At 71.7% G+C, this 45492-nt stretch carries 40 protein-coding genes and 2 tRNA genes; 25 read left to right on the top strand and 17 right to left on the bottom strand.

The window, feature by feature from the left end; genetic code table 11:
- Window positions 1-74 precede the first annotated feature (74 nt).
- Complete coding sequence (locus tag NS184_RS03475) at window positions 75-1082, bottom strand: LysR family transcriptional regulator (protein WP_058724744.1); 1008 nt, start codon at window positions 1080-1082, stop codon at window positions 75-77.
- Window positions 1083-1152: 70 nt separating this feature from the next.
- On the opposite strand from NS184_RS03475, the gene NS184_RS03470 reads away from it, so the two are divergent.
- The 4 genes from NS184_RS03470 (at window position 1153) to NS184_RS03455 (ending at window position 4811) form a co-directional block, all read left to right on the top strand.
- Window positions 1153-2202 carry an aminotransferase class V-fold PLP-dependent enzyme gene (locus NS184_RS03470; RefSeq protein ID WP_058724743.1) on the top strand — a complete coding sequence of 350 codons (1050 nt, stop codon included), beginning with the start codon at window positions 1153-1155 and terminating at the stop codon, window positions 2200-2202.
- A gap of 114 nt (window positions 2203-2316) precedes the next feature.
- Window positions 2317-3702, top strand: coding sequence for a glycine--tRNA ligase (locus NS184_RS03465; protein WP_058724752.1), 1386 nt, complete (start codon window positions 2317-2319; stop codon window positions 3700-3702).
- Between the two features lie 156 nt (window positions 3703-3858).
- Complete coding sequence (locus NS184_RS03460; RefSeq protein WP_058724742.1) at window positions 3859-4593, top strand: DsbA family oxidoreductase; 735 nt, start codon at window positions 3859-3861, stop codon at window positions 4591-4593.
- Entirely contained in the window at window positions 4590-4811 is a 222-nt protein-coding gene (locus tag NS184_RS03455) for a hypothetical protein (protein WP_058724741.1), read from the top strand. The genes NS184_RS03460 and NS184_RS03455 overlap by 4 nt, the downstream gene beginning before the upstream one ends.
- Before the next feature lie 59 nt (window positions 4812-4870).
- Here the strand turns inward: NS184_RS03455 and NS184_RS03450 are convergent, their stop codons facing one another.
- On the bottom strand, window positions 4871-5356 hold the full coding sequence (locus tag NS184_RS03450; RefSeq protein ID WP_058724740.1) for an aminoacyl-tRNA deacylase: 486 nt from the start codon (window positions 5354-5356) through the stop codon (window positions 4871-4873).
- A gap of 47 nt (window positions 5357-5403) precedes the next feature.
- Between NS184_RS03450 and dusB the strand changes: the two genes are divergently transcribed.
- From dusB to NS184_RS03395, 11 genes are all read left to right on the top strand, one after another.
- Window positions 5404-6558, top strand: coding sequence for a tRNA dihydrouridine synthase DusB (dusB, locus tag NS184_RS03445; protein WP_058724739.1), 1155 nt, complete (start codon window positions 5404-5406; stop codon window positions 6556-6558).
- Window positions 6555-7844, top strand: coding sequence for a deoxyguanosinetriphosphate triphosphohydrolase (locus NS184_RS03440; protein WP_058724738.1), 1290 nt, complete (start codon window positions 6555-6557; stop codon window positions 7842-7844). Before dusB ends, NS184_RS03440 begins: the two co-directional genes overlap by 4 nt.
- Window positions 7845-8056: 212 nt before the next feature.
- Window positions 8057-9994: a DNA primase gene (gene dnaG, locus NS184_RS03435; RefSeq protein WP_058724737.1), complete on the top strand. Its 1938-nt coding sequence runs from the start codon at window positions 8057-8059 to the stop codon at window positions 9992-9994.
- Between the two features lie 562 nt (window positions 9995-10556).
- Entirely contained in the window at window positions 10557-12173 is a 1617-nt protein-coding gene (locus tag NS184_RS03430) for an ABC transporter substrate-binding protein (protein ID WP_058724736.1), read from the top strand.
- Window positions 12174-12244: 71 nt separating this feature from the next.
- Window positions 12245-13375: an ABC transporter permease gene (locus NS184_RS03425; RefSeq protein ID WP_430733533.1), complete on the top strand. Its 1131-nt coding sequence runs from the start codon at window positions 12245-12247 to the stop codon at window positions 13373-13375.
- Window positions 13376-13377: 2 nt separating this feature from the next.
- Complete coding sequence (locus NS184_RS03420) at window positions 13378-14373, top strand: ABC transporter permease (protein ID WP_058724735.1); 996 nt, start codon at window positions 13378-13380, stop codon at window positions 14371-14373.
- On the top strand, window positions 14370-16088 hold the full coding sequence (locus NS184_RS03415; RefSeq protein ID WP_242862957.1) for an ABC transporter ATP-binding protein: 1719 nt from the start codon (window positions 14370-14372) through the stop codon (window positions 16086-16088). Before NS184_RS03420 ends, NS184_RS03415 begins: the two co-directional genes overlap by 4 nt.
- Window positions 16089-16234: 146 nt before the next feature.
- Complete coding sequence (locus tag NS184_RS03410) at window positions 16235-17326, top strand: ATP-binding cassette domain-containing protein (protein WP_083513418.1); 1092 nt, start codon at window positions 16235-16237, stop codon at window positions 17324-17326.
- Window positions 17327-17403: 77 nt separating this feature from the next.
- Window positions 17404-18351: a D-isomer specific 2-hydroxyacid dehydrogenase family protein gene (locus tag NS184_RS03405; RefSeq protein WP_152998037.1), complete on the top strand. Its 948-nt coding sequence runs from the start codon at window positions 17404-17406 to the stop codon at window positions 18349-18351.
- 111 nt (window positions 18352-18462) lie between these two features.
- Window positions 18463-18535, top strand: a tRNA-Asn gene (locus NS184_RS03400).
- A gap of 176 nt (window positions 18536-18711) precedes the next feature.
- On the top strand, window positions 18712-19194 hold the full coding sequence (locus NS184_RS03395; RefSeq protein WP_058724733.1) for a hypothetical protein: 483 nt from the start codon (window positions 18712-18714) through the stop codon (window positions 19192-19194).
- A 61-nt stretch (window positions 19195-19255) separates the two neighbouring features.
- On the opposite strand, the gene def is transcribed toward NS184_RS03395, so the two are convergent.
- Entirely contained in the window at window positions 19256-19831 is a 576-nt protein-coding gene (gene def / locus NS184_RS03390) for a peptide deformylase (protein WP_058724732.1), read from the bottom strand.
- 39 nt (window positions 19832-19870) lie between these two features.
- On the opposite strand from def, the gene NS184_RS03385 reads away from it, so the two are divergent.
- The 6 genes from NS184_RS03385 (at window position 19871) to NS184_RS03360 (ending at window position 25034) form a co-directional block, all read left to right on the top strand.
- On the top strand, window positions 19871-20785 hold the full coding sequence (locus NS184_RS03385) for a DMT family transporter (protein WP_193750381.1): 915 nt from the start codon (window positions 19871-19873) through the stop codon (window positions 20783-20785).
- 135 nt (window positions 20786-20920) lie between these two features.
- Window positions 20921-22132 (top strand): glycosyltransferase, encoded by a 1212-nt coding sequence (locus NS184_RS03380; RefSeq protein WP_058724731.1) that lies wholly within the window; start codon window positions 20921-20923, stop codon window positions 22130-22132.
- Window positions 22133-22146: 14 nt separating this feature from the next.
- Window positions 22147-22221, top strand: a tRNA-Ile gene (locus NS184_RS03375).
- 232 nt (window positions 22222-22453) lie between these two features.
- The gene (locus NS184_RS03370) at window positions 22454-23584 is read left to right on the top strand and encodes an AI-2E family transporter (RefSeq protein ID WP_083513417.1); all 1131 of its coding nucleotides are present in this window, start codon (window positions 22454-22456) and stop codon (window positions 23582-23584) included.
- Entirely contained in the window at window positions 23581-24387 is an 807-nt protein-coding gene (locus NS184_RS03365) for a DUF1684 domain-containing protein (RefSeq protein WP_058724730.1), read from the top strand. The genes NS184_RS03370 and NS184_RS03365 overlap by 4 nt, the downstream gene beginning before the upstream one ends.
- Window positions 24388-24554: 167 nt before the next feature.
- On the top strand, window positions 24555-25034 hold the full coding sequence (locus tag NS184_RS03360; RefSeq protein WP_083513421.1) for a DUF3145 domain-containing protein: 480 nt from the start codon (window positions 24555-24557) through the stop codon (window positions 25032-25034).
- Between the two features lie 463 nt (window positions 25035-25497).
- On the opposite strand, the gene fabF is transcribed toward NS184_RS03360, so the two are convergent.
- From fabF to aceE, 6 genes are all read right to left on the bottom strand, one after another.
- On the bottom strand, window positions 25498-26742 hold the full coding sequence (gene fabF / locus NS184_RS03355) for a beta-ketoacyl-ACP synthase II (protein ID WP_058724728.1): 1245 nt from the start codon (window positions 26740-26742) through the stop codon (window positions 25498-25500).
- A gap of 200 nt (window positions 26743-26942) precedes the next feature.
- Window positions 26943-27191 carry an acyl carrier protein gene (locus NS184_RS03350; protein WP_022903951.1) on the bottom strand — a complete coding sequence of 83 codons (249 nt, stop codon included), beginning with the start codon at window positions 27189-27191 and terminating at the stop codon, window positions 26943-26945.
- Between the two features lie 85 nt (window positions 27192-27276).
- Window positions 27277-28266, bottom strand: a complete 990-nt coding sequence (locus NS184_RS03345) for a beta-ketoacyl-ACP synthase III (protein ID WP_058724747.1) — start codon at window positions 28264-28266, stop codon at window positions 27277-27279.
- 44 nt (window positions 28267-28310) lie between these two features.
- Complete coding sequence (locus NS184_RS03340; RefSeq protein WP_058724727.1) at window positions 28311-29252, bottom strand: ACP S-malonyltransferase; 942 nt, start codon at window positions 29250-29252, stop codon at window positions 28311-28313.
- Window positions 29253-29385: 133 nt separating this feature from the next.
- Window positions 29386-30588, bottom strand: a complete 1203-nt coding sequence (locus tag NS184_RS03335) for a PucR family transcriptional regulator (protein WP_193750380.1) — start codon at window positions 30586-30588, stop codon at window positions 29386-29388.
- A 28-nt stretch (window positions 30589-30616) separates the two neighbouring features.
- Window positions 30617-33361, bottom strand: a complete 2745-nt coding sequence (aceE, locus tag NS184_RS03330; protein ID WP_058724725.1) for a pyruvate dehydrogenase (acetyl-transferring), homodimeric type — start codon at window positions 33359-33361, stop codon at window positions 30617-30619.
- Between the two features lie 241 nt (window positions 33362-33602).
- Here aceE and NS184_RS03325 point away from each other — a divergent pair, with 241 nt between their 5' ends.
- Together NS184_RS03325 and NS184_RS03320 are read left to right on the top strand one after the other, a co-directional pair.
- Window positions 33603-34091 carry a peroxiredoxin gene (locus NS184_RS03325; RefSeq protein WP_058724724.1) on the top strand — a complete coding sequence of 163 codons (489 nt, stop codon included), beginning with the start codon at window positions 33603-33605 and terminating at the stop codon, window positions 34089-34091.
- 53 nt (window positions 34092-34144) lie between these two features.
- Window positions 34145-35074: an alpha/beta fold hydrolase gene (locus NS184_RS03320; protein WP_058724723.1), complete on the top strand. Its 930-nt coding sequence runs from the start codon at window positions 34145-34147 to the stop codon at window positions 35072-35074.
- A 376-nt stretch (window positions 35075-35450) separates the two neighbouring features.
- On the opposite strand, the gene NS184_RS03315 is transcribed toward NS184_RS03320, so the two are convergent.
- From NS184_RS03315 to NS184_RS03295, 5 genes are all read right to left on the bottom strand, one after another.
- Window positions 35451-37022 (bottom strand): alpha/beta hydrolase, encoded by a 1572-nt coding sequence (locus NS184_RS03315; RefSeq protein ID WP_152998035.1) that lies wholly within the window; start codon window positions 37020-37022, stop codon window positions 35451-35453.
- Entirely contained in the window at window positions 37019-38023 is a 1005-nt protein-coding gene (locus tag NS184_RS03310) for an amino acid--[acyl-carrier-protein] ligase (RefSeq protein WP_206556253.1), read from the bottom strand. Before NS184_RS03310 ends, NS184_RS03315 begins: the two co-directional genes overlap by 4 nt.
- A complete protein-coding gene (locus NS184_RS03305) occupies window positions 38020-39267 on the bottom strand; it encodes an acyl-CoA dehydrogenase family protein (protein WP_083513419.1) in 1248 nt (415 codons plus the stop codon). Before NS184_RS03305 ends, NS184_RS03310 begins: the two co-directional genes overlap by 4 nt.
- A gap of 86 nt (window positions 39268-39353) precedes the next feature.
- Window positions 39354-39641 carry an acyl carrier protein gene (locus NS184_RS03300; protein WP_058724721.1) on the bottom strand — a complete coding sequence of 96 codons (288 nt, stop codon included), beginning with the start codon at window positions 39639-39641 and terminating at the stop codon, window positions 39354-39356.
- Window positions 39642-39806: 165 nt separating this feature from the next.
- Complete coding sequence (locus tag NS184_RS03295; RefSeq protein WP_058724720.1) at window positions 39807-40184, bottom strand: holo-ACP synthase; 378 nt, start codon at window positions 40182-40184, stop codon at window positions 39807-39809.
- Between the two features lie 133 nt (window positions 40185-40317).
- On the opposite strand from NS184_RS03295, the gene NS184_RS03290 reads away from it, so the two are divergent.
- Entirely contained in the window at window positions 40318-41355 is a 1038-nt protein-coding gene (locus NS184_RS03290; protein WP_058724719.1) for a hypothetical protein, read from the top strand.
- Window positions 41352-42926: a phenylacetate--CoA ligase family protein gene (locus tag NS184_RS03285; protein ID WP_242862956.1), complete on the top strand. Its 1575-nt coding sequence runs from the start codon at window positions 41352-41354 to the stop codon at window positions 42924-42926. Before NS184_RS03290 ends, NS184_RS03285 begins: the two co-directional genes overlap by 4 nt.
- Before the next feature lie 120 nt (window positions 42927-43046).
- Here NS184_RS03285 and NS184_RS03280 read toward each other — a convergent pair whose 3' ends face one another.
- The 3 genes from NS184_RS03280 to NS184_RS03270 form a co-directional block, all read right to left on the bottom strand.
- Window positions 43047-43631, bottom strand: a complete 585-nt coding sequence (locus NS184_RS03280) for a hypothetical protein (protein WP_058724718.1) — start codon at window positions 43629-43631, stop codon at window positions 43047-43049.
- Window positions 43625-44605: an aldo/keto reductase gene (locus NS184_RS03275; protein WP_058724717.1), complete on the bottom strand. Its 981-nt coding sequence runs from the start codon at window positions 44603-44605 to the stop codon at window positions 43625-43627. Before NS184_RS03275 ends, NS184_RS03280 begins: the two co-directional genes overlap by 7 nt.
- A 68-nt stretch (window positions 44606-44673) precedes the next feature.
- Window positions 44674-45201: a hypothetical protein gene (locus NS184_RS03270; RefSeq protein ID WP_152998033.1), complete on the bottom strand. Its 528-nt coding sequence runs from the start codon at window positions 45199-45201 to the stop codon at window positions 44674-44676.
- Window positions 45202-45492: the final 291 nt, after the last annotated feature.

Here is a 45492-nt window from a genome sequence, read left to right as displayed (position 1 = left end):
CGGGAGGCCCGTGGCGGCGTCGACCCGCGCCTCCCGTCCGACGCGTGCCGCGCCGGTGCCGGAGGCGTGACCGGTCAGCCGAGCAGGTGCGCCGCCGCACCGACCGCCGCCAGCGCGGCGCCGATGCTCGGGACACGCTCGGCGCCCCGGGCGACGACCACCTCCACCCGGCGGGCGAGTTCGTCGCCCGCCGGCGTGACCGTCACGCCCGGCGGCACGATCGTCGTCGTGAGCGCGAGCCGCGGGAGGAGCGCGACGCCCACGCCCGCCGCGACCAGCCCGACCACGGCCGCAGCGTTGTCCGTCTCGAGCACGATCTCGGGGGTGAATCCCGATGCCGCGCACGACGCCAGCAGGTGTCCACGGCAGCGGGGGCAGCCCCCGATCCACCTCGCGTCCCGCTGCGCCGCGAGGTCTGCGACCACCTCGGCGCCGGGCGCGTCGGCGGACACCGCGGACGCCGCCCTCGTCGCGGTCACCGGACTCGTCGCGCTCGTCGCGGTCACCGGACTCGTCGCGCGCGTCGCGCTCACCGGACGTGTCGGGGTCACGAGTGCGAGCGGGTCCCGGCCGAGGACCTGCGCCGTGAGCGTGGGATCGGTGAGCACGTCGTCGTCCTGCGGTGCGTGCGAGAACGTGATCGCGACGTCGACCTCGCCCCGGCGCAGGAGGTCGACCGCCTCGGGCGGCTCGGCCTCGACGTACGACGTCACCACGCCCGGAGCGTCAGCGGCCATCGTCGCGAGCGCCGACGGCACGAGCGTCGACGACGCGCTCGGGAACCCGGCGATCCGCACCCGCCCACGGGCGAGCCCTCCGACGGCCTCGAGGTCCTCGCGAGCGGCGGCCAGCGCGGCCTCGACCGCGAGGGCGTGCTCGGCGAGGACCCGCCCCGACTCCGTCAGGGTGACGCCGCGTGCTCCGCGGAGCACGAGGTCGTGCCCGAGCCGCCGTTCGGCCCGTGCGAGGAGCTGGCTGACGGCCGGCTGGCTGTACCCGAGGGCACCGGCAGCGCGGCTGATCGACCCGGCGTCGCGGACGGCGCGGAGCACACGGAGGAGTTGGGGATCGAGACCGTCCACAACACCATGTTATGGGGGAGCGAAGCAAGCTGCCCTGGTGTGATGGACCGGCCGACACCACGGTAGAGGTATGGACTCCTTCGTCGACGGCTCCGGCTACCTCGCCGCCTGCACCGCCGGACTCCCGACGCTCGGCACGCTCGCGGCCATGCGCGCGGACCTCGACGAGTGGGGACGCGCGGCGTCGTCCCCGGTGGCGTACGGCGCCCTCGTCGAGGAGGGCCGCGCGCTCTTCGCCCGCATCGTCGGCCTCGACCCCGCACGGGTCGCCACGGGTTCCCAGACCTCCGCGATGGTCGCGGTCGCCGCGGCCGCGCTGCCCGACAGCGCCGAGGTCGTCGTCCCCGACGGCGACTTCAGCTCGGTCGTCTTCCCCTTCCACGCGCAGGCGCACCGCGGCGTCCGGGTGCGCAGCGTCCCGCTCGACCGGCTGGCCGACGAGGTCCGGCCCGGAACGGCACTGGTCGCGTGGTCCGCGGTGCAGTCCTCGAGCGGTGTGGTCACCGACCCGGCGCCGGTGCTCGACGCGGCCCAAGCGGTCGGTGCGATGACGCTGTGCGACCTGACGCAGGCGGCCGGGGTGCTCCCGGTGTCCGCCGCACCGTTCGACGTCACGGTCACCCACGCCTACAAGTGGCTCTGCGCGCCGCGTGGCGTTGCGTTCGCCACGTTCTCGGACGCCGCGCTCGAGCGGCTCCGTCCCGTGCAGGCCGGTTGGTACGCGGGCGCGGACGTGTGGTCGTCCTGCTACGGCCCGACGATGCGGCTCGCCGACGACGCGCGCCGGTTCGACGTGTCGCCGGCTTGGCAGGCCTGGCCCGGGGCGGTCGCCGCACTGCGGCACCTCGCGTCGGTCGACGCAGCCTCGGCCTGGAGGCACGCCACCGGACTGGCGGACCGGCTCGCGGACGCGCTCGGGTCGCCGCGGAGCGGTCAGGCGATCACGACGTTCCCGGATCCGGCGGGTGCAGCGCTCCGGGCGCTGACGGACGCGGGGGTGACCGCGAGCGGGCGGGCCGGCCGGCTCCGCCTGGCGCTCCACCTCTGGAACGACGACGAGGACGTGACGCGCGTCGTCGACGTGCTCGGGGGACTGCCCGGCTTCAGACCTGTGGGGTGAGACGACCCGTCCACAGGTGCCGCGCCTCCCGTCCGCCGACGGTCGAGAGGCCGGTACGCTTGCCCGGTACCTTCCCGCACCGGGCACCCAGTCCGGCGACCCATGGAGTCCCTCTTGGCACAGTCCTCCCGTCTCGACAGCGTCATCGCCCTGGCCAAGGGCCGTGGCTTCGTCTTCCAGTCGGGGGAGATCTACGGCGGTTCCCGTTCCGCGTGGGACTACGGGCCCCTCGGTGTCGAGCTGAAGGAGAACATCAAGCGCCAGTGGTGGCAGCGGTTCGTCCGCGGTCGCGGGGACATGGTCGGCCTCGACTCCGCCGTGATCCTGCCGCGCAAGGTGTGGGAGGCCTCGGGCCACGTCGCCACCTTCACCGACCCGCTCGTGGAGTGCCTGCACTGCCACCACCGCTTCCGTGAGGACCACCTGCTCGAGGCCTTCGAATCGAAGAAGGGCCGGAAGCCCGAGGGTGGCATGGCCGAGATCGCGTGCCCGAACTGCGGCACCCGCGGCGAGTGGACCGAGCCGCGTGAGTTCTCCGGCATGCTCAAGACCTACCTCGGCCCGGTCGAGTCGGAAGAGGGGCTGAACTTCCTCCGCCCGGAGACCGCGCAGGGCATCTTCGTCGACTTCGCGCAGGTCGTCACGACGAGCCGCCAGAAGCCGCCGTTCGGCATCGGGCAGGTCGGCAAGGCCTTCCGCAACGAGATCACGCCCGGCAACTTCATCTTCCGCACGCGTGAGTTCGAGCAGATGGAGATCGAGTACTTCGTGCCGCCGGCCGACGCCGAGACCCACTACGAGCAGTGGATCGCGGACTCCGTGGCCTTCTACACCGACCTCGGCATCGACCCGCAGAACCTCCGCCGCTTCGACGTGCCGGACGGCGAGCGTGCGCACTACTCCGACGCCACCGCCGACATCGAGTACCGCTTCGGGTTCCAGGGCTCCGAGTGGGGCGAGCTCATGGGCGTCGCGAACCGCACCGACTTCGACCTCAAGAACCACATCGAAGCCTCCGGCAAGGACCTCCGCTACTTCGACCAGGCCGCCAACGAGAAGTACGTGCCGTACGTCATCGAGCCGTCCTTCGGACTCACCCGTGCGCTCATGGCGTTCCTCATCGACGCCTACCACGAGGACGAGGCTCCGAACGCGAAGGGGGGCGTCGACAAGCGAACGGTCCTGCGGCTCGACCCGCGCCTCGCCCCGGTCAAGGCCGCGGTGCTGCCGTTGTCGCGCAACGAGCAGCTCTCGCCGGTCGCCCGTGGGCTCGCCGACGACCTCCGCAAGCACTGGAACGTCGACTTCGACGACGCCGGTGCGATCGGCCGCCGGTACCGCCGCCACGACGAGATCGGCACGCCGTTCTGCATCACGGTCGACTTCGACACGCTCGACGACCAGGCCGTCACGGTGCGCGAGCGCGACACGATGTCGCAGGAGCGCGTCTCGCTGGACCAGCTGCAGGGGTACCTCGCCGCGCGGCTCCTCGGCGCGTAGCGCGCGCGACGCGACGCGGCTGCGGCTGCGGGTGCGGCATGTCCGCATCGAACCACGGAACCGACGTCGAACCAGGCCCTGTGCTTGGTTCGACGTCGGTTCCCTGGTTCGATCTCGACCTCGGAATAGCCCCGTCCGGCCAGCGTTGCAGCCGCTGTGAACGATTCAGTGAAGGTCGATGTCTGGTCCGACATCGCGTGCCCCTGGTGCTACATCGGCAAGCGGAAGTTCGAGTCCGGCGTTGCCGCATTCACCGCCTCGGACGACGCCCGTCCGGTCGAGGTGGAGTACCACTCCTTCGAGCTCAGCCCCGACACCCCCGTCGACTTCGAGGGCACCGAGGCCGAGTTCCTCTCCGGCCACAAGGGCATGCCGGTGGAGCAGGCGCAGCAGATGCTCGACCACGTCACCGGTGTCGCGAAGTCGGTCGGGCTCGCGTACGACTTCGAGGCGATGCACCACACCAACACGGTGAAGGCGCACCAGGTCATCCACCTCGCCAAGGAGCACGGCAAGCAGCTCGACATGGTCGAACGCCTGTTCGCCGCCTACTTCGAGCGCGGCGAGCACGTCGGACAGGACGACTCGCTCGCCGACCTCGCCGCGGAGGTCGGGCTCGACCGCGACGAGGTGCTGGCGACCCTGCGTGACGACACCCAGCTCGCCGCCGTGCGCGCCGACCAGGCGCAGGCGCAGGCGTTCGGGATCAACGGTGTCCCGTTCTTCGTCATCGACGGCAAGTACGGCGTCTCCGGTGCGCAGGACCCCGCCGCCTTCGCACAGGTCCTGCAGCAGGTCGTGCAGCTGCGGCAGACCACGCCCGAGGAGCTCGCCGAGGCCGCGCAGCGTGCCGCGGACGACGCCCGCGCGGACGCCGAGGCGACCCGATGACGGCCGTACAGCCGACGGATGCGGCCCGTCCGGGCCTCCCGTCCGCCGTTCCGCCGGTGTCGGTGCCCGACGCGCTCACGGGCGCGTTGACGGTGATCGACCGGGAGGCGCGCCCCGGCCTGCTCACGCTCGTCACCCCGGGCGGTGCGCCGGTCTGCGAGGGCGACACCTGCTTCGTCCCGGGCGCCGAAGGCGTGTGGGCCGAGGTCCCGGACTGATCGTCAGCTGCAGTTCCTCAGTTGATGATCGTCAGCTGATGATCGCCAGCGCCGGGCGTTCAGGCGCGGGCGGGCTCCTCGTCGGTGATGTCGGCGACCGTCGCGTCGTACGCCGCGACGAGCTCGTCGGCGTCGACGAAGGCGCTCGCCCCGTGGCGTCCGGCACCGAGCGCGACCCGACGCCCGAGGATCCGCTCGTCGGCGTACACCGGCAGGTCGCCCATCGCACCGATCGGGGTGATGGTGCCGCGCTCGTAGCCGGAGGCCTCGAGCGCGGTCGCGGCGTCCGGCATGGAGAGCTTGTTCACGCCCACGACGGAGCGGAGCTTCTTCCACGCGATGCTGCGGCAACCCGGGACGAGTGCGAGCACGAAGCCGCCGTCGTGGCGTTTCACGACGAGGGTCTTGACGATGTCACCGGGCTCGATGCCGAGGAGTCCCGCGGCGTCCTCGAGGGAGTTCGCTGGCGGCCGCTCGACGAGGTCCACGCGGAGTCCGCGGGCGGCGGCGTCGGCGTCGAAGCGGGCGATCGCGGTGTCGGTCATGTGGAGAACGCTACCGGCGGGCGCCGACGTGGGAGAATGAGCAGCGTATGACGATCACACAAGCGCCTCCGAAGGGTTTGCGCATCGGCCCGATCGAGGTCGAGGCGCCGGTCGTGCTCGCGCCGATGGCGGGCATCACGAACATGGCCTACCGCCGGCTCTGCCGTGAGTACGGTGCGGGCCTGTACGTCTGCGAGATGATCACGTCGCGGGCGCTCGTCGAGCGCACCCCGGTGTCGATGCAGCTCATCCAGCACCACGAGTCCGAGACCCCGCGGTCGATCCAGCTGTACGGCGTCGAGCCGAACACCGTGGCAGAGGCCGCGACGATCCTGGTGGGCGAGGACCGCGCCGACCACATCGACCTCAACTTCGGCTGCCCGGTCCCGAAGGTCACCCGCAAGGGCGGTGGGGCCGCGCTGCCGTGGAAGCTCGACCTCTTCAAGGACCTCGTCGAGAAGACCGTGCGCGCCGCCGGTGACGTGCCGGTCACGGTGAAGATGCGCAAGGGCATCGACGCCGACCACCTCACGTACCTCGATGCCGCCCGCATCGCGCGCGACGCCGGTGTCGCCGCGATCTCGCTGCACGCCCGCACCGCGAACGAGCACTACTCGGGCCACGCCGACTGGTCCGCGATCGCCACGCTCAAGGAGACGATCACCGACATCCCGGTCCTCGGCAACGGTGACATCTGGTCCGCCGCCGACGCGCTGCGGATGGTCGACGAGACCGGGTGCGACGGTGTGGTCGTCGGCCGCGGGTGCCTCGGGCGTCCGTGGCTGTTCGGCGACCTCGCGGCGGCGTTCCGCGGCGAGGACGTCCGGGCGATGCCGACCCTGGGCGAGGTCGCGGTGGCGTTCCGCCGGCACGCCGAGCTCCTCGTCGAGTTCTTCGGCTCCGAGGACCACGGCTGCCGCGACGTCCGCAAGCACGTCGCGTGGTACTTCAAGGGGTACCCGATCGGCGGCGACGTGCGCTCCGGCCTCGCGATGGCGTCCTCCCTGCAGGAGATCGACGACCTGCTCGGCAAGCTCGACTGGACGGCTCCGTACCCCGGCGCCGACGTCGAGGGCCCGCGTGGTCGCGCGGGGCACCCGAAGCGGACAGCCCTGCCCGACCGCTGGCTCGAGTCGCGCGACGTCGACGCCGAGTTCCGCAAGGTCCTCGCCGCCGCCGAGCTGCACCACAGCGGCGGATGAGCGCCACCGCCTCCTACGGTCCGGCCGACGCCGAGCGCTGGCTCCCCGAGCAGCACTCGAACCGCCGGTCCGACTTCGCCCGCGACCGCGCCCGGCTGCTGCACTCCAGCGCGCTCCGACGCCTCGCCGCGAAGACGCAGGTGCTCAGTCCCACGACCGGGCTCGACTTCGCCCGCAACCGCCTGACACACTCGCTCGAGGTCGCGCAGGTCGGCCGGGAGCTCGCCGACTCCCTCGGCCTCGACCCGGACGTCGTCGACACCGCGTGCCTCGCGCACGACATCGGGCACCCGCCGTTCGGCCACAACGGCGAGACCGCTGTGAACGCGTGGGCCGCGAGCATCGGCGGGTTCGAGGGCAACGCGCAGACACTGCGGCTCCTCACCCGCCTCGAACCGAAGGTCTACGGCTCCGGTCCGGACCACGACCGTGCCTACGGTCTCAACCTGACGCGGGCATCGCTCGACGCCAGCTGCAAGTACCCGTGGCCGGCGTCGCACGGGGTCTCCGAGGCCTCGTCCGGCCGGACCAAGTTCGGCTTCTACGACGACGACCACGCGGCCTTCGAGTGGCTCCGCGCCGGTGCTCCCCGTCGGCAGCGGTGCATCGAGGCGCAGGTCATGGACCTCTCCGACGACATCGCGTACTCGGTGCACGACTTCGAAGACGCTGTCGTGGCGGGGTTCATCGACGTCGCGGCGCTCGGTGACCGCGTCGGCGAGAACGACATCGTCACCGCCATGCACGCCTGGGTCGGGGACGACCTCAGTCGTGAAGAACTGCTCGAGGCCTTCGACCGACTCCGGTCGCTGCCGCTGTGGATGACGTCGTACGACGGCTCCCGGCGTGACCTCGCCCGGCTGAAGAACCTCACCTCGCAGCTCATCGGACGCTTCGCCCGGACGGCGACGGCGGCGACGCGGGAGTCCTACGCGTCGGGGTCGCTCGTACGCTTCGCCGCCTCGGTGGTCACGCCGCCGGAGATCATCGGCGAGATCGCGGTGCTCAAGGGCATCGTGGCGGCGTTCGTGATGACACACGGTGACCGGCAGCCCGTGTACGAGGAGCAGCGGCGGATCCTCACCGAACTGCTCGACGCCCTCGCGGCCACCGGCAGCGCGGACCTCGAGCCGGGCTTCGCGGCCGACTGGCGGGCGGCGTCCGACGACGCCGGACGGCTGCGGGCCGTGGTCGACCAGGTCGCGAGTCTGACCGACCAGGGTGCGCTCGCGTGGCACCGGCGGCTCGTCGTGGGGGAGCGGGAGCGCACGCACATCCCCGTGTGAGCCGGGCGCTCGGCACGCTCGGCCTGCGATCGTGTGAACGACGTCGCACGGCCCGGCCCGGCCCGGCGCTCCGACGGCCGCGCGCGCTGCTCGCGCGACCACGGGCGGCGGTGCCGTGCGCGCCCGTCCTGCACCGTTCCTCCAGGCCGGAGCGCCGTCCACAGGACGGGTGGCGGCAGGCGGGGGTCGGCGGCACGAACTAGGATCGAGGGGTGGCTGGCAGGATCGCGCGGAACGACATCGACGAGGTCCGCTCGCGTGTCAACATCGCGGACGTCGTCGGCGACTACGTCACGCTGAAGCACGCGGGCGTCGGCTCGATGAAGGGCCTCTGCCCGTTCCACGACGAGCGGTCGCCGTCGTTCCACGTCCGACCGCAGGTCGGGCGCTACCACTGCTTCGGCTGCGGTGAGGACGGCGACGTCTTCAGCTTCATCATGGCGCAGGACCACACGACCTTCGCCGAGGCCGTCGAGCGCATGGCTGCGAAGATCGGCTACACGCTCCACTACGAAGAGGGCGACGGGCCGCGCACCGACTACAACACCCGGGCGCGGCTCATCGCCGCGAACGAGGCGGCCCTCGAGTTCTTCACGTCGCAGCTCACCATCGGGGCAGCCGAGCCCGCGCGGCGCTTCCTCGGAGAGCGCGGCTTCGACCCGGGCGCGGCGCAGCACTTCGGCGTCGGCTTCGCGCCGAAGTCGTACGACGCGCTGAAGGACCACCTGCGCGGCCGTGGCTTCACGCTCGAGGAACTCACGAGCGCCGGGCTCGTCAGCCAGGGCGACCGCTCGCCCTACGACCGCTTCCGTGGTCGGCTCATGTGGCCGATCCGCGACGTCACCGGGGCCACGATCGGGTTCGGTGCCCGACGCCTGCTCGACGACGACAAGGGCCCGAAGTACCTCAACACCCCCGAGACGCCGATTTACCACAAGAGCCAGGTGCTCTACGGGATCGACCTCGCCCGGCGGGACATCTCGAAGCAGAAGCAGGTCGTCATCGTCGAGGGGTACACCGACGTCATGGCGTGCCACCTCGCGGGCGTGACCACCGCGGTCGCCACGTGCGGGACCTCGTTCGGTGTCGACCACATCAAGGTGCTGCGCCCGATGCTCGGCGACGTGAGCGGCGCGGACCCGAACGCCAACGGCGAGGTCGTGTTCACCTTCGACCCGGACGACGCCGGGCAGCGCGCCGCCTCGCGGGCCTTCGCGGAGGAGCAGCGCTTCGCCGCGCAGACCTTCGTCGCGGTCGCGCCGGAGGGGCTCGACCCGTGCGACCTCCGGCTCGCGCGCGGCGACGACGCCATCCGGCGCCTCGTCACGAACAAGCGACCGATGTTCGAGTTCATGATCCGGCGCACCCTCGACGGGCACGACCTCGAGACCGTCGAGGGTCGCGTCGGCGCGCTGCGGGCTGCGGCTCCCGTGCTCGCGACGATCCGCGACCGGTCGCTGACGCAGGGCTACGTTCGGGAGCTCGCGGGCTGGCTCGGCCTCGACATCCCGGAGGTCCGTCGCGCGGTCGAGAACGCCCGGCAGCGAGCGCGCGGTGCGCAGGACGACCGGGCCGCGGGGACGGTGCCGGTCGCGCAGGCGGGTCCCGGCGGCGAGCTGGTCGCCCCAGCCGACGAGCCCGTGGCCGGGCTGCGATCCCTCCCGAACGACCCGATCACCCGCATGGAGCGCGACGCGGTGATGGCGATGGTGCAGCAGCCTGGGCACGTCGGTGCGCCGTTGCTCGGCCTCGCGGCCGCGGCCACGTTCTCGGCGCCGATGCTCGCCGTCGTCCGGGATGCCGTCGTGGCCAACGTCGACGCGATCGGGGCGGGCGACTGGCTCGACCGCTTGATCTCCGACGTGCCGGCACCGCTCCGGAGCCTCGTGCAGGAACTCGCGCTGTCCCCGATCCCGGCCCGCACCGACGAGGACCTCGCGCTGTACTGCCGGAGCATCGTCGTGGCCCTGGTCGAGCGAGACCTCCTCGCGCGCAAGGCGTCGCTGCTCGGCCAGCTGCAGCGGGCGGACCCGCACGAGCAGGCCGACCGTCGCGCGGAGATCCAGCGGCAGCTCGTCGACATAGACGCACAGCGGATGCGGCTGCGTGCGGACTCCGAGGCCGCGGCGGCCGCGGCCGGCCAGCGCTGACCGTTCTTCGGGCGGACGCGGCGGCCGCCGGCCAGCGCTGCCGCGACCAGCACGGCACGCGCGCGACCACGAGGGGAGCCGCGCAGCGCGTGGCGGAGGCGACCCGTGCCTCCCGGCAGGCCGCGGGTGGTCGCGTGGATCGCCGACCACGGCGGGCGCGCGCGGCACGTCGTGCGACCAGGACGGGCGCCACGCCGAGGTTCCGGGACTCGCCGCGCGCATGGTGCCGAGGTTCCACGCACCGGTCTTCGGGCGCCGCGAGATTCCGACATTCTGGAACCTCCGCGCATCGCCCGACCGAGACGGACGGCTCGAAGCACCCGACACGCCCGGCGACCGGCCACTGTTGCCCAACGCAACAATCGTGCGTGACACGCCGCTCGGGACCGGCGACATGATGCGCCAGACGACGCGGTCCTGCATTACAGCGGTGTAAACAAATCGCCCTCGGTTCGTTGGGTTCCGTGACAGGGTGGTACCAATGAGCGTTCCTGACCGGGCACACAGTCGTTCCACCCGCCGGTCAGGACTCCTGCAATCATCACCAGAGAGGTACACGGACATGGCATCCGTCACCAAGTGGGGCAAGCGCGGCATCGCGCTCGGCGCCGGGGCAGCAGCGACGGCGCTGGTGCTCACCGGCTGCGCGAGCGGCAGCGTGTCGTCCGCCGACCTGAACGGCATGACGATCGGCACGACCGACAAGATCACGTCGCTCGACCCGGCCGGCTCCTACGACAACGGCTCCTTCGCCGTGCAGAACCAGGTGTTCCCGTTCCTGATGAACACCCCCGTCGGCAGCCCGGACGTCAAGCCCGACATCGCGACCAAGGGCGAGTTCACGAACCCGACCACGTACGAGGTCACCCTCAAGAAGGGCCTGAAGTTCGCGAACGGCCACGACCTCACGTCGAGCGACGTGAAGTTCTCGTTCGACCGCGAGCTCAAGATCAACAACGAGAACGGCCCGCAGTCCCTGCTCGCCAACCTCAAGAGCATCGACACCCCGGACGACACGACGGTCGTGTTCAACCTCGACCACGCCGACCAGACCTGGCCGCAGGTGCTCTCGAGCCCCGCCGGTCCGATCGTCGACGAGCAGGTCTTCTCCGCGGACAAGCTCACCCCCGCGGCGGACATCGTCAAGGGCAAGGCGTTCGCCGGGCAGTACGAGATCACCTCGTACAAGGAGAACGACACGATCCAGTACAAGGCGAACAAGGAGTACGACGGCCTCCTCGGCAAGGCGAAGACCGACGAGGTCACCGCCAGCTACTACACCAAGGAGACCGACCTCAAGCTCGCCGTGCAGAAGGGCGACGTCGACGTGGCGTACCGCTCGCTCACGCCGACCGACATCGCCGACCTCCGCAAGGACGACAACGTCAAGGTCACCGACGGCCCCGGCGGCGAGATCCGCTACCTCGTCTTCAACTTCAAGACGCAGCCGTTCGGCACCGGCCAGTCCGGCGCTGACGAGAAGAAGGCCCTCGCGGTCCGCCAGGCGGTCGCGGACGTCGTCGACCGCGAGAAGCTCGCGAAGGACGTGTACAACAACACGTACTCGCCGCTGTACTCGATGGTCCCGGACGGCCTGACCGGTGCGGCGACGCCGTTCAAGACCCTCTACGGCGACGGCAACGGCGGCGCGGACGTCGACAAGGCGAAGCAGACGCTGTCCGACGCCGGTGTCTCCGGCAAGGTCCAGCTCGACATCCAGTACGCGCCGGACCACTACGGTTCGACCTCGGACGACGAGTACGCCGAGCTCAAGACGCAGCTCGAGAACTCGGGCCTGTTCACCGTGAACATCCAGTCGACGGTCTACACGACCTACGCCGTGGACCGCACGAAGGACGCCTACCCGGTGTACCAGCTCGGCTGGTTCCCGGACTTCTCGGACGCCGACAACTACCTGTCGCCGTTCTTCACGAAGGACAACTTCGTGCAGAACCACTACGACGACCCGACGATCCAGAAGCTCATCTCCGAGGAGCAGGCGGAGTCGGACGCGTCGAAGCGCGCCGACCTCATCGAGCAGGCGCAGCAGCGCGAGGCCGAGCAGATCTCGACCCTCCCGCTCCTGCAGGGCAAGTCGATCGCCGTGGCCGGCAAGGACGTCAAGGGCCTGACCCTCGACGCCTCCTTCAAGTTCCGCTACGCGACCCTCTCCAAGTAGCACCGATGTGACCCCAGGGGGCGCTCCGCCACGGAGCGCCCCCTGACCACGTCCCGAAAGGCACCCACCCCGTGACCCTCAGCACTCCCGAGGTCGGCCCCGGCGCCGGCCCCGGAGCGAGCTCGGACCTGGCCACCGACCCGACCAAGCCCCAGGCACAGCGACGTGCCTCGGGGCAGGGCGGCGGACTCGGCCGGTACGTCCTCGTCCGGTTCCTCCTGATCTTCCCGACCGTCTTCATCCTCGTGACGCTCGTGTTCTTCCTGATGCGCGTGATCGGCAACCCGATCACCGCGTCGGTCGGCGGTCGTCTCACCCCCGACCAGCTGCAGGAACGCCTGCACGCCGCGGGCTACGACCGACCGGTCCTCGTGCAGTACCTCGAGTACCTCGGCAACATCGTCCGGCTGGACTTCGGCGAGACGACGACGGACCACCGCCCGATCACCGAGATCATCCTGCAGTACGGCGGCGCGACCGCGGAGCTCGTCTTCTACGCGCTCATCGTCGCGCTCGTCCTCGGCATCCCGCTCGGCATGCTCGCCGCGTACGTCCGCGACAAGTGGCCGGACGTGCTGTTCCGCGCCCTCGCGATCCTGACGTACGCGACGCCGGTGTTCTTCGGCGGTCTGCTCCTCAAGCTCGTGTTCTCGGTCTGGCTCGGCTGGTTGCCGCTCGGTGACCGCGCCTCGACCCGGGTCAGCCTGGTCCTCGACAACATCCCCGGCGCGAGCGGCATCTACATCATCGACGCACTCCGCACCGGCAACGCCCAGATCATCGGGGACGTGCTGGCGCACGCCGTCCTGCCCGCGCTGACACTCGGCCTGCTCACCGCCGGCATCTTCCTCCGCCTGGTGCGCGCCAACATGATCGGCTCGCTCGGTTCCGAGTACGTCGACGCGGCGCGCTCTCGGGGCGTCCGGGAGGCGCGGCTCGTCCGGACCCACGCCTTCCGTCCGGCACTGGTCCCGATCATCACCGTGATGGGCCTGCAGATCGCCATGCTGCTGGGTGGTTCCGTCCTCACCGAGACCACCTTCGGGTGGCGCGGGCTCGGCTTCGAGCTCAACCAGTACCTGTCGGCCCGCGACTTCGTCGCGGTCCAGGGCATCGTCGCGATGCTCGCGGTGATCGTCGCGGTGACGAACTTCATCGTCGACGTCGTCGCGGCGCTCATCGACCCGAGAGTGAGGTTCTAGCGATGGCCGACACCGCCCTCGTCGACCGCCACGAGCCGCTGTGGAAGCGCCTGCCCGTGGTCGTCCAGCTCCGCAGGAGCACCGGCTGGCAGCGCGCCATGCTCATCACGGGCGTGGTCATCTGCGCCCTGTACCTCATCGTCGCGATCGCCGCACCGCTCATCGCCCCGTACGGCTTCGGCCAGCTGCAGGGCGCCGACGGCCAGGGCTTCCCGCGCACGGCTGCCCCGAGCCCGGAGCACATCTGGGGCACCACGGTCGGCGGGTTCGACGTGTTCAGCCGCGTCGTCTACGGCGCCCGCACGGCCGTGCTCGTCGTCATCGTGGCCGTCATCGTGTCGATCACGATCGGTGTGGTCCTCGGCATGGTCTCCGGATACCTCGGCGGGTGGCTCGACCGGGTCCTGGTGGTCGTCGCCGACGCGATCTACGCGTTCCCGTCGCTGCTCCTCGCGATCGTCGTCTCGATCGTGGTGTCGGGCGGCAACTCGAGCTACGCGGGCGGCATCATCGCCGCGGCGATCTCGATCACGGTGGTGTACGTGCCGCAGTACTTCCGGGTCGTCCGCGCCGAGGCCGTCCGCCTGAAGAACGAGGCGTTCGTCGAGTCGGCCCGGGTCATGGGGACCAACCCGTGGCGGATCATGACCCGGCACGTCCTGCGCAACAGCACGCGGAGCCTGCCGCTCATCCTCACGCTGAACGCGAGCGACGCGATCCTGACGCTCGCGGGCCTCGGCTTCCTCGGGTTCGGCATCGGCCCGACCGCGGGCGCGGAGTGGGGCTACGACCTCAGCCGCGCACTGTCCGACGTCGCGTCGGGCGTGTGGTGGACGGGTGTCTTCCCGGGTGTGGCGATCGTCGTGCTCGTGCTCGGCGTGACGTTCATCGGGGAGAGCCTCAACGACATCTCCGACCCCCGTCTGCGCGCCCGCCGCCGGCTGAAGCAGCTGGTGTCCCGCAAGCAGGCGGCCAGCACGGAAGGAGCGGCCGCATGACGGACGCAACGAACGCGCCGGGGGCGAGCAAGCGCCTCCAGGCCGGCGACACCACGACCGAGGCGGTCGCCGTCGTCGACGACCTGACCGTCACCTTCGCGACCGACAACGGTGCCGTCGACGCCGTCAAGGGCGTCAGCATCGACGTCCGGCCGGGCGAGGTGCTCGCGCTGGTCGGCGAGTCCGGTTCCGGCAAGTCCGTCACGGCCCGCAGCATGCTCCGGCTCATGCCCGAGACCGCAACGCTCGGCGGGGCCGTGTACCTCGACGGCACCGACGTGGTGAGCGTCGGCGCGCAGAAGCTCCGTGAGCTGCGCGGCACCGCGGGCGCCATGGTCTTCCAGGAACCGTCGACCGCGCTCAACCCGGTCTTCACGGTCGGGTGGCAGATCGCCGAGGGCCTGCGCGCCCACGGTGGCGTCTCGAAGAAGGAGGCCCGGGCGAAGGCGATCGACTACCTCCGCCGCGTGGGCATCCCCGACCCGGAGGAGCGCGTCGACCACTACCCGCACCAGTTCTCCGGCGGGCAGAAGCAGCGCGTCGTCATCGCGAGCGCACTGGCCCTCGAACCGAGCGTCATCATCGCCGACGAGCCGACCACCGCGCTCGACGTGACCGTGCAGGCTGAGATCCTCGACCTCCTCCGGCGCTGCCGCGACGAGTTCGGCGCGGCGATCGTCATCATCACGCACAACATGGGCGTCGTCGCCGACCTGGCCGACCGCGTCGCCGTGATGTACCAGGGCGAGATCGTCGAGGAGGCCCCGGTCCGCGACCTCTTCGCGAACCCGCAGGCCGACTACACGAAGCGGCTGCTCGCCGCGGTGCCCCGACTCGAGTCCTCGACGGGCACGGCCCGCCGCGCCGCGATCTCCGAGGACGTCGAGCCGCTCGTGTCGGCGACGGGGCTCGAGATCGAGTACCCCGGCCGGCTCGGGTCGCACGCGTTCAAGGCGGTCAAGGGCGTCGACCTCGCGATCCGCCCCGGCGAGGTCCTCGGTCTCGTGGGGGAGTCCGGCTCGGGCAAGACCACCATCGGGCGGGCGATCGCGGGCCTCACGCGGATCACGGGCGGCTCGCTCAACGTCCTCGGCACCGAGATGCTCGGCTACCGGGAGCGCGACTTCAAGCGGCACCGCAAGGACATCGGGTTCGTGTTCCAGGACCCGGCGACGTCCTTCAACCCGCTGCTCACGATCGCGGAGTGCGTCGCCGAGCCCCTCGTCGTGCACGGCGAGGTCCGCAGCCCGCGTGCTGCCCGGAAGCGGGTCGACGAGCTGCTCGAAGCGGTGCAGCTGCCGGCGGCGTACGGCGACCGCTACCCGCACGAGCTCTCCGGCGGGCAGCGCCAGCGCGCGTCGCTGGCGCGGTCGCTCGCGCTCCGGCCGAAGCTCCTCATCGCCGACGAGCCGACGAGTGCGCTCGACGTGTCGGTGCAGGCACGGGTCCTCGAGCTCTTCCTCGAGCTCCAGCAGGACCTCGGGTTCGCGTCGCTGTTCATCAGCCACGACCTCGCCGTGGTCGGCGCGCTCTCCGACCGGATCGCGGTGCTCTACCGCGGCGACCTCGTGGAGACCGGCACGACCGCGCAGGTCCTCGGCGCTCCGCAGCACCCCTACACCCAGCGCCTCCTGGCGTCGCTCCCGGTGCCGGACCCGGCCGAACAGGCCGAGCGACGGCGTACGCTGGAGGCACTGGAGAACGTCGGGTCCTGACCCGACCGGACCGGCCTGGAGGCGCGACCCGCGTCGACGACGCGAGTCGCGCCTCCAGGCGGTCGCCTCCACTGCTGTGCACACGCGGCGACGTCTCCCACGTCGCCGCGCGGACCGCCGCCAGGGGGCGGCGTGGAAGGGGACCCATGATCGCGGTGAACGGCCCGGCGGTCGTCGCGGACGACGTGTCGATCGAGTACCGGAGCGGGCGAGCGGGGGAGCCGATCCGCGCGGTCGACGGCGTCAGCATGTCGCTGCGGCAGGGGGAGATCCTCGCGGTCCTCGGCGAGTCCGGGTCGGGCAAGTCGACGCTCGCGGCGGCGATCGCCGGGCAGCTCGGCGCGCACGGCGAGGGCGAGGGCGCGTACCGGCGCCAGATCGTCGGCGGCGAACTGACCGTCCTCGGGCAGAAGACCCGCGGACTCCGGGCGTCGTCGCGGAAGCTCGACCGGCTGAGCGGGCGGATCGGGTACCTCCCGCAGGACGGCGCCGACCGGCTGAGCCCCGACCTCACCGTGGGCGAGGCCGTCGCCGAACCGATCTACGTGCGCGACCGCCGCTTCGACCGGAAGGAAGCGGGGCTCATGGTCGCCCGGCTGCTCGACGCCGTGCACCTGCCGCTCGGGTCCATGCGCCTCAACACGTGGGAGCTGTCGAGTGGTCAGCGGCAGCGGGTCGCCCTGGCGCGTGCCCTCATCCTCGAACCGCAGCTGCTCGTCGCCGACGAACCGGCGCGCGGCGTCGACGTGCTCGTCCGCCAGTCCGTCCTGGAGGCCCTCGCGAACCTGCAGCGGAACCGCCAGTTCTCGGCGATCGTGGTGTCGAGCGACCTCCGCGAGGCCCGAGCCCTCGCCGACCGCGTCGCCGTCATGGCGGACGGTCGGCTCGTCGGGCTCGGGACGTTCGACGAGGTGCTCGACAACCCGGTCGACCCGTACGTGAAGACCCTCGCCTCCACGGCATCCCGCCCGGTCAAGCGACGGCCCGCCGGAGCCGGTGCCGCCGCGGCACCGTCGTCGCCCCGTCGATCGTCGGCGCCGCGGCGGCCCGGCTCGAGCCCGTCGGGGGCTGCGGCACCGTCCGGCGCGGGCTCGTCGACCGGGTCCGGCTCCTCCGGGTCCGGCTCGTCGGCCGCGTCCGGCTCGTCGGCCGCGTCCGGATCCTCGGCCGTCAGGGGCTCGTCGCTCGGCGTCCCCGCTGCGACCGTCGCTCGGCTCGAACGGCAGGAGCAGGCGTGAGCGCCACGCCCGGTCGCGCCGCCGCGCCAGCGGGGGTCCGCGGGCACCGCGCGGTCGTCACCGACGCCGGAGCTCCGCTGCCCGTCGCCCCGCCGCAGGCCGGCCCCGTCGCCGTCCTGCCCGCCGAGGCCGACCTGCACGTCTCCGCCGTCGTCGAGGCCGGTGGGACCGTCGCCCCGCTCGGTCCCGACACCCGCGGGATCGTCTGGCTCGACCCACGCGACCCGGACGGACTCGCGTCAGCGCTCGACGATGCTCCCGACGTGTCCTGGGTGCAACTCCCGTTCGCCGGGGTCGACGCCTTCGCCGGGCTCATCGAGGCGCACGGGGACCGCGTCCTGTTCACCTCCGCCAAGGGCGCGTACGCCGAGCCGGTGGCCGAGCACGCCCTCGCGCTGACCCTCGGCACGCTCCGGGTACTGCAGAAGCGGGCACGGGCGACCTCCTGGGCGACCGAGCCCGAGGGTGTGTCGCTGTACGGGAGGAACGTCGTCGTGGTCGGCGCCGGCGGCATCGCGCTCGAGTACATCCGGCTGCTGCGGCCGTTCGACGTGCACGTGACCGTCGTGCGGCGGTCGTCGGCCCCGGTGGAGTCCGCCGACCGCACGGTGTCGACCGACCAGCTCGACGAGGTCCTGCCCGACGCCGACGTCGTGATGATCGCCGCCGCGATGACCTCCGGGACGTCGAAGCTGTTCGGAGCGCACCAGTTCGGGCTCATGAAGGACTCGGCGCGGCTCGTGAACATCGCACGAGGTGGACTCGTGGACACCGACGCACTGGTGGCCGCACTGCGGGACGGCTCGATCGCTGCCGCGGGACTCGACGTGACCGACCCGGAGCCGCTGCCGGACGGCCACCCGCTCTGGAGTGAGCCCGGGGCGATCATCACGCCGCACCAGGCAGACACACCGGAGATGGTGGCGCCGCTCCTGGCCGAGCGCGTGCGGGCGAACACGGTCGCGTTCCTCGGCGGGGAGGGCACGGGCTACGTCGGTGTCGTGGACCCGGCCGCGGGCTACTGAGTCGGTCGTCCGCCGTCACTGCAGCCCGCCACGCCCGGGGTGTGCTCCCGATGCGGTGAGCGGGGTCCGCGTGCTGCTATGCTGTTACCCGTTGTTCAGCAGAGCAACTGATCCTCGATAGCTCAATTGGCAGAGCAGCCGGCTGTTAACCGGCAGGTTGTTGGTTCGAGTCCAACTCGGGGAGCGACAGACCCCCACCGTTCGCGGTGGGGGTCTTTTGCGTGCGCGGCGCGCGTGGGTGTCGGCGGGGATGGGTGTGAGGGTGTGCGGGGCTGCACGAGACTCGGGTGGTCTGCGCTGGACTCGGGTGGTCTGCGCTGGACTCGGGTTGTGCGCGGGGGAGCCTGTTAGCGTTCTCAGGTGCGCTCGATCCGGCCCGTCCTCACCCTGGCGCTCGCCGTCGCGGCGAGCGTGCTGCTGAGCGCGTGCACGTCGGCCGAGGCCGACCCCGAGGAACCGTCGAACACCCGGGCCGCGGGCGCAGCGGTGACCGGCACCGCGCCGGTCATGTTCGCCTTCACGTGCCGCACGGGCAAGGGCGACGCGACCGAGACCTACACGACGTACTCCGCCGTGTGGGAGGACCGTCGGGCATCGTGCACGGCGACCCGCACCACCGGGAGCGCGATGTCCGACCAGCAGGCCGACGCGGTCCGCGCTGCTGACGGCACAGCGACGCTCGACGAGCTCGCGGCTTGGTGCGCGGTGCGGGGTGCCGGACCGTGGGCCGAACCGGTCCGCACGGCGCACGCTGCGCAGCGTGCCGCGGGTCTGCTCGCCTACTGTCCCGGTCACCCCGAGCACGACCGCCTGCGGGAGGCGCTGGCGACCTACCGGGGGTGAGCCGTGCCTCCAAGCCGGACTGCCAGCGTGCAGAGCGGCCGCGCGCCGCGGCGCGGGCTGATCAGCCCTCCGGGTGGTCGCGCCCGGGCAGCCACGACTTGCCCGGTCCGCCCCAGCTGTTCTTCCGGATGGCCTTCGTGACCTGCTTGCCGTAGGGGTGCCCGAGTCGGTCCGCGTAGAGGTAGCCGTCGAGGTGGTCGTACTCGTGCTGGAAGACGCGGGCGAGCCAGCCGTGGGCCTCGACCTCGAACGGATCGCCGTGCTCGTCGACGGCGCGGAGGAGCGCGCCCGCTGATCGCCGGAGGGGGAAGCGCTCACCGGGGATCGAGAGGCACCCCTCGGACTCGTCGTCCTCGTCGAGTTCCTCCACAGCCTCGGGGACCGGGGGAGTGATCCACAGGACGGGGTTGACCGCCGCGCCGCGGTGCAGGACCTCGTCATCATCGGTCCATGAGTAGACGAAGAGCCGCTTCCCGACCCCGACCTGCGGACCGGCGAGACCGACACCGGGCGCCAGGTCCATCGTCTCGAACATGTCCGCCACGAGCTCGCGGAGTGCGTCGTCGAACTCGGTCACCTCCGTGGCGCGCTCGTGGAGGACGGGTTCACCGGTGATGCGGATCGGGAGGACGGCCATTCACCCAGGTTATCCGGCGAGGACCGGTAGCCTCGACGCGTGACGACGGACCTCCCGCTCCCCGACGCGGTCAGCAACCTGACCCCGTTCCAGGCGCTCATGATCCCCGTCGCACTGCTCGGTGCGGTGTTCCTGTCGCTCGGCGCGCAGTTCCAGAGCCGTGGCGTCCAACGGGTCGAGGCCCGGCTCGGGCGGCAGTCGAAGGGCCTCAGCGTCCGGCACGTCCTCGCACTCGTGTCGAGCGGGTACTGGGTGCTCGGCACGCTCATGCTCGGGCTTGCCGTCGTGCTGCAGCTGTTCAGCATCGCCAACGCGCCGCTGATCGTCGTGCAGCCGCTCGGCGCCGTCGCGCTCGTCATCACGACGTGGTTCTCCTCGCGTGCCAGCGGTGTCCCACTCGGGCGTCGGGCGCGCCGTGCGGTGTGGACGTGCATCATCGGTGTCGGCATCTTCGTGGCCATCGCCGCGTTCGTCGGGCGCGAGAGCGCCATCACGCGCCAGCAGTTGATCACGGTGCTGGTGATCCTCGCGGTCGTGCTCGCGCTCGTGCTCGTCTCCTTCCGCTTCGTCGCGCAGCACCGCAACGCGCTGTACTACATCGTGGGCGCCGGCGTGCTCTACGGCTTCGTGGCGACCCTGGCGAAGGTCGTGCTGAACCGCCTGCTCAACGGCACGTTCGACTGGCTCACGGCCGTCGCCATCCTCGGCGTGGTGGTCGCCGCGTCGCTCGGCGGGTACTTCGTGCAGAACGCCTACTCGAGCGGCTCCGCCGACCTCGTCATCGCCGGGCTCACCGTCATCGACCCGATCGTCGCCGTCGGCATCGGCGTGATCGTCCTCGACGAGGCGACCGGCGCGCCCGTCGGTGCGGTGCTCGGGTTCGTCGTCGCGGCGGCGATCGCGATCACCGGGGTGTTCCTCCTCGCGAAGCACCACCCCCAGACCCGGTCCTGACGTGCACGGCCCTGACCTGTGCGGCACCCGCGTGCGCAGCTCGGGGTCCTCCGCGAGGCGGACGCCGGGCCGAGAGCGCGTACGGTAGCGTTCCACTCCGACCAGGACACCGCCCACGAGAGGACCTTGCCCGCCGTGTCAGCAGACGCCACCAACGCCACCGCCGAGTCGACGGGTGCGACGGCCGGACGCCGACCGCTGCGGGTGCTCATCGCGGCGGACACCTTCCCGCCCGACGTGAACGGCGCCGCGACGTTCGCCGAGCAGCTCGCCGTCGGGCTGGCCGAACGGGGGCACGAGGTCCACGTCGTGGCGCCCGCGTCCTCGAGCCACCACGGCACCTTCGAGGAGGAGCACCGTGGCGTCCAGCTCGTCGTGCACCGTCTCAAGTCGTACAAGTGGCCGACGCACGCCTGGCTCCGGTTCGTCTGGCCGTGGAGCGTCCGGAAGCTCACCGCTCCGATCCTCGATGCCGTCCGGCCCGACGTGGTGCACATCCAGTCGCACATCGTCGTCGGTCGCGGGGTCGCTCGTGAAGCCCACGACCGCGGCATCCGGGTGGTGGCGACGAACCACTTCATGCCGGAGAACCTGCTCGACTACGTCCCGCTGAGCAAGAGGATCATCCCGACGGCCATCCGGATCGCCTGGCGCGACGCAGCGAAGACGTACCGCATCGCCGACGCCATCACGACGCCGACGAACCTCGCCGCCGACTACCTGCGCAAGGCCATCGCCGGACAGCGGGTCCTCGCGATCTCCTGTGGACTGGACGTCACCCGGTACGTCGCACGCGAGGGCCGTCCGGCGAACAACGAGATCGTGTTCGTCGGCCGTGTCGCGCCCGAGAAGAACCTCGACGTCCTGGTCAGGGCGCTGCCGCTGCTCCCACCGGAGCTGCACGCGCACCTGACCATCGTCGGCGGCGGCGAGATGATCCCGAAGCTCACCGCACTCGTCCGCGAGCTCGGCCTCGAGGACCGCGTGCGTTTCGCGGGGTTCGTGTCCGACGAGGACAAGCGCACCGCGCTCACCAACGCGACCGTCTTCGCGATGCCGTCGACGGCGGAACTCCAGAGCATCTCGTCGCTCGAGGGCATGGCGTCGGGGCTCCCGGTCGTCGCCGCCGACTCGATGGCACTGCCGCACCTGATCGACGGCAACGGGTACCTGTTCCGTCCCGGTGACGAACGCGACCTCGCCGACAAGCTCACGACCGTGCTCACCGCGTCGGACGAGGACTACGTCGCGATGCGGCAGCGGAGCCTCGCGATGATCCAGCCACACGACATCAACCGCACGCTCGCGACGTTCGAGGCGCTGTATCGTGGGGAACCGGTGGCCTGACGGGTCGCCGGCGAGGGGCGGTAGCCAAGCTGGTCAAGGCAGTCGGCTCATAACCGAACGATCCGCGGGTTCGAGTCCCGCCCGCCCTACGATCCGAAAGTGGGTCCGAGCAGCACACGAGACACGGCCCGGCCCACGATCCGAAAGCGGGTCCGAGCAGCACACGAGACCCGGCCCGCCCTACGATCCGAAAGCGGGTCCGAGCAGCACACGAGACACGGCCCGCCCTACGATCCCGACGCGGGTCCGAGCAGCACACGAGACACGGCCCGCCCCACGATCCCGACGCGGGTCCGAGCAGCACACGAGACAAGGCCGCCCATGCAGCTCCCACGGCGCAAGCCGCACGACCACGACCCCCTCGGACCGACCCCGAACGTCACGTTCGAGGTGACCCGCGGCGGCACCGGCGTGCGCGTCAACGCGTTCCGCATCGGCTTCATGGGCGCGATCGGTGTGCTCGTCGCCCTCGCGGCCGGCGCGGTGGTCCGGGAGCTCAGCACCGTCCTCGTCTACATCGGGGTCGCACTGTTCCTCGCGCTCGGGATCGACCCCCTCGTGTCGTTCCTCGAGCGCTTCATCCCGCGCTGGACCGCCATCCTCGCGGTGGTCGTCGCTGTGCTGGCGGCGTTCGTCGGGGTGATCTTCGCGGTCGTACCGATCCTGGTGCAGCAGGCGACGAACCTCATCCAGAACTTCCCCGAGATCATCCAGGACATCTCCCGACAGGACTGGTTCCGAGACCTCTCGAAGCAGTTGAGCGGGGCGTTCGACGTCGAGCACGCACTGCAGTCCGTGCAGTCCTTCGCCGAGGACCCGGGCAACCTGCTCAACCTCGGGGGCGGCATCCTCGCGGTCGGGGGCGGCATCCTGTCCGGGCTGACGGGCGCCCTCATCGTGCTCATCCTGATGCTCTACTTCCTCGCGTCCATGCGCGGCCTGAAGTCGATGACCTACCGGTTCGTCCCAGCGTCCCGCCGCGGGAACTTCGTGGACGTCAGCGAGCAGATCACCCAGGCGGTCGGCCGCTACGTCGTGGGCCAGATCTCGCAGGCGCTCATCAACGGCGTCCTCAGTCTGGTCTTCCTGCTCATCATCGGCGCCCCGCTGCCCGTGCTGCTGGCGTCCTTCGCGTTCCTCGGGTCGCTCATCCCGCTCGTCGGGACGCTCAGCGCCGCGGTCGTGATCTCGCTGCTGTGCCTGTTCGCCTCACCGGCGACGGCGCTGACAGCGGCGGTGTACTACCTCGTGTACATGCAGGTCGAGGCGTACGTCATCTCTCCGCGCATCATGTCCCGCGCAGTGCAGGTGCCGGGGGCCCTCGTGGTCATCGCCGCCGTCGCCGGCGGCACCATCGGCGGTGTGCTCGGCGCACTCGTGGCGGTGCCGATCGCAGCGTCGGTGATCATCATCGTCCAGAAGGTCATCTACCCGCGGCAACAGCAACTGTGACCGGCCTCGCCGAGCACATCGCCGACCGGGACCGCTGGGCACGCGGGCCCCGTGGGCCGCTCGCGCTCGTGAACGCGCAGCAGGTCGAGGTCGAGCAGCCCGTGTGGCCGGTGCCCGGGCGCTGGGCACCGGCACCGGGCGGCCTGACCGTCACCGCGGAGCTCGGGGACGGGGTGGTCGTCGACAGCGTCCCGGTCGACGGCACGGTCCTCGTCGCGGGCGACCACGCCGTCGTGCCGTCGGTGGTGTCCTTCTCGGACGGTCTCGCCGGCACGGTGACGGACCGCACGCTGCGCGTGTGGGACCCCTCCTCGGAGGCGATCGCCCGCTTCGCCGGGATCGCCCGCTTCGACCACGATGCGACGTGGGTCACCTCCGGGAGGTACGAACCGGTGCGCGACGGCCTGGAGGCTCGGGGCAGCGTCCTCGACGCCGCCGGCGTCCCGCTCCCGGTCGCCGGGCACGTCACCACCACCGTCGGCGACGTCGCCGTGCGCCTCGTGGCGGTCCGGTCCGCGGCGTTCCGCGGCTCCGCACGGCTGCAGCTCATCGTCCAGGACGCTACGAGCGCCCTTCCCGAGGACGATCCGTCGAGCACGTACTCGATGGGCCGCTTCCTGTACCTCGACGACCCGGGCGGACCCGCCGAGGTCGTCCTCGACTGGAACCGCGCCGTCCTGCCGCCGTGCGCATTCTCGTACCTCTTCGCCTGCCCGGTCCCGCCCGCCGAGAACCGCATCCCGGCGGCGATCGCGGCGGGGGAGCGGCACCCCGTCGACGCCTCCGGCGCGGTTCTGCACTGACGACGGTCCCGGCCTGGCGTTCCCAGCGCTGACGCTGCATAATGGGCGTGTCCGGCAGGACATCACAATCGCATACCGATGGTTCCGAGAACGGTTCCGAGTGCTCAGGTCGATGGGGAAGTCGCACCTGACGAATCGGAGGAACCGTGAACGGAACGACGACCGGGGTGCTCTACGTGCACTCCGCACCACGCGCGCTCTGCCCGCACGTCGAATGGGCGGCAGGTCGCGCGATGAACCGTGCCGTGAACTTCTCGTGGCTCGACCAGCCGGCGCAGGACGGCGCCCGACGCACCGAGTTCACGTGGACCGGCACGGTCGGCACCGGAGCCGCGATCGCCTCTGCGCTGCGCGGCTGGGAGCACCTGCGGTACGAGGTCACGGAGGAGCCGACCAGCGCTTCCGACGGCGGCCGGTGGATGCACACGCCCGACCTCGGGGTGTTCTACGCGCAGACCGACGTGACCGGCAACATGGTCGTCCCCGAGGACCGCGTCCGTTACGCCATGGAGGTCGCCGGCAGCAACGCGCTCGAACTCCACCGCGAGCTGCGTCTGGCGCTCGGCCAGGCCTGGGACGACGAACTCGAGCCGTTCCGCCACGCCGCCGAGGGCAATCCCGTCGTCTGGCTCCACCGCGTGGGCTGACCCACCCCCGCGCTTCCTCCGCTTCCCCGAACGCCGCCCGGCCTCGTGCCCGGCGGCGTTCGTCGTCCCCGGGCCGCCACGAGTCGCGCCGGGCGTCGTCCGAGACTCGGCTCAGCGGACAGTTCCGCGGCGTGGGACCCGCGAAAGTGTCCGGCTGGGCGAGACTCGGCTCAGCGGACAGTTCCGCGGCGTGGGACCCGCGAAAGTGTCCGGCTGGGCGAGACTCGGCTCAGCGGACAGTTCCGCGGTGTGGGACCCGCGAGAGTGTCCGGCTGGGCGAGACTCGCGGCGGCGGCGGCGGCGGCAGCAGCGGCGGCGGCACGGCACCAGACCGGCCACGCAACCAGCGGAGGCCCGCCCCGACGACGCGGGGCGGGCCTCCGGGCCGGAACGGACGCGACCGGCGCGACCGGCGCGACCAGGGCGACCGGCGCAACGAGGGCGACCGGCGCGACCGGCGCGACTACGCGTTGCGGAACGCGACCACGGCGTTGTGCCCGCCGAACCCGAACGAGTTGCTCACCGCGAGCAGGTCACCGTCGGGCAGCTGGCGCGGCTCGCGCGCCACGTCCATGACGATCTCCGGGTCCTGGTCGGTGAGGTTGATCGTCGGCGGCGCGACCCGGTTGTGCAGCGCGAGCACCGTGAACACGGCCTCGATCGCGCCGGCGCCGCCGAGCAGGTGCCCCGTCGACGCCTTCGTGGCCGAGACCACGACGTCGTCGAGGTGGTCGCCGAAGACACGGCGCATCGCGTGGTACTCGGCGACGTCGCCCACGGGCGTGGAGGTGGCGTGCGCGTTGACGTGGACGACGTCCTCGCGCGCGGCACCGGCGTGCTCGAGCGCCTGGAGGACGGCACGGGCGGCGGCGCTGCCCTCGGGGTCCGGCGCGGTGATGTGGAACGCGTCCGAGGTGATGCCGGCACCGGCGACCTCGGCGTAGATCGTCGCGCCGCGGGCCTCGGCGTGCTCCTTGGTCTCGAGGATGAGCGCCGCCGCGCCGTCGCCGAGCACGAACCCGTCACGCGTGACGTCGTACGGACGCGAGGCGGTCTCGGGCGAGTCGTTGCGACGCGACAGCGCCTGCATGGCCGCGAACGCGGCGAGCGGCAGCGGGTGCAGGGCGGCCTCGGCACCACCGGCGATGACGATGTCGGCCTCGCCGGTCGCGACGTGGCGGTACGCCTCGGCGAGGGACTCGGTGCTCGACGCGCACGCCGACAGGTAGGTGCGGGCACCGCCTCGGGCGCCGAACTCCATCTCGATGGCAGCCGCCGGGCCGTTCGCCATGAGCATCGGCACCGTCATCGGCATCACGCGGCGCGGGCCCTTCTCGCGGAGGGTGTCCCAGGCGTCGAGGAGCGTGTTGACACCGCCGATACCGGTCGCCCAGTCGACGACGAGACGCTCGGGCACGACGGACTCGGCGTCGATGCCGGCGTCGGCCCAGGCCTCGCGAGCGGCGATGAGCGAGAGCTGCGACGACGGGTCGAAGCGCTTGGTCTCCGGACGGGTGAGCTGGTCGGTGACGAAGCGGCGCGCCTGGCCGGCGAACTCGACGGGGAGCTCGAGCTCGGCGTAGCGCGGGTCTTCGATGCGGGTGATGCCGGACTTGCCGGCGAGCAGCGCCTCCCACGTCTCCGGGGCGGTCGCGGCGAGGGGCGTGATCGCACCGATCCCGGTGACGACGACGGTCTTGTTGGTCATGGAACGACGTGTTCTTTCGTGAGGACGTCCGGCCGCTCGTGGCGGTGCCGGACGGAGCCGGGTCGGACCGACGAACGCCGGGCCGGTTCGGACCGACGACGGTCGGGCCGGCGGACCGGTGCAGCCGGTCCGCGGTGGACGAGTCGAGCGCCACGGCCCGCGGCTGTTCCGCCGGGGCCGCGGCGCTCAGGAAGCTCGCGTCAGGCCTGCGCCTTGACGATGTAGTCGACGGCGTCGCCCACGGTCTTGAGGTTCTTGACCTCTTCGTCCGGGATCTTCACGTCGAACTTCTCCTCGGCGTTCACGACGATGGTCATCATCGAGATGGAGTCGATGTCGAGGTCGTCGGTGAACGACTTGTCGGCGGCGACGGTGTCGGTCGCGATGCCGGTCTCGTCGTTGATCAGCTCGGCCAGGCCGGCGAGGACTTCTTCGTTGGACAGGGCCATGGGGATTCTCCTTGAGGGGGTGTCGTTTGACCGTGGACCAGCCTAGGGCACGGGCCGTGCTCGTGCGCGGAGGCTCGGGGGGGGGCTAGGGGAGGACGACGACCTGGGCGCCGAAGACGAGACCGGCGCCGAAGCCGATCTGCAGGGCCAGGCCGCCGGACAGCTCGGGGTGTTCCTCGAGCAGTCGGTGCGTCGCGAGCGGGATGCTCGCGGCGGAGGTGTTGCCGGTGGTCGTGATGTCGCGGGCGATGGCCACCGTGTCGGGCAGACCGAGCTGCTTCGCGAACTCGTCGATGATGCGGATGTTGGCCTGGTGTGGCACGAACGCCGCGAGGTCCTCCGGGCGGACACCCGCCGCCTCGATCGCCTCGCGGGCGACCTTCACCATCTCCCAGACGGCCCAGCGGAACACCGTCTGACCGGCCTGCCGCATCGTCGGACGCGGCGCGCCGGCGGCCCACTCGTTGTAGGTCGCGGTCATGCCGATCGCGTCCCACTTCGATCCGTCGGATCCCCAGATCGTGGGAGCGATCCCGGGGAACTCGCTCGGACCGACGACGGCCGCACCGGCGCCGTCGCCGAGGAGGAACGAGATCGAGCGGTCGGTCGGGTCGACGACGTCGCTGAGCTTCTCGGCACCGATGACCAGCACGTGGTCGGCGAGGCCGGACTTGATGAACGAGTCGGCCTGCGCGATGCCGTACGCGTAGCCGGCGCACGCGGCGCTGACGTCGTACGCGGCCGCCGGGGTCGCCCCGATCCGCTCGGCGAGGAGCGACGCCATCGACGGGGTCGCGACCGTGTGCGTGACGGTGCTGACCAGGACGACACCGATCTGTGACGGCTCGATGCCGGCCTTCGCGATGGCTTCCCGTGCGGCGATCTCGGCGAGGTCGACCGCCTCGGTGTCGGCACCGGCACGCTTGCGCGTGACGATGCCGGTGCGCTGCCGGATCCACTCGTCGGACGAGTCGATCGGGCCGACCAGGTCGTCGTTCGGCACGACGTTCTCGCCGCGGGCCGCGCCGTAGGCGAGGATGCGGGTGAACTCGTGGCCGCGACGCTGCTGGAGCATCGGCCGGGAGGCACGGGTCGGTTCGGTGCTGTCGGTCGCGTCCGTCACGCGGTCGCCTCTGCTTCCGTCTTCGCGGCCTGCAGCAGCTCGATGGCTGCGGGCAGGTCGTCGGGGGTCTTGATCGCCACGGTCGGGGTACCGCGGAGACCGCGCTTGGCGAGGCCGACGAGGGCACCGGCCGGGGCCAGCTCGATGATGCCGGTGACGCCGGCGGCGGAGAACGACTCCATCACGGCGTCCCAGTGCACGGGGTTCGCGATCTGCTGCACCATCAGGTCGACGAAGCGTCGGCCGTCGTCGACGCGGGAGCCGTCGGCGTTCGTCCAGATCGGGAGCGTCGGGTCCTGCACCGCGGCGGCTGCGGCCACCGGGGCGACGCGCTCGACCGCCGGGCCCATGTAGCGCGTGTGGAACGCGCCGGCGACGGCGAGCGGCACGACCCGGGCCTTCGCCGGCGGGTTCGCGGCGAGGTCGGCGATAGCGTCGGCAGCGCCGGCGACCACGGTCTGGCCGCCGCCGTTGTGGTTCGCGGGCACGAGACCGCGGGCGTCGAGCGCGGCGGCGACCTCGTCGGCGTCGCCACCGAGGACCGCGGCCATCGAGGTCGGCTCGATGGCAGCGGCGTCGGCCATCGCGCGCCCCCGTTCGGCGACGAGCGTCAGGGCGTCGGTGGGCTCGAGGACGCCGGCGACGGCTGCGGCGGTGAACTCGCCGACCGAGTGTCCGGCCACGCCGCCGACCAGGTCACGGCGACCGTCTGCGAGCAGTGCACCGGCCGTGATCAGCCCGGCCGCCACGATCAGCGGCTGCGCGAGCGCGGTGTCCTTGATCGTCTCGGCGTCCGAGACGGTGCCGTGGGCGACCAGGTCGACGCCGAGGGCGTCCGACCAGGCTCCGACACGGTCACGGACTGCGGGGTCCTCGAGCCAGGGGGCGAGGAAGCCTGGGGTCTGGGAGCCCTGTCCGGGCGCGACGACGACGATCACCGGACAATCCTGCCGGGGACGGCACGCGGGGTCCGTGTGGACTTCCCACACGAATCCCCGCGCGACATTGTGCGAAGTCCTACAAGCCGCGGTGCGGAGCGGGTCCGCGTGCCGGCGCCGACCGGCTCGCGGCTCACCGGCGCTGGGGCAGGCGCCGTCGGCCGGACGCCGACTCGGACATCGCACCGAGGATGAGCGCCGACTGGACGATCAGGGCGTCCCGGGCGTGGGTGGCGTCCCAGCCGATGATGTCCGCGACCCGGCGCAGGCGGTAGCGCACGGTGTTCGGGTGCACGAAGAGCTCACGGGCGGTGGCCTCGAGCGAGCGCCCGGTGTCGAGGTAGCACCAGAGCGTCTGGAGGAGCTCGGTGGACTGGTCCTTCAGAGGGACGTAGATGCGCTGCACGAGCGCGGACCGGGCCAGCGGGTCGCCGGCCAGGGCCCGTTCGGGCAGCAGGTCGTCGGCGAGTGCCGGACGCGGTGCACCGCGCCACGCGCGTGCAACGGCGAACCCCGCAAGGGCGGCCTTGGCGCTCGTCGAGGCGTCGACCACGCCGGGGACCTCGTTGCCGAGCACGAGGTGGCCCTCGCCGAACGACGGCTCGAGGGCCTGGGCGATCGCGGTGAACGACACCGGGTCCTCGCCCTCGGGGACGTCGTCGCGCGGCGTCGCCCTGCCGATGACGACCACGAGCCGGGATCCCTGCACGCCGATGAGGACGTCGGCGTCCATGTGGCGGGCCGTCCGGCGGATCTGGTCGACCTCCAGCTGTTTCGGTGCGGTGCCGACGAGCACCGCGACCTCGCCGTGGCCGTGCCAGCCGAGCGCCGCGATCCGGGAGGGCAGCTCGTCGTCGTACTCGCCGGAGAGGATCGAGTCGACGACCAGCGCCTCGAGTCGGGCGTCCCAGAGCCCGCGGGCCTCGGCCGCACGGGCGTAGACGTCGGCAGCCGCGAAGGCGATGTCCCGCGAGTACTTGAGGATCGCCTCCTGCAGCATCTCGTCGTCCTTGGCGCGCTCCTCGACCACGGTGACGACCACCCGGATGAGCTGCAGCGTCTGCTGCAGGCTCACGGACCGGAGGAGCTCACGCGGCGCGGAGCCGAAGACGTCGGCCGCGGCGATCCACGGGGTGGACGCGGTGCCCTCGAGCCAGCTGATGAACGAGGTGATGCCGGCCTGGGCGACGAGCCCGACGGCCGAGCGACGCCCCGGTGGCATCTCGCTGTACCAGGGCAGCGTGTCCTCGAGCCGCTTGATCGTCGCGGTGGAGAGTTCGCCCGACACCTGCCGGAGCCAGGAGAGCGCGCGTTCGCGGTCGCTCTGCTGGCTCACGGCAGGGTCGGTGCGGGGTGTCGACAACTCAGCTCTCGCCGCCCGCGCTGCCGGTGGTTCCGGCGGTGACGTCGTGCAGGCGGTACTTGTCGATCGCCTGCTGCACGAGGGCGTGGTCGACCTTGCCCTGCTTCGCCAGCTGCTGCAGCGTCCGCACGACGACCGAGGGGCCGTCGATGTGGAAGAAGCGGCGGGCTGCCGGGCGGGTGTCCGAGAAGCCGAAGCCGTCGGCGCCGAGCGTGGCGTAGTCGGTCGGGACGAACGGGCGGATCTGCTCCTGCACCTGGTGCATGAAGTCGCTCACCGCCACGACCGGGCCCTCGGTGCCGAGCAGGCGCTCGGTGACGTACGGCGTCCGCGGGGCCTCGTTCGGGTTGAGGAACGCGTGCTGCTCCGCGTCGAGACCGTCGCGGTACAGCTCACCCCAGCTCGTGACGCTCCAGACGTCCGCCGACACGCCCCAGTCCTCGGCGAGGAGCTGCTGCGCCTCGAGGATCCACGGCACGGCGACACCGGACGCGAGCAGCTGCGCCTTCGGGCCGTCCTGCTCGCTCGGCTTGAGGAGGTACATCCCCTTGACGATGCCCTCGGCGTCGACACCCTCCGGCTCGGCCGGCTGGACCAGCGGCTCGTTGTAGACCGTGAGGTAGTACATGACGTTCGGGTCGGCGTGCTTCGGCGAGCCGTCCTCGTTCGTGCCGTACATGCGCTCGAGGCCGGCCTTGACGATGTGGCCGATCTCGTACCCGTACGCGGGGTCGTAGGACACCACGGCCGGGTTCGTCGCCGCGAGGAGCAGCGAGTGGCCGTCGGCGTGCTGTAGGCCCTCACCCGTCAGGGTCGTCCGGCCGGCGGTGGCGCCGATCATGAACCCGCGGGTCATCTGGTCGCCGGCGGCCCAGATGGCGTCACCGGTGCGCTGGAACCCGAACTGCGAGTAGAAGACGTAGACCGGGATGAGCGGCTCGCCCTGCGTCGAGTACGAGGTGCCGACCGCGGTGAACGCCGCGAGGGCACCCGCCTCGTTGATGCCGACGTGGATGATCTGGCCCTGCGGGCTCTCCTTGTACGCCAGGAGGAGCTCGCGGTCGACCGACGTGTAGTGCTGGCCGTTCGGGTTGTAGATCTTCGCGGTCGGGAAGTACGCGTCCATGCCGAACGTGCGTGCCTCGTCCGGGATGATCGGGACCACGCGGTCGCCGAAGTCGGGCGAGCGCAGCAGGTCCTTCAGCAGGCGGGCGAACGCCATCGTCGTGGCGACCTCCTGCTTGCCGGAGCCCTTCTTGACGACCTGGTACTTCGAGTCGTCGGGCAGGGTGACCTGCGTGTACTTCGTCCGACGCTCCGGCACGTAGCCGCCGAGCTCGCGGCGACGCTCGTGCATGTACTGGATCGCCTCGTCGTCGTTCCCCGGGTGGTAGTACGGCGGCGTGTAGGGGTTCTCCTCGAGCTGCGCGTCGGAGATCGGGATGCGCATCTCGTCGCGGAACTGCTTGAGGTTGTCGAGCGTGAGCTTCTTCATCTGGTGGGTCGCGTTGCGCCCCTCGAAGCTCGGGCCGAGGCCGTAGCCCTTGACCGTCTTCGCGAGGATGACGGTCGGCTGGCCCTTGTGCTCGGTCGCGGCCTTGAACGCGGCGTAGACCTTGCGGTAGTCGTGGCCACCGCGCTTCAGGTTCCAGATCTGGTCGTCGGAGTAGCCCTCGACCAGCTGGAGTGCCCGCGGGTCGCGCCCGAAGAAGTTCTCGCGGACGTACGCGCCGTTCTCGGCCTTGTACGTCTGGTAGTCACCGTCGGGCGTGGCGTTCATGAGGTTGAGCAGGGCGCCCTCGGTGTCGCGGGCGAGGAGGTCATCCCACTCGCGACCCCAGATCACCTTGATGACGTTCCAGCCCGCGCCGCGGAAGAAGGCCTCGAGCTCCTGGATGATCTTGCCGTTGCCGCGGACCGGACCGTCGAGACGCTGCAGGTTGCAGTTGATCACGAAGTTCAGGTTGTCGAGGCCGTCGTTCGCGGCGACCTGGAGCTGTCCGCGCGACTCGACCTCGTCCATCTCGCCGTCGCCGAGGAACGCCCACACCTGCTGGTCGGACGCGTCCTTGATGCCGCGGTTCGAGAGGTACTTCGCCTGCTGCGCCTGGTAGATCGCGTTGATCGGGCCGATGCCCATCGACACGGTCGGGAACTGCCAGAAGTGCGGCATGAGACGCGGGTGCGGGTAGGACGACAGCCCACCGCCTGCGTGGGACTTCTCCTGCCGGAAGCCGTCGAGCTGGTCCTCGCTGAGGCGGCCTTCCATGTATGCGCGGGCGTACATGCCGGGGGAGGCGTGGCCCTGGAAGAAGACCTGGTCGCCGCCGGAGGGGTGGTCCTGCGCGCGGAAGAAGTGGTTGTAACCGACCTCGTACATCGCGGCGCTCGACGCGTAGGTCGAGATGTGTCCGCCCACGGCGATGCCCGGCCGCTGGGCGCGGTGCACCGTGATCGCGGCGTTCCAGCGGATCCACCGGCGGTAGCGGCGCTCGAGCTCCTCGTCACCGGGGAACTCGGGCTCGTTCTCCGGAGCGATGGTGTTGACGTAGTCCGTCGTGGGGACCATCGGCACACCGAGGTGCAGTTCCTTGGACCGCTTGAGCAGGCTCAGCATGATCTCGCGGCCGCGCTGGTGGCCGTGGGTCTGCACCAGGCCGTCGAGGGACTCACGCCACTCGGCGGTCTCCTCCGGGTCCTGGTCGTTGCTGCCTGCGCTGTACGGGTCCTGGTCGTTCACCGTCACCCTTGACCTCGTTCGTTCTCGTGGTGGTGGACATGGCGGGTTCCGACGGTCGGGTCGGACCGGAGGGAAACCCCCACCACTCTAGGCCCCACCACCGACCGTGACCCTGATGGTGACGTGCACGTGGACACGCGCTTGCATTCGGGTGACGTCGGCGTACGATTGCCGATCGTGCACGCGTGACCCGCGCCTGCACGGGACACGGGCACACACCACGCCCGAGGAAGAAGCACACGCACCGATGGCACTGGAGATCGGCTCCCTCGCGCCGGACTTCGAGCTCCCGAACCAGTTCGGCGAGCACGTCCGCCTCAGCGACTTCCGCGGCATCCGCCCCGTCGCCCTCGTCTTCTTCCCCCTCGCGTTCTCGTCGGGCTGCACGAACGAGCTCTGCGTCCTGCAGGACAACATCGCGATGTTCCAGGACCAGCGTGTCGAGCTCATCGGCATCTCCGTCGACTCCAAGGCGACGCTCCGGTCGTTCGCCGAGGCCAACGGCTACGACTTCGAGCTCCTCGCGGACTTCTGGCCGCACGGTGCGGTGTCGAAGGAGTACGGCGTGTTCCTCGACAAGAAGGGCTTCGCCACCCGGGCGACCTTCGTCATCGACGTGCAGGGGCGCATCAAGGCCTCGATCATCACCGAACCGGGTCTGCAGCGCGACGTCGCGGAGTACCGCGCCGCCCTCGACCGCCTCGCCGCCTGCGCGGCACCCGTCCCGGTCGGCTAGCGTTCCGAACCCCTCCGGAGGACGCTGACGCGTCCGGACGGGAGGGAGGCACGGTGCGGCTCATCGACGGACACACGGTGGACGACGTGGTCGCCTGCCGCGACGGCGCCTACGCGCCGTTCCCGTTGCGTGACGAACCCGCACGCTGGTCGCTCGTCCGCACGACCGTCGTCACGTCGGTCGGCCCCGTGGTGGTGCACCACCGACCGGGGCCGGACCCCGTCCTGCTCCTGCACGGCGTCGCCGGGTCGTGGACGACGTGGACCCCGCTGCTCGCTGCCGCGGACGGTCTCCGTGGCCGCGGTGTGGTGCTGCTCGACCTGCCCGGTTGGGGCTCCTCCCCGGCCCCGTCGGCGCCGTTGACGATCGACGACGGGTCCGACGTCGTGTCCGCGGTCCTCGACGCCCTCGGCACGGGGCCCGTCCGGGTGATCGGGCACTCGATGGGTGCGTTCATCGGGCTGCACCTCGCGGTCGCGCTGCCGGAGCGGGTGCGCTCGCTCGTCCTCGTGTCGCCGACGACCGCTGCGACGGTCCGTGCCGCCCGGCACCCGTGGCGCGCGCTCCGGACGCTGCCGGCGTACACGCTGCTCCGCGCCGGGCTCCTCGTGACCGGTCGGGCCGCGGTGCCGCTGCTCCGCGGACTCGCCGCGGTCGGCCTGCTGCGGCTGCTCGCTGCTCCGGTGTTCACGCACGTGCGCCGACTCGACCGCAGCGTGCTCGACGCCTTCGTGCGCGAGCTCCGACCGGGCGGGTTCACGGCAGCGGCCCGGTCGGCTGCAGGGTACGACACCGAGCGTTGGCGGAGCATCGCGTGCCCGGTCGTCGCCGTCCTCGGGCGCGGCGACGTCTTCGCGCGCCCCGCGGACCTCGACGAGTTGCGCGAGCTCGTGCCCGGTGTCCGGACGGAGCTCCTGGACGACTGCGGTCACTTCGCCCACGTCGAGCACCCCGCCGTGGTCGCCGCGCTCCTCACCCCCTGACGTGGGTGCTCGCCTGCGTGGACGAGTGACACCGTCGTCGTACCCCCTCGTGCCGATGCTTGCGCGTGCAACGGACGACGGCGCCGTTGTCGTGCGACGGCGGTCGTGTCGTCTCCGCGCGCGTGCAACCGTTGCGCGTGCAAGGGACGACGGCGCCGTTGTCGTGCGACGGCGGTCGTGTCGTCTCGGCGCGCGTGCAACCGTTGCGCGTGCAAGGGACGACGGCGCCGTTGTCGTGCGACGGCGGTCGTGTCGTCTCGGCGCGCGTGCAACCGTTGCGCGTGCAACCGTTGCGCGTGCAACGGACGACGGCGCCGTCGTCGTGCGACGGCGGCACCGTCGTTCGACAGCGGCCTGAGCGGACCTCGCCGGGCCCTCAGACGTGGGCGGGGAACGTCGCGGCGACGCGGGCGCGGACCTCGGCCCGGACGGCGGCGCGCATCGCGGGGGAGAACAGTGCGTGGTCGCCCTCCGGCACCCGGACGACGTCCACCTGGCCCGACCACCGCTTGACCGCGCGACGACCGCCGAGCCGGTCGAACAGCTCGGCGTCCTCCGGCGCCACGACGAGCACGACCTCGGTGCCGTGCTGCACGAGTGGACGGACGTGGCCGACGACGCCGCCCACCCGGTCCCGACGAGCGATGCGTGCACGGAGTCGTTCCGGCACGTACCGGTTGTACCGCTCCCGGACCCATGCCCGACGCGGCGACGGGGCGTCGACCGCACGGACGTGGTCCGCGTAGCTGCCCGGTGCCGCCGGCGTCCGCCGGTAGTCGTTCGGACTGATCTCGACCACGAGTCGCGGTGCTTCCTCGACGGCACGACCGGCGAGCCAGGCGCCGGCGCACATCCCGACGAGGGCGAGCCGCTCCGGCGGGACGTCGAGCGCGTCGACGACCGCCGACTGGTCGTCGATCCACTCCTGCGCGAACATGAAGTCCCGCTCGTCCGCCCGCACCACCGAGCTCTCGCCCGTGCCACGTCGGTCGATGCGGAGGACCCGAGCGCCGTCTCGAGCGAGGTCCCGCGCGAGTGCGACCTGGTAGTCCGTGGCGCCGACGCGGTGCTCCGCCGAGCCGTTGTGCAGCAGGACGGTCGGAGCGTCGTGGTGCTGCGCGGACGAGACCGTCTCGATGCCGAACAGGGCCTCCGGACCGATCCGGACCGTGCGCTCGGACACCCGCCCGTCGACGTCGAGCACCTCCTGCAGGACGGGCTGCCGAACGGGCACCGGGGCCACCGGGGCCCAGGTGTCGAGCCAGGAGACCACGGCGTCCACCGCGGCGTCGGGGATCCGGGCGTGCATGCTCGTGCGGTCGAGGAGCTCGGCGCTGCCGGTGACCTCGATCCGCTCGACCGGGCCGAGCGCGCGGGGCGCCGGAGCACCCTCGCGGACGAACGACACGGTCGGCGCAGACCGCGGGGTGTAGGCGATCGCGCCGAGGACGTCGGCCTCGGCAGCGTCCACGTCGATGCCGACGAGCGTCTCGTACCCGTCGACCACGCGGTCGGGACCGATCGTCATGGTCGCGAGCGCCCGCTGGCCACGGAGCCACGCACGACCGGACGCCGGCGGGTCCCACACGACGAGCGCGTCGCCGTCCCCGGCAGCCCCGGCGGCGATCAACGCCGCCGACGCCAGCCCGACGAAGGCGATCCGCTCGACACCCGTGCTGCGGAGCAGCGCGGCCGCGTGTCCCGCGGACCGGACCTGCGCGTGCGGGTCGGTGTCGGGGGCGGAGTCCCCACGTCCGGACGGGTCGTAGCGCACCGAGGCCACGCCACGGGCCTCCAGGCGGTCCGCCAGCAGGCGAAGGGTGCGGTACGCGATCACGCCCTCCTGTCCGAGCGGTGGGACGACGACGACCCCGGCCCGCGCAGCGGGCGGCAGCTGCACGGCCACGCGGACGGCGGGGGAGCCGGACCAGCCGTGCAGGGTGCTCACAGTGCCAGCGCCGAGCGGACGGCCGCCGGCCACTCGTCGGGGTCGGTGCCGTGCGCGGCGAAGAGCGCGATGGTGATGCGCTCCAGGCCGAACGCGATGCAGGCACTGTGGGCGACGCCGCCGTCCGCGCTCCGGATGCCGAACGCCGTGCCGAAGTGGTCCTCGTGCAGGTTCGCGGAGCTGATCGCGGTCGCGTCGTGTCCCGGGCCGTAGACCGGGGTCACGAACTCGAACTTCAGCGCCTGCTCGACCTGGTTGCGGGCGAGCATCTGCCCGACCCGGCCGAAGAACGGGTCGTTCGCGGGCACGACGTCGATCTCGAGGCCGAACGACTCGAGCAGTGCGTGCATCACCGGGATGCGGTCGTCACGGTGCGCCTTCGCGGAAGCCGGCGTGCCGATGTGCACGAACTCGTGCATGTGGAACGCCTGGAGCCGCATCGGGTCGAGCGACGGCTCACGGCGGAACGAGTCGCCGAGGATGTCGAACGAGCGGCCACCCTCGGGCACCGTGTCGCCGACCAGGCCGTACACGGGGTGGCAGACGGCCGGCGTGAGCATGAGGTCCGCGGGTTCGAGGAAGCCCTCCCAGCGCTCCCCGCGCTCGCGGGCGGCGAGGAGCGCCCGGTGCGTCCGGTCGTCCCCGGTGAACCCGGAGATGGAGGCCGCGAGGTCCGGGAACGACGCGATGTAGTCGGTCCGCTCGAACGACGCCAGCGGTTCGACCGGCGGGAAGCGCAGGACCTCGGCGTCGAGGTCGGCCTGGCTGCGGACCGCGGCGGCGTCGACGGCGGAGTAGACGCGCTCGAACACCCCCGTGCGGCCGTAGAGGCCGGGGGAGCCGAGGTCGAGGAGCACGCCGTCGGCGAGCAGGCGATCGCGCAGCTCAGCGCGGGCTGCTCCGAGGGCGTCAGCGCTGTCCTCGACGGGTGCGGCGGTGGTGCCGACGGCGGTCTCGGAGGCGGCGGGGGCGGCGGTGTCGTGGTCGAGGTGGATGGTCACAGGAGTGCTCCCGTCATGAGCGCCATGCCGGCGTCGTTGTGGAGGAGACGGTCGTTGCTCACCATGACGGCGGCACCGTGGGCGTCTCGGAGGTGTCGGGCGATGCTGGTGGGACCGCTCGCGGCGTACCCGGCGATCCCGACGATGCGCAGGGACCGGGTGACGAGGTCGGTGACGCGCTCGGACGCCCCGATCTTGAGGGCGTTCGCGGCGAGGGCGTACGCCGTGGAGTCGAGGACGTCGGTGTCCTCGGCGACGACGTCGTACCGTTCCGCGGCGTGCCGGACGGTGTCGGCCAGCGACTGCAGCTCGACGAGCAGCTCGGCGAGCCGGAGCGCGCCGGGCGGGGCCGACCCGACGGTGGCGCGGGCCTGCTTCCGGACGGCCGTGCGCGCGCGGTCGGCGGCGTCGGCCGCGATGCCGAGCCACACCGACGCCCAGAGCACGTGCGAGACCGGGAGCACCGTGCGGGCGCTCACCGCCGCGTAGTCGTCCCGGAGCACGTGGTCGGCCGTGGTCTCCGCGTCGAGCACCCACCCGTTGCTGCAGGTGCCGCGGAGTCCGAGGGTGTCCCACGTCGAGGTCTGCGTGAGCGTGGTGTGCTCGGGCAGGCAGACCACGACCCGCTGGTCGGAGGCCGCGGCGTCGAGGTCCCGGCGGGCGGTGACGAGGATCGCGTCCGCCTCGGTGGCGTACGAGATGACCGGGGCGTCCTTCCGGAGCCGGATGCGCCCGTCGGCGTCGGGTTCGAGCGCGCAGGTGCTCCGACGGGTGTCGCCGCCGATGCCGCGCTCGGTGGTCGAGGACGCGAGCAGCGCACCCTCGCGCACCCGCGCCACGAGGTCGGTCACGCCGGCCCCGTCGCCGCCGTGCCGCCACAACGCCATCGCCTGGCCCTGGTGCATCGCGAACACCATCGCGGTCGCGGCGCAGGCCCGTCCGAGCTCGGTCGCGATGACCGACAGCTCGGCGACGGTGGCTCCTTCGCCACCGAGCTCCGTCGGGACGGCCGCGGCGAGGAGGCCGTGCTCCTTCATCGCGGCGATCGCCTCGCGCGGGGGTCGGGCGTCCCGGTCCACCTCGTCGGCGAACAGCCGCGCGATGTCGGCGACGAGTGCGGTGCGGGCGGCGAACCGCCCGCACGGGTCGCTGCCGGCGACGGTGGACGCCGTGGCGTGAGCGGCCGGGGTGACGGAACCGGCCGGAGCGACGGGAGCGGCGGACTCCCCGCTCGGGGTCGCCACGCGCCGGGCGCGACGGCCGGAGCTGCTGCGACCGGACGCGGGGACCACCGGGACCGGCGCAGTCGGCGGAGCCGCTGCCGTCACGGTCACGAGGCGAGCCCGGCGGCGTGCACGATCGATTCGACCGTCGCGAACGTCGACCGGTTGAGCACGGCGTCCGGGAACTCCACGTCGAGCTCGTTCTCGACCGCGAGCATCACGTTGACGGTGGCGTGCGACGTCAGCCCGAGTGCGTAGAGGTCCGCGATCGAGGCCACGTCCCACGCGTCGACGGTGAGGCGTCCGTGGTCGGCGAGGGCGCGGCGGACGGCGTCTTCGGTGCTGGGGTCGGCGAGCGCGACGGCGGTCGCGCGGGTCTGCTGGTCCTGGTCCATGCGGCAACCGTAATGAGGATGGCTCCCCGGAAAGCCGCTGTCCGGGTGCGCGAAACCGCACGACGCCCCGAGGTACCTGAGTGGATGTACAGCCGCGGCGCGGGCGGACGCAGCAGCGAGCCCGCGGAGCGCCCGGAGAGCGGATGCAGCGCCCGGTGAGCTTCGTCAGCGCTCGGACAGGGCCACGGCCGTGGCGACGGCGAGGCCTCGCTCGTGCGACAGCGAGATCGCGATCGGTCCGCAGCCGATCGCCTCGGCGAGGGCCGCCGCGGCACCGGCGAGTGCCACGCTCGGTGCGCCGTGCTCGTCGAGGACGACGGCGACGTCCGCGAGGGGCACGGGGTCGGTCCGGGTCGGGCGGAGCAGCTTGACGACCGCCTCCTTCGCGGCGAACCGGGCGGCCAGACGCTCGGGGTCGTCGCCGGTGTCGACGCGCTCCTGCACGGTGAACACGCGTGCGAGGTAGCGCTCGCCGTGGCTCGTGATGCCGCGGATGACGTCCTCGACGTCGGCCAGGTCGGTCCCCGTCCGGATCACGGTCATGGCGTCAGGCTACCCGCGGGCCCCACCGCGCGTGTCCGCACGCGACGTGGGCGCGGCCCCGTGCATGTCGCCGCGGGCATGGGCGTCGGAGGGGTGTGGGTAGCATCAGCGCCACGACCACCGAGGGGGAACGATGGCATCACCGTGGACCGGCATCGTCGAGGACGCCCGGCACTACCCGTCACCGCACAACTCGCAGCCGATCGTGCTCCGCGTCGAGGACGACCGGACGGCGATCGTGTTCTACGACCTGCGTCGAGGGCTGCCGGCCGAGTCGTTCGGGATCCCCTTCGGGCACGTCTGCGCCGGGGTCTTCCTCGCCGGGCTCGACGTCGTCGCCCGCGCGCACGGCTTCACCGTGTCCGAGGACCTCGACCACGCCGAGATGGACTTCACCCGGCTCGACCGCGATCCCTCGGACCACCTGCACCGGCTCGGTCGGGTCACGCTGCGTCCACACAGGGTCACCGCGGACGACCGGGAGGCCCTGGCACGCTTCACCGCGCGGCGCACGTCACGCAGGCCCTACGACGCGACGCTCGTGGACGACTCCGCCGTGTCGGCTGCGGTCGGCATCGCGGCGGCGTCCGGGCACCGGTTCCGGACGACCGCCGACCGTGCGACGGTCGACGAGATCGTGCGTGTCAACCAGGAGACGCTGTTCGACGACCTCCGGAACGACGCCGTCCACGAGGAGATCCTGCACTGGCTGCGGTTCTCGAAGCGCCAGGCCGCGGAGTCAGGTGACGGCCTGTCCGCCGAGACGATGCTCATGCCCGGGCCGGTGCTGCGGTTCGCGATGGAACACCGCGGGCTGTGGGAGGCACCGGGCATCGGCGGACTCTTCAAGCGGGTGTACCTGTCGACCATGCGGGGCGTCCGGCAGCTCGGTTGGTTGGAGGGCCCGTTCTCCTCGCCGACCGAGTACGTCGAGGCCGGCCGGGTCTTCATGCGCATCTGGCTCGACTTCACGGCGCGGGGCATCGCGCTGCACCCGTTCGGCACGGTGATCACGAACCCGCGGTCGCACGCCGCGTTCGTGAACCGTGCTGGTGTCGACGAGTCCGGAGGCGACATGGCCTGGATGCTCTTCCGCTTCGGGCACAGTGCACCACCACCACTGGCGCACCGGCGCCCGGCGTCGGCCATGACGATCGGGGCGGACTCGTGAAGCGCGCAGCGGTGTTCTCCGTGGTGTGGGTCGTCGAGACGTTCGTCGCCCTCTTCATGCCGCGCGTGCAGACCCACAAGCTCCTGCTCGCCCCGGGCATCGAGCCGCTGCGGTGGACCCTCGGACGGTGGCGCGCGTGGCGGACCGCGGAACGCGCGGCGGAGCGGGTGCCCGCGTACCGGGCGTTCCTGGCGGAGCAGGGGCGTGCCTCCCGGCTGGACACCCGCGGTGGCATCGCCGCCTCGCTCGCGGGCCTGCCCGAGATGGACAAGGACTCCTACGTCAAGCGGTGGAGCATCCCGGAGCGCTGCCTCGACGGGCGGCTCCCGCGGCGCGGCGTGGTCGTCGACGAGTCGAGCGGGTCGAGCGGCACACCGACGAGTTGGGTGCGCGGCCCGGACGAGCGGCAGGCGACCCGGCAGCTCCTGCAGCTCGGGTTCTCGCGGACCGCGAAGGACCTGCCGAAGCAGCCGTTCGTGCTGAACGCCTTCTCGCTCGGCGCGTGGGCGACCGGCATGAACGTGACGGCGTCGCTCACCGAGTCGTCGATGATCAAGTCGATCGGCCCCGATCGCGACAAGATCGTGCAGACGATGCGGGAGTTCGGCCCCGACTTCACGTACATCATCTGCAGCTACCCGCCGTTCCTGAAGGCGCTGTTCGAGGACGACCGGCTCGACTGGAGCCGGTACACGATCGTCGCGGCGTTCGGCGGCGAGGGCATCAGCGAGAACATGCGCGCCCACATCGAGCAGTACGCGCAGGCGGTGCTCGGGTCGTACGGGGCGAGCGACCTCGAGATCAACCTCGGCATCGAGACGCCGTTCTCGGTCGCGCTGCGGCGGGCGATCGCCGCGTCGCCGGAGCTCTCGGCAGCGCTCACGAAGCAGGAAGAGTACGGCGTCCTCCCGATGGTGTTCCAGTTCAACCCGTTCGGGTACCTCATCGAGACGAACGACCGCGGAGAGCTCGTCGTCACGATCACCCGATCGGAGAACATCAGCCCGCGCATCCGCTACAACATCCACGACCGCGGGCACGTCGTGCGGATGCGCCCGCTGCAGCAGACGCTCCGCGCACACGGGTTCGACGAGCTCGCGGACTCCGCCGAGCTCGACCTGCCGCTGCTGTTCCACTACGGGCGGTCGGACCTCTCCGTCGACTACAACGGCGCGGTCGTCGCGCCCGACGTGGTGCGCGACGTCGTGTACGGCGACCCGGGGCTGCTCGAGGCCGTGGAGAACCACCGGCTCATCAGCTACGAGGACGACCGCGGGGACCGCCAGCTCCACATCGCGTTCCAGCTCGCCTCCGGCGCGTCGGGGTTCGACGCCGACGGCGCTCGCCCCGCGGTGGTCTCGGAGCTGCGCCGGTTGAACAAGGACTTCTCGAACGCGATCCGGACGGCGCCGCCCGGCACGCTGCCGACGGTCGCGTTCTACCCGTACCGGACGGGGCCGTTCCGCGACGACGGGCGGAAGCTCAAGAACGAGTACGTGTGGCAGCTCGGCGCCGGAGCCGTGGCGGAGTGGGACCTCGACCTGTCCTGGACCGCGCCGAAGGAGGCCTGAGCCGCCGGCGGTCACGGCGGGAACTCGTTCCGGTGCCGTTCGCACAACCAACATCACTCCGAACTGCCGGATCGCCTGGTTCGGAGTGACGTTGGTTGTGCGGGCGGGCGCGCGGTGCGGTCAGTGGTACTGCGGTGGCCAGTCGAACGGGGCCGGGCGGCGCGGCGCTTCGCCGATGGTGGTGACTTCGAGGACCACCTGTCGCAGGTTCGTCAGTTCGATCGAGCGCGGGTTGCCGAAGAACCGCCGCCCGTCGACCCAGACGGTCAGGTCACCGCGCAGCCCGCCGACGTGCGCGGGGCCGATCGACACACCCCACTCGTCGAAGAACTGTCCGAGTGTGAACGTGTCCTTCGTGGGCGACTCGACGTGGATGATGCCGGAGGTGTCGTGCGTGTGGATCTGTGCCGCGAACTTCCTCCGGTCGGAGTGCCCGATGTTCCCCGGCACCGTGACGGGTTCGCCGCCGTCGAGGATCGTCAGGTGCGTGTGCACGTGCTCGGCGAGCCGCTCGCCCCACACGTTCGACAGCCCGGCAGCGTCCGCCCGTGCGCTGAGGTTCGTCGGCGCGGGCCACGGCGGCGCGTCGGTCGAGCTGCCCGCGGTCGTGCCGATGACCGCGCCGGACGAGCACCCCGCGAGCAGCAACACAGCGGCGACCCCGCTGACGAGGGCGCGACCGGTCCGCGCGCCGCGGGTCACCACCGGTCGTGGACGGTGGCGCGGAACCACTCGTCGTAAAGGTCGTGCACGGTGCGGTCGAGGCCGTCGATCTCCGGGAGGGACCCGGCCTCGGCGTTCGAGCGTGCCTGATCCGGATTGCGTGCGCCGGGGATCGCCGCCGTGACGCCGTCCTGCGCGATCACCCACGCGATGGCGGCCTGCGGGACGGAGACGCCCTCGGGCAGCGACGCGGCGAAGGCCTGCGCGGCCCGGACGCCGTCCTCGAAGTCGACCCCGCTGAAGGTCTCGCCCTGGTCGAACGCCTCGCCGTGCCGGTTGTAGTTGCGGTGGTCCTGCTCGGGGAACTCGGTGTCCGGCGTGTACTTGCCGGAGAGCAGCCCCGATGCCAGCGGGACGCGCGCGAGGATGCCGACCCCTGCCTCCCGTGCGGCCGGGAGGACACGGTCCAGCGGCTTGAGACGGAACGCGTTGAGGATGATCTGCACGCTCGCGACGCCGGGCCGGGCGATCGCGGTGAGCGCTTGGTCGGCGGTCTCGACCGAGACGCCGTAGGCGGCGATCGAGCCGTCGGTGACGAGCGCGTCGAGGGCGTCGTACACGGCATCGTCCTCGAACACCGGCGTGGGCGGGCAGTGCAGCTGCACGAGGTCGAGGGTGTCCTGGCGGAGGTTGCTCCGCGAGCGGTCGACCCACTCGCGGAAGTTCGCGGCGACGTAGTTCGACGGTTCCTGATCGGCGCGACGGCCCATCTTCGTGGCGATGGTCAGCGGCACGTCGGGGTTCGACGCCCGCCAGGCACCGATGAGCTGCTCACTGCGCCCGTCGCCGTACACGTCGGCGGTGTCGAAGAGCGTGACGCCGGCCTCGACGGAGGCGTCCATCACGGCGTTCGCGTCCTGCTCGCTGACGGGACCCCAGTCGCCGCCGAACTGCCACGTGCCGAGACCGACGGGGGAGACTGTGCGGCCGGTGCGGCCGAGGGTGCGACTCTGCATGCTGCCGAGCGTAGTCACGCGTTCGCGGGTACTGCCGGGCAGCGCGCAGGGCGGACCGGACGGCGGCGTCAGGAGAGTGCGGCGACCCGATCGCGCAGCAGCGCCCGCGCGGCACGAGCGCGCGGGACGACGACCACGCCACCCCACAGTGCGAGCCCGACCCAGAGTCCGATGAGCATCGTCGTGACGAGCGGCCCGTGCTGGTCGCGCATCGACCACGACATCGCGATCCAGAGCACGCCGAGCAGCACCTTGCCCCACCCGGCGCCCTCACGGTCGGCCTGCGCCTGCAGCATCGGGATCCAGACCTCGGCGGGGACATCGGCGGGCACCTTCCCGTCCGCCACCCAGCGCTGCGCCGCGACCGACCGCTCATAGCCGCCGTCGAGTCGCCACGAGCGCATCGTCGTCAGCAGCCCGATCGCGGCACCGGCGGCGCCGGCAGGCACACCGACGACGACGAGCACCGTCGGGGTCGCGGGTGTCCACGACGAGAGCACGAGCACCACGAGGACCACGCCGAACGCCGCACCCGCGGCGCCGGCGCCGATCAGGCGGAGCCGTCCCGCCTCGTCGATCATCCCGATGCCCTGCACAGGACCGACGGTACCCGCCGTCCCGGTGCCCCACCAGGTCACAGCGCACCGGTCCCGGCGTACGGTGTCGACATGGAGTGCTTCGCGAGCTGGCGTACCCGCCGCTGATCCACGGCCCCGCGCCGTCCCCGCCCCCGTCCGACCCGACGGGAGCCGATCAGCCCGCTCACGAACCGAAGGACTCCCATGCTCATCCGCGATTGCACGCCGGCCGACCTGCCGGCACTGCACCTGTCCCTTATACAAATCTGACGCTGCCGACGATAAAAGGGGTGTAAAACTGGTGGGCTA

Source organism: Curtobacterium luteum, from assembly GCF_001475545.1.
Lineage (GTDB): Bacteria > Actinomycetota > Actinomycetes > Actinomycetales > Microbacteriaceae > Curtobacterium > Curtobacterium luteum_A.
Note: the sequence above shows the minus strand (reverse complement) of the source record. Positions and strands in the feature narration are given on the sequence as shown.

Excerpts from the sequence above, each read along its gene's own strand:
- NS184_RS03470 (WP_058724743.1), top strand. The coding sequence starts at position 1,153 with ATGGACTCCTTCGTCGACGGCTCCGGCTACCTCGCCGCCTGCACCGCC.
- NS184_RS03455 (WP_058724741.1), top strand. The coding sequence starts at position 4,590 with ATGACGGCCGTACAGCCGACGGATGCGGCCCGTCCGGGCCTCCCGTCC.
- NS184_RS03450 (WP_058724740.1), bottom strand. The coding sequence starts at position 5,356 with ATGACCGACACCGCGATCGCCCGCTTCGACGCCGACGCCGCCGCCCGC.
- dusB (WP_058724739.1), top strand. The coding sequence starts at position 5,404 with ATGACGATCACACAAGCGCCTCCGAAGGGTTTGCGCATCGGCCCGATC.
- NS184_RS03440 (WP_058724738.1), top strand. The coding sequence starts at position 6,555 with ATGAGCGCCACCGCCTCCTACGGTCCGGCCGACGCCGAGCGCTGGCTC.
- NS184_RS03430 (WP_058724736.1), top strand. The coding sequence starts at position 10,557 with ATGGCATCCGTCACCAAGTGGGGCAAGCGCGGCATCGCGCTCGGCGCC.
- NS184_RS03420 (WP_058724735.1), top strand. The coding sequence starts at position 13,378 with ATGGCCGACACCGCCCTCGTCGACCGCCACGAGCCGCTGTGGAAGCGC.
- NS184_RS03415 (WP_242862957.1), top strand. The coding sequence starts at position 14,370 with ATGACGGACGCAACGAACGCGCCGGGGGCGAGCAAGCGCCTCCAGGCC.
- NS184_RS03410 (WP_083513418.1), top strand. The coding sequence starts at position 16,235 with ATGATCGCGGTGAACGGCCCGGCGGTCGTCGCGGACGACGTGTCGATC.
- def (WP_058724732.1), bottom strand. The coding sequence starts at position 19,831 with ATGGCCGTCCTCCCGATCCGCATCACCGGTGAACCCGTCCTCCACGAG.
- NS184_RS03370 (WP_083513417.1), top strand. The coding sequence starts at position 22,454 with ATGCAGCTCCCACGGCGCAAGCCGCACGACCACGACCCCCTCGGACCG.
- fabF (WP_058724728.1), bottom strand. The coding sequence starts at position 26,742 with ATGACCAACAAGACCGTCGTCGTCACCGGGATCGGTGCGATCACGCCC.
- NS184_RS03350 (WP_022903951.1), bottom strand. The coding sequence starts at position 27,191 with ATGGCCCTGTCCAACGAAGAAGTCCTCGCCGGCCTGGCCGAGCTGATC.
- NS184_RS03345 (WP_058724747.1), bottom strand. The coding sequence starts at position 28,266 with ATGCTCCAGCAGCGTCGCGGCCACGAGTTCACCCGCATCCTCGCCTAC.
- NS184_RS03325 (WP_058724724.1), top strand. The coding sequence starts at position 33,603 with ATGGCACTGGAGATCGGCTCCCTCGCGCCGGACTTCGAGCTCCCGAAC.
- NS184_RS03300 (WP_058724721.1), bottom strand. The coding sequence starts at position 39,641 with ATGGACCAGGACCAGCAGACCCGCGCGACCGCCGTCGCGCTCGCCGAC.
- NS184_RS03295 (WP_058724720.1), bottom strand. The coding sequence starts at position 40,184 with ATGACCGTGATCCGGACGGGGACCGACCTGGCCGACGTCGAGGACGTC.
- NS184_RS03290 (WP_058724719.1), top strand. The coding sequence starts at position 40,318 with ATGGCATCACCGTGGACCGGCATCGTCGAGGACGCCCGGCACTACCCG.
- NS184_RS03275 (WP_058724717.1), bottom strand. The coding sequence starts at position 44,605 with ATGCAGAGTCGCACCCTCGGCCGCACCGGCCGCACAGTCTCCCCCGTC.